39 protein-coding genes are annotated in these 56897 nt (G+C 58.0%); 33 read left to right on the forward strand and 6 right to left on the reverse strand.

Translation table 11 applies throughout. The features are described from left to right. Positions 1 to 382 precede the first annotated feature (382 nt). From AC13E3_RS04800 to AC13E3_RS04810, 3 genes are all read left to right on the forward strand, one after another. Positions 383 to 625: a type II toxin-antitoxin system Phd/YefM family antitoxin gene (locus tag AC13E3_RS04800; protein WP_008172109.1), complete on the forward strand. Its 243-nt coding sequence runs from the start codon at positions 383 to 385 to the stop codon at positions 623 to 625. Then, positions 622 to 885, forward strand: coding sequence for a Txe/YoeB family addiction module toxin (locus AC13E3_RS04805; RefSeq protein WP_008172108.1), 264 nt, complete (start codon positions 622 to 624; stop codon positions 883 to 885). The genes AC13E3_RS04800 and AC13E3_RS04805 overlap by 4 nt, the downstream gene beginning before the upstream one ends. Positions 886 to 983: 98 nt before the next feature. Continuing rightward, positions 984 to 1520, forward strand: coding sequence for a GNAT family N-acetyltransferase (locus AC13E3_RS04810; RefSeq protein ID WP_008172106.1), 537 nt, complete (start codon positions 984 to 986; stop codon positions 1518 to 1520). 52 nt (positions 1521 to 1572) lie between these two features. Here AC13E3_RS04810 and AC13E3_RS04815 read toward each other — a convergent pair whose 3' ends face one another. After that, a complete protein-coding gene (locus AC13E3_RS04815; protein WP_008172104.1) occupies positions 1573 to 2073 on the reverse strand; it encodes a lactoylglutathione lyase family protein in 501 nt (166 codons plus the stop codon). A gap of 94 nt (positions 2074 to 2167) precedes the next feature. Here AC13E3_RS04815 and AC13E3_RS04820 point away from each other — a divergent pair, with 94 nt between their 5' ends. From AC13E3_RS04820 to AC13E3_RS04870, 11 genes are all read left to right on the forward strand, one after another. Next, on the forward strand, positions 2168 to 3043 hold the full coding sequence (locus AC13E3_RS04820; protein ID WP_039881921.1) for a LysR family transcriptional regulator: 876 nt from the start codon (positions 2168 to 2170) through the stop codon (positions 3041 to 3043). 397 nt (positions 3044 to 3440) lie between these two features. Further along, a complete protein-coding gene (locus AC13E3_RS04825) occupies positions 3441 to 4037 on the forward strand; it encodes a hypothetical protein (RefSeq protein WP_273071005.1) in 597 nt (198 codons plus the stop codon). Between the two features lies 1 nt (position 4038). Then, complete coding sequence (locus AC13E3_RS04830) at positions 4039 to 13866, forward strand: DUF6603 domain-containing protein (RefSeq protein ID WP_482901779.1); 9828 nt, start codon at positions 4039 to 4041, stop codon at positions 13864 to 13866. A gap of 57 nt (positions 13867 to 13923) precedes the next feature. Further along, the gene (locus AC13E3_RS04835; RefSeq protein WP_405419192.1) at positions 13924 to 15960 is read left to right on the forward strand and encodes a hypothetical protein; all 2037 of its coding nucleotides are present in this window, start codon (positions 13924 to 13926) and stop codon (positions 15958 to 15960) included. Continuing rightward, a complete protein-coding gene (locus AC13E3_RS04840; RefSeq protein WP_039881919.1) occupies positions 15957 to 16919 on the forward strand; it encodes a hypothetical protein in 963 nt (320 codons plus the stop codon). The genes AC13E3_RS04835 and AC13E3_RS04840 overlap by 4 nt, the downstream gene beginning before the upstream one ends. A 9-nt stretch (positions 16920 to 16928) precedes the next feature. Next, positions 16929 to 20723 (forward strand): hypothetical protein, encoded by a 3795-nt coding sequence (locus AC13E3_RS04845; protein WP_482901780.1) that lies wholly within the window; start codon positions 16929 to 16931, stop codon positions 20721 to 20723. Then, on the forward strand, positions 20720 to 24565 hold the full coding sequence (locus AC13E3_RS04850; RefSeq protein WP_405419201.1) for a hypothetical protein: 3846 nt from the start codon (positions 20720 to 20722) through the stop codon (positions 24563 to 24565). The genes AC13E3_RS04845 and AC13E3_RS04850 overlap by 4 nt, the downstream gene beginning before the upstream one ends. A gap of 14 nt (positions 24566 to 24579) precedes the next feature. Next, complete coding sequence (locus tag AC13E3_RS04855) at positions 24580 to 25296, forward strand: sulfite exporter TauE/SafE family protein (RefSeq protein WP_338355072.1); 717 nt, start codon at positions 24580 to 24582, stop codon at positions 25294 to 25296. Then, a complete protein-coding gene (locus AC13E3_RS04860) occupies positions 25297 to 25611 on the forward strand; it encodes a hypothetical protein (protein ID WP_008172095.1) in 315 nt (104 codons plus the stop codon). Then, positions 25608 to 26837: a hypothetical protein gene (locus tag AC13E3_RS04865; RefSeq protein WP_008172094.1), complete on the forward strand. Its 1230-nt coding sequence runs from the start codon at positions 25608 to 25610 to the stop codon at positions 26835 to 26837. The genes AC13E3_RS04860 and AC13E3_RS04865 overlap by 4 nt, the downstream gene beginning before the upstream one ends. A gap of 45 nt (positions 26838 to 26882) precedes the next feature. Further along, positions 26883 to 27293, forward strand: coding sequence for a hypothetical protein (locus AC13E3_RS04870; protein ID WP_008172093.1), 411 nt, complete (start codon positions 26883 to 26885; stop codon positions 27291 to 27293). Between the two features lie 80 nt (positions 27294 to 27373). Here the strand turns inward: AC13E3_RS04870 and AC13E3_RS04875 are convergent, their stop codons facing one another. Continuing rightward, positions 27374 to 28414, reverse strand: coding sequence for a M14 family metallopeptidase (locus AC13E3_RS04875; protein WP_405419206.1), 1041 nt, complete (start codon positions 28412 to 28414; stop codon positions 27374 to 27376). Next, on the reverse strand, positions 28411 to 29895 hold the full coding sequence (locus AC13E3_RS04880; RefSeq protein WP_405419208.1) for a glutamate-cysteine ligase family protein: 1485 nt from the start codon (positions 29893 to 29895) through the stop codon (positions 28411 to 28413). Before AC13E3_RS04880 ends, AC13E3_RS04875 begins: the two co-directional genes overlap by 4 nt. Before the next feature lie 256 nt (positions 29896 to 30151). On the opposite strand from AC13E3_RS04880, the gene cysP reads away from it, so the two are divergent. The 7 genes from cysP (at position 30152) to AC13E3_RS04915 (ending at position 38156) form a co-directional block, all read left to right on the forward strand. Continuing rightward, on the forward strand, positions 30152 to 31186 hold the full coding sequence (cysP, locus tag AC13E3_RS04885) for a thiosulfate ABC transporter substrate-binding protein CysP (protein ID WP_008172090.1): 1035 nt from the start codon (positions 30152 to 30154) through the stop codon (positions 31184 to 31186). An 18-nt stretch (positions 31187 to 31204) separates the two neighbouring features. Continuing rightward, positions 31205 to 32077 carry a sulfate/thiosulfate ABC transporter permease CysT gene (gene cysT, locus AC13E3_RS04890; RefSeq protein ID WP_008172088.1) on the forward strand — a complete coding sequence of 291 codons (873 nt, stop codon included), beginning with the start codon at positions 31205 to 31207 and terminating at the stop codon, positions 32075 to 32077. A 3-nt stretch (positions 32078 to 32080) separates the two neighbouring features. Further along, positions 32081 to 32911, forward strand: coding sequence for a sulfate ABC transporter permease subunit CysW (cysW, locus tag AC13E3_RS04895; protein WP_053114946.1), 831 nt, complete (start codon positions 32081 to 32083; stop codon positions 32909 to 32911). A 9-nt stretch (positions 32912 to 32920) separates the two neighbouring features. Beyond that, positions 32921 to 34012, forward strand: coding sequence for a sulfate/molybdate ABC transporter ATP-binding protein (locus tag AC13E3_RS04900; RefSeq protein WP_405419213.1), 1092 nt, complete (start codon positions 32921 to 32923; stop codon positions 34010 to 34012). Positions 34013 to 34142: 130 nt separating this feature from the next. Continuing rightward, on the forward strand, positions 34143 to 36542 hold the full coding sequence (locus AC13E3_RS04905) for a Lon protease family protein (protein ID WP_405419216.1): 2400 nt from the start codon (positions 34143 to 34145) through the stop codon (positions 36540 to 36542). After that, positions 36535 to 37401, forward strand: a complete 867-nt coding sequence (locus tag AC13E3_RS04910; protein WP_405419219.1) for a universal stress protein — start codon at positions 36535 to 36537, stop codon at positions 37399 to 37401. The genes AC13E3_RS04905 and AC13E3_RS04910 overlap by 8 nt, the downstream gene beginning before the upstream one ends. A gap of 35 nt (positions 37402 to 37436) precedes the next feature. Continuing rightward, a complete protein-coding gene (locus tag AC13E3_RS04915) occupies positions 37437 to 38156 on the forward strand; it encodes a ZIP family metal transporter (RefSeq protein ID WP_062784806.1) in 720 nt (239 codons plus the stop codon). Positions 38157 to 38171: 15 nt separating this feature from the next. Here the strand turns inward: AC13E3_RS04915 and ftsH are convergent, their stop codons facing one another. Genes ftsH through ggt form a run of 3 tightly spaced genes read right to left on the reverse strand, consistent with a single transcriptional unit; the run spans position 38172 to position 42134 of the window. Then, positions 38172 to 40085, reverse strand: a complete 1914-nt coding sequence (ftsH, locus tag AC13E3_RS04920; protein WP_104271406.1) for an ATP-dependent zinc metalloprotease FtsH — start codon at positions 40083 to 40085, stop codon at positions 38172 to 38174. After that, positions 40082 to 40330: a thiamine-binding protein gene (locus AC13E3_RS04925; protein WP_014576785.1), complete on the reverse strand. Its 249-nt coding sequence runs from the start codon at positions 40328 to 40330 to the stop codon at positions 40082 to 40084. The genes ftsH and AC13E3_RS04925 overlap by 4 nt, the downstream gene beginning before the upstream one ends. Positions 40331 to 40370: 40 nt before the next feature. Continuing rightward, entirely contained in the window at positions 40371 to 42134 is a 1764-nt protein-coding gene (gene ggt / locus AC13E3_RS04930) for a gamma-glutamyltransferase (protein ID WP_008172072.1), read from the reverse strand. 143 nt (positions 42135 to 42277) lie between these two features. Between ggt and purU the strand changes: the two genes are divergently transcribed. The 12 genes from purU to pyrF all read left to right on the forward strand — a co-directional run bounded on the left by purU (position 42278) and on the right by pyrF (position 56733). Continuing rightward, positions 42278 to 43132, forward strand: coding sequence for a formyltetrahydrofolate deformylase (purU, locus tag AC13E3_RS04935; protein WP_008172070.1), 855 nt, complete (start codon positions 42278 to 42280; stop codon positions 43130 to 43132). 126 nt (positions 43133 to 43258) lie between these two features. Then, entirely contained in the window at positions 43259 to 45889 is a 2631-nt protein-coding gene (gene gyrA / locus AC13E3_RS04940; protein WP_008172069.1) for a DNA gyrase subunit A, read from the forward strand. Between the two features lie 51 nt (positions 45890 to 45940). Next, on the forward strand, positions 45941 to 47023 hold the full coding sequence (serC, locus tag AC13E3_RS04945; RefSeq protein WP_008172068.1) for a 3-phosphoserine/phosphohydroxythreonine transaminase: 1083 nt from the start codon (positions 45941 to 45943) through the stop codon (positions 47021 to 47023). 2 nt (positions 47024 to 47025) lie between these two features. Then, positions 47026 to 48123, forward strand: a complete 1098-nt coding sequence (gene pheA, locus AC13E3_RS04950) for a prephenate dehydratase (protein ID WP_008172067.1) — start codon at positions 47026 to 47028, stop codon at positions 48121 to 48123. A 45-nt stretch (positions 48124 to 48168) separates the two neighbouring features. Further along, positions 48169 to 49293: a histidinol-phosphate transaminase gene (gene hisC, locus AC13E3_RS04955; RefSeq protein WP_405419228.1), complete on the forward strand. Its 1125-nt coding sequence runs from the start codon at positions 48169 to 48171 to the stop codon at positions 49291 to 49293. A 1-nt stretch (position 49294) separates the two neighbouring features. Further along, the gene (locus AC13E3_RS04960; RefSeq protein WP_008172065.1) at positions 49295 to 51523 is read left to right on the forward strand and encodes a bifunctional prephenate dehydrogenase/3-phosphoshikimate 1-carboxyvinyltransferase; all 2229 of its coding nucleotides are present in this window, start codon (positions 49295 to 49297) and stop codon (positions 51521 to 51523) included. Then, positions 51523 to 52203 carry a (d)CMP kinase gene (cmk, locus tag AC13E3_RS04965; protein WP_008172064.1) on the forward strand — a complete coding sequence of 227 codons (681 nt, stop codon included), beginning with the start codon at positions 51523 to 51525 and terminating at the stop codon, positions 52201 to 52203. Before AC13E3_RS04960 ends, cmk begins: the two co-directional genes overlap by 1 nt. Before the next feature lie 130 nt (positions 52204 to 52333). Then, positions 52334 to 54028: a 30S ribosomal protein S1 gene (gene rpsA, locus AC13E3_RS04970; protein ID WP_008172063.1), complete on the forward strand. Its 1695-nt coding sequence runs from the start codon at positions 52334 to 52336 to the stop codon at positions 54026 to 54028. Between the two features lie 134 nt (positions 54029 to 54162). Continuing rightward, entirely contained in the window at positions 54163 to 54459 is a 297-nt protein-coding gene (locus AC13E3_RS04975) for an integration host factor subunit beta (RefSeq protein ID WP_008172061.1), read from the forward strand. Between the two features lie 59 nt (positions 54460 to 54518). Continuing rightward, entirely contained in the window at positions 54519 to 54821 is a 303-nt protein-coding gene (locus tag AC13E3_RS04980) for a LapA family protein (RefSeq protein ID WP_008172060.1), read from the forward strand. Further along, positions 54821 to 55990 (forward strand): lipopolysaccharide assembly protein LapB, encoded by a 1170-nt coding sequence (gene lapB / locus AC13E3_RS04985; RefSeq protein ID WP_288365754.1) that lies wholly within the window; start codon positions 54821 to 54823, stop codon positions 55988 to 55990. The genes AC13E3_RS04980 and lapB overlap by 1 nt, the downstream gene beginning before the upstream one ends. A gap of 32 nt (positions 55991 to 56022) precedes the next feature. Beyond that, the gene (gene pyrF, locus AC13E3_RS04990) at positions 56023 to 56733 is read left to right on the forward strand and encodes an orotidine-5'-phosphate decarboxylase (protein ID WP_008172058.1); all 711 of its coding nucleotides are present in this window, start codon (positions 56023 to 56025) and stop codon (positions 56731 to 56733) included. Positions 56734 to 56897: the final 164 nt, after the last annotated feature.

The following is a 56897-nucleotide window of genomic DNA, read 5'->3' on the forward strand; positions in this document are numbered from 1 at the left end:
GGGGATTCCGGCATCGTGACCAGCGATTCCGGAAAAACGTCCAAAATCGGTCACGATAAAACGGAATGAGCGGTCACGATCAACCGGAACAGGCGGTCACGTTCAAACGGAATGGGCGGTCACGATGGGCCGGAATATGCAGCACTGCGGCAAGCCTTACCGGCCCGGTTGTTTCGGAGCTATGGACTGCCGGAACTGGCAGTGCGGTAACGGGTTGAGTCAAGTCACTGAATCGCCGTGGTACGTGATCCGTATGCCCGGTGATGTGGGAGGAGGGGCATCGTGAGGTGCCTCCCTATCCCGATTATAGATGACGTTCGTCTTGACGTACGTACCCAAAAGCGTACACTTGGTGAAAAGTTGAACACGCAAGAGGTGCGTCATGACCGGAATCACAGCAACTGAGGCGCGCAGCAACCTATATCGGTTGATCGACGAGACCGCCGAGTCCCACCAACCAATCGTCATCATGGGTAAGCGGAACAAAGCCGTCCTGGTTTCCGAGGAAGACTGGTCTGCAATTCAGGAAACGCTTTACCTGCTCTCCGTGCCTGGTATGCGGGAGTCTATTCGTGAGGGGATGGATACCCCCGAGGATGAATGCGATGAGGAGCTGGACTGGTGACATGGAAGTTGGTTTACACCAAGCAAGCCCAGAAAGATGCAAAAAAGCTGGCCTTCAGCGGTCTCAAACCAAAAGCCCAGGAAGTGTTGGCGCTTATAGCAGAAGATCCATACCGCAAGCCCCCTCCGCTTGAGAAGCTCATAGGTGATCTTTCGGGAGCCTATTCACGCCGAATCAATATTCAGCACCGTCTGGTCTACCAAGTGCTAGAGGACGAGCAAGTGGTGAAAGTCCTCAGGCTCTGGAGCCACTACGAATAATCCATAGCCAGCCGCTGTCGCCGGACAATTTTTCCACTGCTTCCCGTTATGTATAAAAACGGCCTGTTCTTCAAGGAACTCAATAGGGTTTTCAAGCCATGAAATTCTCGAAGTCTAGCGAGTCTGATCGTCAGGAAATCGAGGTCCTGTTTACCCGGACATTCTCTGATTCGGAAGGTGAGTCCGAGGAAAAGCTGATTGGCCATCTGGTGCATGAGTTGATGAACGGGACCGAAACCGATGACATGTTCGGGTTCATCGCTACCGAGCAAGGGCAGATAGTCGGGTGTATCTTTTTCACGAGATTGTCGTTCGGTTCCCGCGTAAACGCTTTTATGTTGTCACCGGTAGCCGTTGATACGGACCATCAGGGGAAAGGCGTTGGTCAAAAACTGATTAATTTTGGCATTGAGCACTTGCGTGAACGGGGTGTCGAACTCATTTTCACCTATGGTGATCCGAACTACTATTCAAAAGCGGGTTTCGAACACGTACCTCAAGAGGTTGCGGAAGCGCCATTTAAATTAACCCATCCAGAGGGGTGGCTGGGGCAGTCGTTGGATGGCGGCAGTATTAAACTCCCACTGGGGCAGGCGTGTTGCGTTGAGGCATTCAACGATCCTCAGTATTGGTAAATCCAGGAGGCTCTCCGCCTCGGAAAGCCCCCTTGAACTGTTCTGGCCTTTATCAGTAGGCACCCTCGCTGTATATCAACTCATAGCTGTGGCTATAGATCTCTAAAATGTTGCCAAACGGGTCTTCCATATAGATCATCCGGTAGGGCTTCTCGCCGGGATAATAGTAGCGCGGCTTCTCCATGCGTTTTTTCCCGCCAGCAGCCAAAATACGGTCAGCCAATTCCTCGACGTTCGGGTCTTGCACACAAAAGTGAAAGATGCCGGTTTTCCAGTACTCGAAATTGTCTTCCGGGTTGGTCTGGTTTTTAAATTGAAAAAGCTCCACACCGATTCTGTCGCCCGTCGATAAATGAGCAATACGGAAGCTTCCCCAGCCGGCACCGAAAACATCGGTGCACATCTCCCCAATGGCGCTTTCGTCCTCTTCGATCTCGGTTGGTTCCATAATCAAATACCAACCCATAACCTCTGTGTAGAACTTCACGGCTTGCTCAAGGTCCGGCACGGATATGCCGATGTGCGAGAAATTTCTTGGGTACACGTTGCTCATTGCCTGTCCTCCTTTAGTGAGACTGAGAGCAGGTTACATGCTGGTGTTTATCAGTTAAAATTATCATTTATTCTTTAAAAGATTACGAAAAGTAATGATAAATACCACCTGGTTACGCTCGTTTTGCACGCTGGTTGAAGTGGGACATTTCACCCGCACAGCCGAACGTCTCCACATGACACAATCGGGGGTAAGTCAGCATGTGCGTAAGCTTGAGGAGCAGCTTGGTACGGAATTGCTCGTCAGACAGGGGAAACAATTTTCGCTTTCGGGTGCCGGCGAAAAGCTTTATGCCGAGGCGCAGGACATTCTCCTGGCGTTGTCGAATCTTGAGCAAACAGTTGGTGAGGACCCGCCCTATGAGGGAACTGTGCGGCTTATGTCTCCGGGAAGTGTGGGGCTGAAGCTGTATCCTCATTTGTTGTCGCTGCAGAGCAAGCACCCGAAGCTCATTATTGATTACCGGTTTGCGCCGAATCCTGATGTGGAAAAGGCAATCGCCGAATCCACTGTTGATATCGGATTCATGACGGCAAAATCTACCCTGGCGGAAGTGAGTTGTACGCCCATCGCGCAAGAATCACTGCTGTTGGTAACACCTGCTACGGTCGAAGAACCGGATTGGGAGACGTTGATGACCCTCGGGTTTATCGACCACCCTGATGGAAGTCATCACGCCGGCTTGCTTCTTGGTGCCAATTACACCGAGTTTCAGCACAGTAGCCTGTTTCCCAGAAAGGGGTTCTCGAACCAGATCGGTTTGATCCTGGAGCCGGTCAGCCTGGGGCTGGGCTTTGCTGTTTTACCAGCACATGCCGTTGAGGCCTTTGAAAAGTCTGAGGGCATCAAAGCTCATCGTCTCTCTCACCCGGTCAGCGAAACGTTGTATCTCAGCGTTCCCCGGAATCGATCACTTCAGGCGAGAATGAATACTGTGATAGCTGAGGCCAAGCGGTGGCTGAATGGTTGAGGCAGGTTTTGAATGACTCTGCGCAGTCACCAGATTTTCACATTATTTTGGAAGGCGCATGCCTGATTTGACGTACCTGCGACCTTTCTTGACCAACGCCGAAGCGGGTATTCCGGGGCCTTGAAAGCCCGTTAATCATGATCCGATACTCATGATATGTATGATTAATCGGCTCATTTGATTAAAATTTATCCAATTTTTTTGCACCCTCCTTCACCCTGCCTATACTCCCTTATGTCATAGCTTGAATTCATGACGCTGTTTGCTGTTTCCGGGGCCTATGGCCTGAATCTACGCAACAGGGTTTTGATGCTGCAGTCCGGCTACCACGGGAAAGAAGGATGTTTTTCCTGCCGGTCTCGAAACCTGCGCAAGGCATTCGCTGCGAGGGATCGCTATGGCAAATTTCGCCCGCTTTATCACCGTCGACTTCTCCCAATTCGATTGGCTAAACCGCATCGATGCTGATGTTCTGCTTGATGTCGGTGACCTGTCACCAGACCTGCTGACTGTTCCCGGTAAAGACGCCCAGCGTGTGCTTTCGGAAGTGGTTCGACTGGTTCTCGATTTGCCGCGAAAAAGCACACCCCTGGTTGTCTGGACCAAAGGCGACAGCGAGTTGCTCATCCACAGTGACCAAACCCGTATTCAATTCTCCAGCGGCGTTATCACGGTAACGGTGAGCGCGGAATGCGAAGAGCATGGAAAGCTCAGTATTCCGGTACCGATTGGCGTTGGCACCAAACAGTCGCCAAGCGGCCTTGTTATGTCCACGTTCGAAGACCTCGAGGGCCCGGAAGAACTTATATTGGCCTGGCGGGACGCGATTCAGGCGTTCGCCTGGGAGTCCGTGCTGGAAGTCGCTTCCGTGTTCTGCGCCGAGGTTGGCAACGACAAGCGTGGTTTGCCGCTGGTTCCTGGCGCGATCGCCGCTGCTCCGAACAAAATGCTGGTGCAACCTGTTGCCCGGTTTTCACTGATGCCGGGAGTCTGACATGGGTGCTGACCAGAATCTGGACGTTTTTGGCACACTGGCGGAAGCAGTTGGCCTGACCCGAGACGGTGAACTACAGGGTGACTGGTTCCAGGACCCGTTAGGCAATCCCAACGGTAGCAAGCGCGGCCTCAGTTCGATGATGTACCTCGACGAGCAGCGAGAGGCATTGATCGCTTTTGTTGATGACGTGCTGGGAGCACCGGACAGGGAAGAGCAAGGGGGCGCTATCTGGGTCCCGCTTTTCAGCGACTCCGGTGCGACTGTTTTCGTAGTGGTGGAGGAGGCCGACAACGGCGCCAGAGTCGGATTTGGCATCGAATACGACAGCGCTAGCTCAGTGCCCGCAATCTCTGTAAGTGCCTATGTTCCGGTATTCCAGTTCGAACGGGAAGGCGCTGGAGCGCTGGACATTTCCGGGGCGCAACCCGATTGGCTGGTGTTGGGTCGGGACGACGCGCACATCGAATTAGCCATCAAAGTCATTATTTCCAACGATGCCCCTGCGCCAGGGGACCTATACATTGGCGCCGTATCCGTGGGTGTGGACGTTCCAACCAGCCCCTCTGATGATCTGGAATTCAGTCTCGGTTTTGAACGGCTTCAGCTCCCTGGCACCAATGCGCCCAGGGATTTTGAGCTCACCGTGGATAACATTAACGAGCTGAGCTCCGATTTTCTGGAATTCATGACGGGCCTGATTCAGGCCCAGGCCGAGGCGCTCGATACCACCAATGCGGCGACCGCTCCGTTTGCGGCGCTCACCGGTTTGGCGGGATTAAGATCTGTTCCGAATATTCCACCATTTCCGCTGGAGTCACTGATTACAAATGGCGTGTCTGCGCTGACCGGCTGGATTGAATCCATCCTTTCTTCCGCACCCGCTCGCAATGCCTGGCTCGGCCAGTGGGCCACGCTGCTCGGCGGTACTGTCAATTCTGGCCGAAGCGCCATTGAGTTCAGTGACGGATCATTGGCCGGAGCCGTTGGTTTACGTGTGGCGTCGTCAGCTGCCGGGGGATTGATCATCACGCCCTGGCTGGAAGGTTCGCTCAGACCTCAGGCCGGGGCGGAAGTGAAGGCGCAGGTGGACCTGCTTACGCTGGCAACCCTGGATGGCAGTATCAAAGCCGTGCCGAATTTGTCGCTTCTTGCTGTATTCGGGCAGGTAGCGGGCATGGGGTCGCCACTGCTTGCGGGCGACCCGGCAATTGGGTCAATCAAAACCGGTATTACTCTGACCGGCGGAAAACCGGCTTTTGCATTGACGGCTCACAACGTCACGCTCGGCGGCACCAATCATGAGCTATTGGATCTGTCGTCTCCCGATGCCGCGCTGGACGCCGCCGAGAGCCTGGTCGACGGTGCTTTGGTTTCTGCATTGGCCACTCTGGGTCGCCCCGGCGAGATCTGTTCCCAACTGCTGGGGCTTGATCCGCCCACCGGTATCTCCGGCCCTTCGGCGATCGAACTCCTGACCGACCCTCTGGGTAAAACGGCCGCCTACTGGAATTCACTCGTTGCCTCGCCGGCAGCCATGGCGGTTGTTTTAACGTCAACCCAGGAACTCATCACCGGTAACTCAACCAGTGTTTCGGGCGCCGGGACGGCAGCGGATCCCTGGAGCATTGATCTGGACCCTGTAGCGCTTGAGGTTTCGATCGACGGTGATTGGATCAATTTTGATTTGGAAGCTCGCCTCGAAAACACTGTTCTGGACGACAAGCGATCAGACGTTTTTGTCAGCGCAAGGTTGTTGCGGCTGAATTTTTCGGCGCCGAGTGCGGAGTTCCTGAGCCGAATTAACGCTGGCACCCGGCTGCGGGAAGCCGATGGATCTGATCTCAGGCTGGATATGGGGCAGGTTGATGTCTCGGCCCGGTCGATCGGTGCCTCGGTGGTTTGGGGGGCTTCAACGGGCTTTGCCGTGCGTGTGGATGCGCCAGACCTGTCAGTCGAAGTTGAAGCCGTCGATGCATCCGACAGTTCAACCATCGAAGTTCCGTTGCCGCTGCCTGAGTTCAGCAGCGATGGCACGGTCCGCTTTAGCGCGGATTGGGGGGGCATCGAAAACTCGGTGGCCGCGTTGCTTCGGCGACTGGGCTCGCCGATTATCACCGCGCTTACGGACCTGATTGGCTGGAACGGCGAGGGAGCTCGTCTATCCATTGAGCAGCTTTTGAGCGACCCGGAAGCTGCTCTGAAATCCTGGATGGGTGATCTGGTACTGAATTGCAGCAATGTTCGGGTGGCGATGAGCCCGCTCTCATACCTTTTCAGCGGCTTCCGCCAGTGGGCACCGCTGGGCAATGGCAATGAACGCACGCCGTATCGAGCCGCCATTGCCGCAGACTCCAGGGCGCCGGGCGTTGCGGTGTGGCTGGACCCTGGCTGCGACATCCACCGCGGGCGGTATCAACCTCCAGCTGGCAATTTCGATTCCAGCGAGCCGACGGAGTTGGCCTCCATTGCAGAAGCGATTCGGACGGCAGGTACGGAGCTTCCGGAGCTCGCCGATCTGATGACGGGCCGGAACCGCCTGGACGAGGGGTTTCAGGCGTTAATTGATCGCTTCACCGGTACCGACGGCCTGATCGGCCGCCCAGCCTCGCTGCCAACCGGTGTGAATGGCATCGACATTGGAGGCTTGAGCTATCGTGAACTGGTGGCATTCGGTGCCATCAACCTGTTGCCGCAGGAAGCCTTCGGAAGCGCACCTGACTCTGTGGTTTACGTGGGCTGTGAGGACCTCTGGAGTACCTGTTTCGGAAGCGACAGCCTGGATGTTCGGGGAGAGGTCAGCGGACCCGGCGTTCCGGCGTCCGCCAACGGACACTGGTCCATCTGCCTGCCGAATCCAACAACAGCCGCGGCAGCGAGACCTGATCGTGGTGCCATAGACGAGCAATGCCAGCGCCTGATCGAGGTGTTGCAGGATCGGGCCACGCCCATAACGGTTGTTGCCTTCGGTTCCGCCGGGGCGGCTGCCATCAAGGCGGCAAGTACGATCACTTCGATTGATCGGGTGGTAACGGTAGGCGCGCCCTGGGCGCCGGTTTCCCTGAATGGCTTGTTGTCGGGGTTGAGCGGCGACGCGTTGCGGCTCCTCTTGCAGCTCCAGCGACCAGAGCCCGAGACGATTAACGAAGAGGAGATTGCCGGAGAATCCAACGCCCTCTTGCAGTTTGGCTATGTTCTTGAGCGGGCGTCCCGGGCCGCCGGTTTAACACCCGACAGCCTTGATGAGCTTTTGCGGGCGGACCAGCAAGCGATCCGGTCCGGCCTTCCGGTAGACGCGGTATTCGGCGCCCTTGACGCCGAAGCCCTGGAAGCCGGTCTTGCTGCAACCGTTGCCGGTGCCATTGCCTACCGCCACGAAACCTATGAGCCTCCGGCAACGCCACCAACCAAACTGCACGCCGGTGTGGATCTGCCAGTTATTGATGCCAATCTCGGCGGCGTCTTCCTCGGGGCGGGGGCCATCCTGGAACTGGCGACCTGCGATCGAGGCCCCGGTGGCGATGGCTTTGAGGTGCAAACAGATAGGCAGGTCATCGTGGATCTGCATTTCGGCGTTCAGGATGGTTGGCTTGTTGGTGGCCCGGGCGCCGGCCAGAACGACATTGAGGTGCGCTGGGTATCTGCCCGGTTGTACCTGCCCTTGGCCGGTAGCACGCGGGTATCTGGCGCCCGGATAGTTCTGCACGAGGCCAACTGCTTCGGGGTGCGGCGGGACCAGTGGGTGATTGAAAGCGGGGCTGGTGTAGCCTCGCCGAGCTTGCCCACGTCTGAGGTTCATTTGATTCTGGCCGAAGTTGTGGGGCGCTTGGCTGCGGCATCTCCGGATCTCAGCCAACTGCTTGCCGACATCGGGCTGGTTGCCGGAGGTGGTTATGATCCGGAAGGTTTTGATCAGCTTATTCTGGATACCAGTGCCGCAATCAACGCGGCGGTAGATGCATCTCCGGCCAACCTTGCCGGCGCACTAAGGGCGCTTGGCGGATTTGGTGGCGCAGGCGCCGAGATATCCTGGGCACTCGATGCGGCAACCATTGCCGTCGATCTGAACTCCCGCGCCTTTGCTCTGGACGTAAACCATGTGGCGGCAGACCTTGTTCCACTGGGCCTGACGCTATTTGCTTCGGCATCCTCGGCCTCCATCTCCGGCTCCATCGGCGCAATCGAGCCGGATGTGGGTGGTCTTCGGCTTGTAGCCAGTGCAGCAACGGGTGGAGTTTCACCCGCCCTGACTATTGCCTGGCAAACTCCTGGTTCATTGTCCGCGACGTCAATCAATCTTCTGTCATCGCTAAGCACTTCCGAGCAGGCCGCCCTGGCGAAACTGGGAGCGGGGTTCATCCCGTCAACGCTTCTGGCGGGATTGGTTGATCACCTCCGCGAAACCGCTTCTGACGATGCGAGGGTCGCCATTGAGGTGATAATGGATGGCCTGGATTTGCTGGCGCCGCCTTCTGAACTGCCCTCACGCAGGGTGTTGCTGCCCTGGGCGTTGTTTATGGACCCGGTGGGTTGGCTGAAGACAGGCGCTGCACCCTGGAAGGCCGACCCGTTTGGCCAGGCGATTCAGGCGTTCGATGCGCTCGGCCAGTTGTTGATACCCGGCTTCACCGGAGGCGGATTCGATTTCAGTAATGAGGTGTCCGTAACCTACGGGGTGGCCTCAGAACGACTGAATGTAGCCGTCGCCATCGAAACAAGTCATTCATTGGGCGCGACTCCGGTCATCATCAGCCTGGGCGGCGGCCTGTCCATAGCCACCAACGGCTCGATTAGCACCCTCGTTTCCAGTTCGGCGACCTTTGATGGGAAGGGCGTTGCTATCTCCCTATCGCCAGACATTCGCATCGACCTCTTGCGGGCTGCCCCTGCAGCGCCCATGCAGATTTACCCTTCGGGACCGGGCCTGGGATCACTTCTGGCGACTGGAGCAGGTATGGCCATCCCGGTCGCGCTTAACGCATTGATTGCCGAAAGGGCCAACCCGACGCCGTCGCTGCAAAAAAATGTGGCTACGGCAGTGTTTGAGTTGGGTAGCGCATTGGATCTTCTGGAATCCAATCAGTTTGCCGACGCCAGAATTCAGACCTTTGCCGCAGACCCCGCCGGGGTACTTTTATCCCGCCTGCCCAATCTGGTTGTTACCGCAATTTCGCAGTTGGCCAATGCTCTCGACCCTGCGGGTACTGTCGTTTCGACATCGACGCCTGCGACGGGAATCTGTCGACTGTCACTGGGTAGCACGGATCCTGTGGAGATCACTCTGGATGCCAGCCCCACGGGCCCTGCCATTGAACTGGCCGCGGCTCTTTCGATAGCGGATGTCGGAACGGTCGGATTCGACCGGGTGCGACTCAGCGCGAGCGGCGTTGCCGTTGCTGTTTCCTATGTGGCAAGCGGATTCGACGTTGGCAATGGTTTGATTCTTCGCCCTGTAGCGAAAATTGAAGCCGGCGTGTCCGGCGCCGGTTTCTCCCGAATGGCCGCCCTTGGTCTCGTCACCGATGGTGCGGGTGACCAGTCCGTTCAGTTCCGGTGGGCTTTGAATCAGACGCCGCCGCGGGTGGTTGTTGTTGAAGAGTCGCCGTCCGGTGAAACAGAAGACAGCGAGCCCGCAGCTGTGGCCCTGGCGCTCCTGTCCCAGGCTGTTTCCATGGCAGCGGGTGTCACCTTGGAAGCACTTGGTACATTGGGAGCGGATGCGGTTGATGCCCTGCAGGATGTCCTGTTCACCGGTGGCACACCAACTCTTGATCCCACTTTGTTTGACGACATCGTCGACCCGGAAGCATTGTTGAAGCGCCTGTTCCAGCTCGGCTTCAACCTGGCCGACCACAACCTGAAAATTACCATTGATGGCAAAGTGGATGTCGGCTTCACCCGCAACGGCGATCTTGCAGGCATCTTCGTGTCTTTGCCCCCGGGCGAGCGTATTTCGCTCGGCGGCAGCGACCCGACGGTGGATCTCGAAGTGGTCGCCAACTGGGTGACGTCGCCCGGAATCGCGCCGGGTTTGTCGATCTTGCTCGTTGAAAAGGTCGGCAGCGATTTTCAACTGAATGCGGGTTTCTCCATCGCTGGTCTGGGCGTTCGCGTTGGCAAAAATGCAGGGCCTTTGCTGAACCTGGGTATTATGAGTATCGACGCCATCGGCGTTCATTTATACGGCGAGGCGGTGCCGGCAGGGTTAGGTGGCGGCGTTCAGGTTCAGCTTGATGGGCTGGCCATCGTGCCCTCGGCGGCTGGCGGCGACAATGCGGTTGCCAATAACATCATGAGCGACGCCGGAAACGATGCGTCGCCCTCGGCCCGTCCTGCCTTCAGCCCGGCGTTGGCGATTCAGAAGAACCCGGGCGGCGACCTTGGCATTTCATTGCGGGCAGGGGATCCGCCTGGCCCCTGGTGGCTGGCGATCCAGAGACAGTTAGGCCCGCTTTATCTCGAGCAATTCGGTTTTGATGTCACCGAAGTTGATGGGTCCGTTACCGGGATTTCGCTGCTGTTCGATGCGCGCGTCTCACTGTTCGGGCTAACGGCATCGGTTGAGGAGCTTGGCCTGCACTGGCTCGGTGGGGACGTTTTCGAGTTGACCAACTGGGCGGTCGATTTGAAAGGCCTGGGTGTTTCCGGGGACTTCAGTGGTCTGTCTATCGCTGGTGGTCTTCTGAAAACAGACCTGGAGGGACAGATCGGCTACGTCGGAATGCTGATGGGTCGCTTCGGGGTGTATGGACTCTCCTTGTTCGGCGGATACAGCGACGACAAAGGGCTGCCTTCGTTCTTTGTATTCGGTGCCATTCAAGGCCCCATTGGTGGTCCTCCCGCCTTCTTCCTGACTGGTATTGGGGGCGGTCTGGGTATCAAACGGGGGCTACGCGTTCCGGATGACCTGTCAAAGTTTGGCGAATACCCCTTCATCAAGGCTCTGGATCCCGCGGCGAGCGTGTCCTCCGATCCATTGGAGGAGTTGCGAAAGCTTGCCGAATACTTCCCTCCGGAGCCGGGTAACTTCTGGTTTGCCGCCGGCATCAGTTTTACCAGCTTTTCTCTGGTGGACGGTGTCGCGGTGTTGTCGGTTTCCGTGGGCAACGGGTTGGAACTCAATCTCTTTGGTCTGGCTCGAATGGCTTTGCCCAGGCCCCAGGCCGCACTGGTATCCATTGAGCTGGGGTTGCTAGCCCGGTTCTCGTCCTCGGAGGGGCTGTTCCTGATTCAGGCGCAGCTTACCGACAATAGCTGGCTGTTGTACCCCGAAGTCCGACTGACGGGGGGCTTTGCTTTTGCTACCTGGTGGCTCGGCCCCAATGCGGGCCAGTTTGTTCTGACCTTGGGTGGCTATCATCCCAGCTTTCAGCGTGACGGGTATCCGATTGTTGCCAGGTTGGGCCTGCAATGGCGGGTGTCCAACGCCATTGTGATCAAGGGTGGCTCTTACTTTGCCCTCACATCAGAAGCCTTGATGGCAGGGGTGGAAGTGGAGGTCAGTGCCGACTTTGGCTTCGCCTGGGCCCGCATAGCCTTTGGTGCGAATGCCATTGTCTATTTCGATCCGTTCTACTTCATGGCGGACGCCTACGCCCGCATTTCCGCCGGTGTGAAGATAAAAACCTTCCTGGGTACCATTCGAATCAGCATCAGTCTTGGTGCTCGCATTGAGGTCGAGGGGCCTGATTTCCGGGGCAAGGCGACCATCGAAGTAGGTCCTTGCGACATCAAGGTGAAGTTCGGCAGTTCCCGCGAGATTCGCGGCATATTCGTGGGTTGGGATGAGTTCGTACCCAAGTATCTGGAAGAAACCTCGCCGGGCCGGGCGCGGACGCTCTCGGGGGCAGCGGGTAAGGGGGCATTGCCCGCGTCCACGGAGGGTGAAACCTCGGCACCCTCCAGTGACGGTAGTTATGAGCGGCCCTTCGAAGTCTTCGCAGAGTTCGAAGTGTCGGTTGTCGCAACCGGCCCGGTCACCCGGTTTGACTTCAACAACCCGGCCATCGACAAGGACATTACGCCCAAATTGCCGAGTGGCGCCGCGGTAGCGATGGGGCTGAGCCCAATGAACGCCGCCGGGTTGAAGGGTGAGTTGGAAATTCGCCTTGAGCGCAGGGTTGGAAACACATGGACGGATCGCACCTCGGACCTGCGCCCCTTGGTGGAGGGCATGAAGGACGAAAAGACTGCCGAGGAAGGTCCTACCTATGGCCTGGAAGCCTTCCCGATCGGTGTTTGGGGGCCGCCAGAAGATCCCGAGCAACCCTCCAGTCCCATTCCGAAAGGCGACGTTATTTTCGCTGGCAGCCGGTTAAAGATGGTTGCCGAGGCGGACATGAGTTCGCAAACCGGCCCGGAAATCGATTACTACCGGGTTGAAGCAGGCCGGCGCCCACTTCCGTTGTCTGCCGCCGGTACGTTGCGGGCCGACAACCTGAACCGGGCCACCGCTTTGGGAGTTGTTGCCGAGAGCGCGAGCATTGATGAAGCCTTTATTGAAGCCCGGAAGTATCTGTTTGCGGACGGCACCGGCGCGTTACCCGAGGGGCTTCTGGCCACAGGGCAGCGCAGTGCCAAAGCGCAGGCTATCTACGAGAGCTCCCGCACCGCGCCACCCATGTTTGGCACACTGATGGATGGCCTGGAGGCGTCGAATGCCAGCAACGGTTCGACCGCCTTCATGTCTCTGGATGAGAGCCCCCGGGTCATCAAACCAACGAAGCCGTTCGTGACCGGATTCATGAGCAACGGGGCGGGCGTAGCCTTGCGGGATGCGACCACAACCGTTGCGGATAAACGCATCAAGCGCCGTCCGGCACCGTCCACCGAATCCGTTCGCGGCCGACTGGGCCGCAGTCTGCCGATCAAACTAAACACAACCCATGCTCCGTCCAGCTTCAACGATCTGACGGTCGTTGTTCGTGGCTCTGTACCTCGCACCAGCGTTACCAGCGCCAGCCAGACGTATCTCGGCGGCCGGGTTGGCTCGGGTGCGGGGGCCGCCTATGTGAAGGGCCTCGGAACAGGAGCTGGACCGGTCCCCCAGGCGCCCGGTAGCAAACTGCGCCCGGGAGATATAGTCACCATGCGATCTCCGGATGCCGCAATTGATGGGGAAGATACCCGGCCTGAACTCAAGATCACCGGCGCGGCACGAGTGGTCATGTTATTGGGCAATGGTGCTGTGGTTGCCGATGAGCAGGTTCAGGATCGTCAGATCGCCGTTCCGAAACACACTGCGACAATTGCCGTGCAGGCCAGTGGTGGAGGCGATGGTCGCGCCACTGGTCTGAGAATTGTGGGCTGGCACGATCAATCCAGACTGGTTCGCCTGACCGGTCGATCAGCGCTGGGGGCCGGATGCGTTCTGTCGCTGAACGGCACAGCCGGAAGAGCCTCCGTGGGGTGGCATCTGGCCCAGAATGTGGTGCGTGGTGCGGCTGCCGTGTCTACCCGGTTTGATCACACGGTTACCTGTGTTGGTGTGATTCTGAAAGCCGGTGAGGGTCGGTCTGCCAGTGATGTGGAAATAGAGCTGCACGGTGCACGGCACCTCAGGCAGCCGGTTCAGCCGGTGGTTGTTCAGGCAGGGGCGCGCTCGGTGCTGCTGTTTGAAATCAATTCCCTTGCCGGTTATTCCGGTGTTTCCGTTCGGGCCCTGCAGGGCGGCGCCCGTGAAATTGCGGGAATGATTGGGGCGGTCGCCTCGGCTGAGGCGATGGCCGAATTGATTGCGGAAAAGGGATTGCCCGCAACGGTTTCAAGGCTGCGCGCCGTTGGCGGCAGCAACTGTGAAATCGAATGGGTGCCGGCACAGGACGATTAACGCCGGGCAGATCCACGCAGAGACCGGCGAAAGAGGATAGCAAGAAGGAAGCAAGCGATGCCTGTTGGTGAAGGAAAATTCAAGCTCTACGCCAAACTGAATCCGCCTCTTGAGGCGGGACTGTGGCGTATAAGGGCCAACCAGAAATTCTCAGCGCAAACGCCGGAGGCCAGTCTGGATGCCAGTGCGCTGAAGGTGGACGAGGAGAATATTCACCTCAGGATTCGGTCGCCGCGCTACATCCTGCCGCCTGATCAGATTCTGTCGACCTATCCACCGGCCAATTCCTTTGGTAGCTATGGCAGCCGCCTGCCACAGGTGGTCATCAAAAGGCGGACTCTGCCCTGGGAGCGCCGCCTTGACGGTGCACCCGCCAATACACCCTGGTTGGCACTTGTGCTCATCGCCGAAGGGGAAGCCAGGCTGGAAACCAGCGTTGATGTCGCGAATTGTGTAACCGCGGGTGTTGAACTCGATGGATTAAAAGAAGTCGCCAAGGGCAACTGTCTGGCCATCAGAAAATCAATCATCGATAAGGTTTTTCCCACCAAAAACGACGTTGACCTGCTGGCTCATGCCCGGGAAGTGGACATCCACGATACCGAACTGATGATGGGGGATGATGACGGGTTTCTTGCCGTTGTCATCAGCAACCGTCTGCCTGTGCCGGGCAAGGACGAAGACGGCAATGATGCCCCGGTGAAGTATCTGGCCTGCCTGGTGAATCTTGAGGGCCAATACGATGTGCTGTTGGACCGGTCCCCGGATCCGGTGCCGTCGTTCGTTACACCTTTCATGGTCAAGAGTACCGTTCACCAGAGTATGGCCAGTTACGACGACCATCAGGTGATGGGCACGGCTCTGGCTCCACGAGCTGCGGGAATCAATGCCGGCGACCTTCAGAATCTGACTCAGCCGGTGCCTCTGGCGCCGGGCGTCAAAGGCTCCCGGTCGACACAATTCAAGTCCGGCGCTGCGGCAACGGCCGGCGCGGTCCCATATTCCGGCTCCGGTACCTGGGCCATCAAAAAGTCCAAAGGCTCCACTTCGGCAGACATTGCTCTCAATATGGCCGAGCCCTTTCGGGTGATTCAAACCTTCGAGGCCCTGCCTTTGGACCCCGAATATCGGTTCCCGGTTTTACTGCACTGGAGTTTCACCACGACCGGCGACACCACCTTCCGATCATTGATGGAAAACCTGGACTCCCGCCTGCTTGGCGATGTTGGGCCAGGTCAGAAATCCGTGAGTGGCCGCCTGCCTCTGGAGGTTGCCGAAAGTGGGCATGTCGGTCTGGGCCACCAAACCCGTGAGGGTGACAAGGTACGGTCCTGGTACAGAGGACCGCTGGTGCCGCATCCCACCCGAAATTCCAGTGCTGATCGACTGAAACTGGCACATAGTTCAGATCAGCTCCGAGTGGTTATACCGGATGGCCGAGAAGATCTGTCACTGGCCACTGCCTTTGAAACGGGCCGTCTTCTCACACTGTCTCAACCGTCAATCATCGCTTCGTTGATGCGGTGGCGACAAAACGACTATCACGCTGCCCGACTGAAGTCCCTGCTCATAAAAAACAGAACTCTCTGGGAGGAGGTGCTCGGGGCAAGCATTGATCAAATCGACATCCGCCATCTGGGCCGGCTTTCAGGGCGTTTCTTTGCCGATGCTGTTGTGAGAACCCCTGAAAAGTTTCTGGGAAATCCAATGCCCCAAGTCGGACCGGGACGGCCTCTGGAATTCAATGGTCAGCCCACCACCGTGCTTGCTCGGGGGTTGGGGCTGCCGCCGGCCTTATTCGTCGGCGACCTGAACAAAGTTTTCGAGGGTTTGCGGGGTGTCCAAGTGCCCAAAGAAGACCTGCTTACACGTGAACTGGGCAAAGTCGATTTGCGGGACACCCTGGAGGCGGATCTGGACCGGCAGCGTGTCGATCTGGTGTCCAGCACGCTGTCGAATGAACTGATCAACGAACACCTGACCGGCCCTGCATTTCCGGTCACAGATCGCCTGATCAGAGAGGGCTTGAATGACAATCTGGATGTGATCCTGCGGGACCGCCCCAGAGATTTCACGGATGAGGACGAGTCATGATCAACAAAAACCAGGACATCCTCGAAAACCTCGGCCAGGAGCTGGAAAAAACCGCACGGGCTCCGCTCAGCGAATTCAGGATTGACCAAAACACCGCGATGCCCGCGGAGCTGAGGAACTGGTTAGTCAGCTTGCGGCTGCTCAACGGGGTTCCATTTGCCAATCTGGTGGCGGACTCCGAACTACTCCCGCAAGAATCGATTCGCTGGTTTTACATGGATCGGCGTTGGACGGATGCGTTGGTCCAGGGCGCGCTCAGCGTTGGCACGGTGAATAGTGACGACCGCATCCAACTGGATGCCCAATACAACGCCATCCGCGCCGAACTGGATACCGAAGAGCGCAACGTACGTCGTCGCACGCTCGCCCCACGTCTGACTGGGCAAACGGGTCCCATTACCGGATTTCTGCTTCGCTCCGCCGCCGTATCCGGGTGGCCGGGCATGCATGTTCGGGCTTTTGATGTAGACCCGGAGGAGGGCGACGAAGCCCGGTTCGAAGAGGACGATCCCCGACGAATCCGGCTGCTGCGTCTGGAAAGGTTGGCCCCCGCCGTTTTGCTCTGCCTGTTTGATGGTGTTCCCAAAGTTGTTCACCTGGAGGAACCGCGCCAGGGCGTCCAGTTTGGCTTCAAACACGAGGATAACGGTAACCAACGCTCAGCAACGCTGACTCCCCGCAGGAAGAGCGACTTCAGCTACCTCGACGTGGAGGACATAGATGTGCCGTTTCGCGTGGGGTCATCCGGTGTTGTTGATATTCGGCGGCTATCCGCGGCTCTGGCTGAGCATGATGAAACCGGCGCGGGCGATGGTCTGGATAGCGCGGAGTACGCCTTGCAGTTAATTCGATTCCCATGGCGGCAGGTGTTTGGGGAGGTTCAGGTTCCACCGATATCTGCCATGTTCCGGGCGACCGTGGCTTATGAGCCCATGGTTAACGCCACATTCAAGCTGTGAGGGGGCGCTATGTTCAAACACCTGTTGAAGAAAAAGACCCTCACGAAAGCGGTCTATGACGAACGATGGGCCTGGCTGGTTCGAGCGGATACTGACCTGGCCGCCGTCAATACCTGGGACCCGGATTTGCGGCGGAACAAACGCATCCTGGTTCCCATCGATGTTCAGGCCTATGTTGCAAAAGAATCCAACCCGGAGCCGTTGGTGTCCGTGACCGGTGGGCCTGGCGACCCTGCGCCTTTTGCTGAAGGGCAGGTGCCGGAAAATGGTGTTCACCTGCACTGGGCACTTCCCGATGCGCTCCTGAGGGGGGGCGAATCAGCTGCAGGCGGCGAGCTGGAAATGACAGAGCTTCCCAACCACTGGGTTGTGGTGCGAGCGCTTTTCCCCGTCGGGATTAAACGGCCCATGATAAGAGGCTGGGTGATCGATGCAAAAACCGCGAGCATTCGGCCTCTGGGCTCCTTTAACGGATCGAATTTCGGTACCTCGGAACAGCCTACCTATGAACCTCTGGACGGGACCGTAGGCGGATCGCCCCTCTGGACCGCGTCTTATCATGCCAGTGCCAATCGTTTCGCTTTCCATGATGCCCTGGAAGATCTGCCAGAACTTCGAAAGACCGCGAAAGACGGTTTTGAGAAAGATGCCGGTACCTACACCGTTGCGGGCTGGTATACGGACATGGACAAAGATCCGCTGGCGGTGGTTAGCAAAAAAGACTTGCTGGATGTGATGGCCGACCTTGGATGGTATCTGGATCCGGAAGCCGAGCCGCCCAGCAACGAACCGGATCTGGCCGTGTTGGAACGTCTGTTATCGAAAGGGGAGATGAAGCAGCCAGCTGAGGCAACTCCAACCAGTTTTGTGGCAAAAGGCCGCGTTGAATCTTTCACATACGCCGACATGACTCCGGAAATGGGCCTGCCGGTTGATAAAGCCTCCAAGTTGTTTATTGCCCAGAAATCTCCCACCTTCATGTCGCTTTTTCACGGCATGATTTCAGGCGTCCCCATCGGAGAGAACATGCCTGTCATTGACGAGCGACCATCCTCAGAGGCGCTGTCGGTCGCGGCCGGGTTTGATACGGATGATCTGGTTACCGCGCTCGGCGCAGATGCCATTGGCGATAGCGTTTCCCAGAGGCGTGCCGCTGAAATGCTGGCCGCTGCCTTCACCAGCGATTTGATGGACCGTATGGGCACTCAGGACGGCCTGCGGGATATTGCCGAGCGAGAGCACGACGACATGTTCAGCTCTCGTCCGGGCAAACCCTTGCCTGCAGCCAAACTCGATCATCTGCGCGTTGAGGACTCCGCGTCGGTTAACGCAACTTCGGTCGGGCGAAAAGGGCGAGCCAGGATGAGCAAGGAGAGCACCGCCGAACGGGTGTCGCCGCTGCCTCGTTGGCGTGACAAAGTTGTCTTCAGCGAGGAAATGCAAGCGCCCAAAGCTCCACCAATCGAGCTCAAATCCGATGCGATTCGGGGTGCGCTCAAAGACCGGCGCACCGTTGAACGACCCGCACCCCGTCTTTTCATGCCCCAGCCCCCGTCGCTGGCCATAAAAGGTGCCAAGCCAAGCCTGCGCCATCATTATGACGGGCTCCACGATGATAATGGCCGTTTACGGTGCCGTTACCCCAATGAGGCGGTGAAAGGCATCAAAGGCGTGGTCAAGGCGAAAGACCTGGTGCCCACGCTGGGATCGGGCGCAATCCCGCCCGAAGTGTTGACCATCGTACGTGAAGCTCTGGTTCTGAATCCCTACTGCAGCCGCTGGCTGGCCAACGCTGCCACCGACAAGGACGAGGTTCGCCCGAAGTATCAGAGCCGCATTGAAGGAGAGATGCTCCGGCTCTACTCCGCAGATGGTCGCTACGACGGCAGCGGGGCGTACACCTTGTCTGGCAGCCTTGCGGATCCGCAAGCGCCGGGAAAGGAAACCTGGCAGCAATTCTCTTTCCGGGAGACGTCCCTGAAAAAGCAAATCACGGCTGAGCTGGCTGTTGCCTCTTACCTTGAGGGGCTGAGCCCGAGCCCACTGGGGGTTACCGCCTGGCGACAGCCCTGGGTGCCGCTTTGGCTGGAATGGCGGATTGAATTGGAGGGCTCGACTTCTTTGACTGATTGGGAGCTCGATGAACTGGAGATGGTTCGAAAAACCGACGCCAATGATGTCCAGATGGTTGAGATTACCGGGCGTAGCCCGCTGCATCGGGGCCTGGGGACGGCTCTTCAGGCAGGTATCAGTCGCTGGATTGCGGCGGAGCAGGAGAGGGACGCCACCGGCGATACGCTGACGGCATCGCAGGAAAACACATTGAATACCCTGGCGGATTTCATCAAACCCCAGGATCTGGCGTCGGCCTCTTTGGATGGTGTCAGGGAACAACTCCTGGGTCTGAACTATCTGGGCGGGTTCTTCTCCACGCCTGGCGCCGATGACCGACCGGAGGTTATTGCCGATCCTTTGACCTTGTTCGGGGGAACCATCTCCTTTAAGGCGCTTCGATTGGTTGATGCATTTGGCCGTGTCCTTGATGTGCCTACCACGGACATTCAAACCACCACACCCCTGGAAATTCCAGATGATACCTCTGCCATGAAGATGCCACTGCGCATCCAGGGGGGCGGGCGCTGGCTTTTTCGGTTGGTCGATCCGGCCTACCAGGGCGACCCGGCACTGGCTCCTGAAGCCTTTGTGAATCAATTGGAGCCAACCCTGGCGGTTAACCCTGTTGCCGGCTTTCTGTTACCTGACCACATTGATGAATCTCTCGAAGCTTTCGATAAGAGGGGTAATCCATTGGGCCAGATCAGTCATCATGAGCTGACCGGAGCGGTCCGCTGGGAGCCAGCTCCGGGGAGGCCCTTGCCCCCGGGCGCTGGGCCTATGGCCGATCTGCCGCCCGATGCAACGCCCGTGGGCAATCTTGTTTCCGGGGTGATCAGAACGGATGTGCAGCATCGGAAGGGGGAGCTACCGACTACCGAAAGCTCTCTGGCAGGTTTACTGAGGGCAATCGACACCACACTCTGGACAGTGGATACCTTCAGTACCTTGGGGTCATCATCTATTGCCGGCCTGGTGGGGCGTCCCATCGCTGTGGTCAAGGCGACACTGAGATTGGATGTGCCCGACGATCTTGACGATGTGCGAGTGGATTCAATTGAAACGGCGAATACCCGCAAGGCCGCGTTCGAGGCGCTCCGGGATCAGGCGTTTCCGGTACGGCTGGGCGATCTCCAGCGCAGCGACGATTCACTGCTCGGATATTTTATTGATGACAACTACGACCAGTTCCATCTCGTCGACAAGTCCATCGGTGCGCTGGCTCGGGAGAGCGGTCGTCGGCGAGGGCAGTTGGGTTTGCTGGGCAAGGTTCATGTTCCGGATGTCCAGCCACTGGACCATCCTTATCTGGTTGACGAGGATCTTTTCTACGTCCGGCCCGGTACCTGCCATACGCTGACGATGTTGATGCTGCCTGCTGGCAAGGTACACCTTACCTCCGGCGTTCTGCCGAGGAAGTCATTGGCTCTTAATGACGCCTGGATCAATGATGGCCTTAAGCGGGTTATCCCCTCTGTTCGGGTAGGTCCGGTGCTTGTTGATCCTGAAGAGATTCGGTTACCCAAGGTCAATCTTCTGGGCGAGAAGCAACAGTTCACCCGTCGGACCGGCCCCTTGACCTGGCGAGACGACCCCATCGTTGCCGCGACGCAGTCAGCACTTCTGCCAAGAACGCCTCACGAATTCCAGGAGGGCTGGATTCGGATCATTGAGGAGGATCAGTCATGAGTGATGTACCGGTTGATCCTACTCTCGCTCAGGAACGAGCGCTTGCACGGCGCCGCAAGAGGAAAGCCGAGAAGCGAAAAAACGCGGTCGCGAGGGATAGCTTCTTAACATCAATTTCGGGTTCACCCGACAAACAGGCGTTGGCGGCCTCCATGAAGGCGTTAATGGAGCGCGAGGGTATTGGTCCATTCGGCGAACCTCCGGCCCGAACGTCTGCCCGTTCTTCGGCTGGCCTGGGGCCCGCCCCCATGGCGTTTCCCGCCAACAATACCAATCGGTGGGTGCCGATCGGGCCCTCGGTGGTTCGTCAGGGGCAGGCTGAGGGTAGGCCGCGAGTGTCTGGCCGGGTTCGTGATCTGGCCGTAAGCCCTGATGGCCAACGCGCCTACGCAGGCACGGCCAAAGGTGGCGTCTGGTATACCGGCGACGGTGGCGCTACCTGGGAACCCCTGGGGGGCTGGGCCAACGAGCCCAGGCGGTTCGGTGGCAACACCAGCGCATTCGCCTGTGGGTGTTTACTGGTGAACTTCGGTGCCAACGCCGGTGCTGATTTTGTGATGGTGGGTACCGGTGAATTCGACGCGATGCAGGGTGTTGATGGCGCTGATGCAATTCGCGGGGTTGGCATTCTCGCCGCATCAGGACCCGCCGCCGGTGCGGTCAGTTCGGACCCCTGGGAAACTGCGACGGGCATTGCCGCTCTGGAGGGCGTGTCGATAACACGCATGGTACGCGTTCCCGGCTCCGCACCCGGAGCTGCCGGAGATCGTGTGATCGCAGCCACTTCAGGTGGTCGGGATCTTGGCTGGAACATCCAGGGCGGCGGACTTTATCTGGGCACTCGATCCATGGTTGGCGGTAACCTCTCGTTTACCTGGTCAGCCCTGCCGTTGCCTGCCCCCGCGCCATCGCCGCCCGCAAACGGGGCCGCCATGGCCCCGGTCAATCGTGCGCCGACCGATTTGTGTTATGTCGGAAATCGTCTGTTTGTGTGTTTTCGAAGCTCAGGCATTGCGTTCTCAGACGATCACGGCAACACCTTCAACTGGATTACGCAGAACTTTCTTCCGGCACCGACTGTCCCGGCCACGGGAAGGTTGGATGGAAGAATGAGCATGGCGGTGAATGATGACAACACCGCTTTGTATATTCTCGGTGAGGTGACCACTAATCCCGCCGGTGGGAATCCTGTGCCCCATATCTGGCAAATAGCAAATCCGGGTGATGCTGCGCCCATTGCCAACCCATTGAATAACATTCCATCCGCCGCCAATCTCTGGCCCGGGCAGCGTGACTATGATCAGGCCATCGTCGTTACGACCCGGAATACGGCTCTGGTTCCACCGCCGGTACGGACAGACCGGGTCTATATCGGCGGGTCGCTCATTCAGGTCAATAACTGGAACGCGTCCATTTGGGCTTTCGACGTGAATGGCAACAACCTCGTACCGTCTCCGGGCGTTTCCGATCAGCCAGTCGGCACGAACTCAGGAGCCACACAGCCTGGTCTGATCGGCGATGCAGTTCACCCGGACGTTCATTCTCTCAGGAAAGCCACCAATGCAGATGGATCCCGGCAAATCTGGGTGGGTTGCGATGGCGGCGTGTTCGTTTCCCTGCGCGATGGCCAAACCAATACCTTCAGCAGCCGAAACGTGGGTCTTGCGTCCATCGAATCTATCTTCAGTGCCAGTCATCCCACCTCCAGCCATTTTTCGATGCTCGGTTGTCAGGACAATGGCCGACAGGTCCGGGTGGGAAGCACCGTCTGGGAGATGAAGACGTCGATGCAGGGCGACGGTGGTGGGGTAACGTTTCACCCGGTTCAGTCCCACTACGTGATGGGGCAATTTGCCAATGCGGATTGGGCCTGTGACCCGGCGGGCCGATACCGAGCGCCGTGTAATCTGATCAACAACGATCCGGAGTCCAATGCCAGTAACTTCTATTCGGGTATCGATACTGTTCGACGTGCGGCAGGGAACCTGGGAAGGGTAGCGCTGGGGACCAACAGGGTTTGGGTGACCGACAATCTGGGTACCAGCAACCCGAACACGTGGAGAGTATTACCCATAACCGCCGCTGGCACCTTTGTGCAGTGGCGGGATGGCCGTCCGGGCAACCGAACCCCGAGCACTGCAGCCAACATGGCCTTTGGGGTACCGCCAGCAGGTTTTGGGCCGGTGGTCACGGTGAAATGGGTCGATGAGCGCACCCTGTTGGCCTTATTTAATCAGGGGGTTATCCGTTACAGCGAGGATCCCGGTAATGCGGGGCGTTGGACGTCAACCGCGTTGATCGGCCCGGGCGTTGCGGCGCCGGCTGCGCCACTGGTAACACCGCAGGCTACGTTTTTCACAGATATTGCTCCAGTTCCGGGAACCAGCGATTTCTATCTCGTGACAACCGGCCAGACCAATACCTGGACACCGGCGGTTCCAGCTACGCCAACATCCGCAGCGGTGGCGGCCGTTTCGCCAACCGCTGCTGCAGACTCCTGTTTTTATTACGATGACGCTGCTGGCGGTTGTCGGCTGACAGGCCTGGGTCAGGCCCTGCCACCCATGCCCCCTCTCGCAACCAGTCCGATCGACCCGGCGTATTCGGTTACGGTTGACCCGGCGAATCCCAATACCGTGTACGTTGGAACTTCGACTGCGGTGTGGACGGCAACCAGAATTGCGGGTAACGCCCACGGACCGTGGCAGCTGTTCGTGAACGGTCTGCCGGAAGCGGTCGTGCAGGACCTTCACATCTGGCAAGATCCGTCCGGCGCGGGCACGTCACCCCGGTTGATGAGGGCCACCTTGCAGTCCCGGGGCGTTTGGGAGGTCAATCTCGCTGCAGCTGAGCCCGCCCGAACCTATGTGCGCGTGCACCCGAGGGATGACCGTCGCATGTTCCCGACCCCCATGCAAAATCCGCATCTTCGTCCCGGGGCAGCGGCAGAGCCTTTCTTCTCAAGTCCGGATATCGTCGTGCGGCCCGAGGCCCCAGTAGGGACAACGCCATCGTTCCGGGGAACCAACATCTGGAACGGAAACCTGCGCTACCAACTCTGGACGTTCCAGACCGCCTTCCGGTGGATTTACCCCAGCGTCATCCCAAATGGTGAGTGGAGTGATCAAATGGGTGATCTCGTTGAGCGCCACCGCCGCTTGAGAGGCATCGCAAACCCGGGCGCAAGACGAATAGATGCAGCCTTGTGGGCTGACGTCATGGCCAACGCACTTGACGAGAACGGCTCGCCGGGTGTTTACAGGGCACCCTGGCAAAACGCAGCCGTACCAGCGTTACCCGGTTCGGAGATTGACCTGATGGAAACAGTGGTACCCCGGCGAGTCAGGAACTCAGTCTGGCAGGTATACCGCGAGCGAAGCACCGTTGATGTGTTGCTGCACCATCGAGACACCCGGCCGGTGGCAGCAAACGGAGCGTTTGTGGTGCTGTTATGGCGTTCCGGAGCCTCTCAAAACACATTGCTGGGAACCGATTGCACAAACCTCGTGCCCTTTGTCCGCAGCCTGACCGGCGGAGCGCCGCAGCCAACACCTCCGGGATGGAACGTGGCGCTGGCGGCTGACGGCACGCCATTGAACCGTTTGTCGGTTGACCTGGCTGCTCGAATGCCACGAGCCGTGTCAATCAACGTGGACCTTTCCGGCGTTTCGACCGGTCATCGGATACTGCTCCTGGCTGTTGTCGGCTCAACAAACGATGTCTTTTCGGCAGTACCAACGGGTCCGGTTACCTCCGTGGAAAATCTGGTGCGCAACTGGCCCCATGCTGCGGCCCGGGTTGTCAGCGTCTGGCCTCGACCCGGCAATCAACTTTTCCCTTAAGCAAGGACGCACCGATGGAACTTGATGCGATATCTCTGATCCTTCTGGCCCTGGCCATCCCGGCGTCGTTTATTGTCTCCGCTGCAGCGGGCCTCGGCGGTTCCCTGATTCTGGTGCCCGCCATGATGATGGCCATCGGTACCAAAGAGGGGATCGCCGTGGCTGCTTTGTTGTTGGCCTGCAACAACGTTGCGAAGGTGACGGTTTACCGGAAAACCCTGCCCTGGAGGGCCTCCGGCGCCGTCATCATCGCAGTTCTGCTGGGCACCGCACTGGGCGCGACTCTGATGCTCAAACTGCCAGAGCTATGGATTCGGTATGCCGTTGCGCTGGTGATTGTTGTCACCCTCGTGTGGGAGTTTTCGCCCTATCATCGCGCGAAAAAAGCCTGGGGGGTTGGGCTAGCGTTCTGTTCTGGCGCTACCTCAGGTATTTCAGGTACTTCGGGGCCGCTGAAGGGCGTTGCACTTCGCAGCCTGCAGCTTGAGCGTTTTTACTTTGTGGGCGCCGCCTCTCTGGTGTCCCTGGTCGGCGACACGACCAAGGCCGTGGTGTTCAGTCAGTCCGGCTTGCTGCAAATCGAGCATCTGGTTCTGGCAGGTACTCTGGTCCCTGTTATGGCGGGTTGTACCTTGCTGGGAAGAACCATCAACAGGAAACTGGGAGAACGCTGGTATAGCGTTCTGTTCTGGACCGTAATGGGCGGCTATATCTTGCGACTGGTGACATAAATGGCGGACCCAAAAGAGAAGAAGGGAGTGGGAAAACACCATTCCTTGACTGACCAGGCACCTGAAAAGCAACCTGCACGAGACGCAGCCGAAAAGGTGGCCTCCGGACAACCGGCAGAAAAACCTGATTTCGATCAGAAAGATCAAAACATTTCGCCGCGTCGAAAGGCGCCGGGGCCCGGCAAAATCTCTCGTCCGTCATCGGAAAGCCAGCCGGAGCCGGAAGCCGAGGGAGGACCGGGTGAGCAAACATCGGCACTGCCTGAGGCCGTCATCGACGAGGGTTCAAAAGGCCGGAAAGGCAAAAAGCCATGACAGCTATCGTCGATACCAAGCGGTTGAACAGTGGCGACACCGGGGGACAGGCAGCTACAATCCTGGAACCTGCTCTTGCATGCTCCGGCAAACGCATTATCGTCACGGGCAACTGGTTCTGTTCCCGAACCACCGACGGTGGCGACAACTGGGTGTTTGTAGACCCCTACACGGAATTGCCTCCCGCAGGCGCTGGATTCTGTTGCGATCAGCTCATTCACTACTGCTCTGCCAGACGGCTCTGGATCTGGCTTCTGCAGTTTTCCAAGACCACCCAAGGAAACCTGATCCGTGTCGCTGTCAGTTCATCCGGCGCGCCTGGTACATGGACCTGGTGGGATACAACTCCGACGGACATTGACGAACAGTGGTCGGGGACCTGGCTGGATTACCCCGATCTGGCCGAATCAGATAACCACCTCTTGCTGTCGTTCAACGTTTTCAGCACAACCACAGACCGCTGGCAAAGAGCGGTGGTGTTACGACTGTCCCTGGATCAATTGAAGGCGCGTGAAGCGATCTCCCGGGAAGCCTGGTCAACGGAAGAATTCGGATCTCTCCGTTTTTGTCGTGGCATGGGAAGTACGGCGATCTTTGCCAGCCTGAGCTATTTTCAGCCATCTATCGAGGTGTTCCGATGGCCTGACGACGAAGAGGATGTCTCGCAAGTTTCCGTCGCTGTGAGGCATTGGCGCGACGGCCCTTACGCAAAACCTGATGATGCGACAAGTCAATGGATGAATCGCATGGATGATCGCGTTCTCGGAGCGTGGGAGTCAGGCGGTGTTCTTGGTTTCGTCTGGGTGGCCTCGGCGGATGTTCAGCACCCTTTTCCCTTCGTACGCGTGGTGAGAATCAGGAAGAGTTCGAATGAGCTGATTGATGAGCCCGATCTGTGGAATTCGGACCGGGCCTGGGCTTATCCGTCAGTTTGCCCGAACCAACGGGGCGATGTGGGCATAGTCGCGGTGTGCGGTGCCGGAGGCCGCCACCCAACGCTGGGGGTCGGGTGGCTGGATGACAGAGAGTCGAATGCTTTGCCAAACTGGCAGATGGCCCTGGGCGATGCCTCTAGCCACCAGCCCCACGCTCGAGCATGGGGAGACTACCTCGATATCCAGCCAGACCCACGCCGTAAAACCTACTGGATGGCGTCCGCCTTTACTCTTCAGGGAGGTGCGGGAAGGGCAAATATTGTTCCGCAGGTTCTTACATTCAAGCCATAAAACCATTGGCTGCCTGAACGTTATTTTTGTGGGAGGAGCAATGCCATGTATCGCTGCGAGTATTTTGCTATTCACGAGTTGGTGCCACCCAAGGTCTTCCAAGAATGGGGAGAGAAAGCCTGGGAACTGTTGGACGAACGGCTCCTTATAACCCTTGACCGTCTGAGGCGGAGATACGGCCCCATGACGGTTAACAACTACTACTGGGGCAAAGAAAGAGAGTGGAGCGGGCTGCGTACCAAAGACAGCCCATTTTACTCACGCTACAGCCAACATACTTTCGGTCGTGCGGCAGACTGTCTCTTTGCTGAACGAGCCGCTGAAGAAGTACGCCAGGACATTTTGAGCCATTCAACAGACCCTGATTTTGAGATGATTGGAAGCGTTGAGTTAAACGTATCGTGGCTTCACTTTGATGTTCGAAATTGTCACAGGATAAAGACGTATCAGCCATAGATAACGAACGGTTTGTGCTTAATGGGCGAGTCCATGCCATATTGGAGGGACGAAAGGGTCGCTTGCCTTATTGTTTCTTGTCAGAAAATGGGCTCACCAGTCGCCTTGACCGCGTAGAAGAGGCAATCACTCTTCGCAATCACCGGATTGGTGGTGATCATAAAGGCTTTGATGGCCTGCGCGGGGAAGATTTGCCCCTCTCTGACCTGAAAAACCTGCCCCATGTTCTCGGTCCGGTTATGGCCGATGGCGTTGAGTACGCTGAGGCCTTTTTTTCCAATCCATCCCAGCGGCTCATTTGGCGATACGATCCCGAAATTTCGGTGTTCGATGTCTGGTGGTAAAGTGAGGTCAGCCCGGCCGGAGGGTTCAGGAAGATATTCTATGGTTGCTTCCGGAACCAGCTCCACCCGAATCGGATTTCTTAGTACCTCCACGTCCCACTCCGCCTTTTCGAGTGATAACACGTCTGGCCTTGAGGCATACCGCACGAGGCCCTCATACGCCAATTGATGGGCCTGATCATCTTGGGACCCACCACATTCGATGGTTACCGTTGGGACTTCCTGCTCGGAGTATTCCATCAGGGCGCCGAGGCGAAGATCTGTCATTATGAGGCGGTCTGTGAACAGAGAGGTCAACGCCTGGTGGGCCGCATCATTGGTGATGGTCACCGCGAAGGAGGGGCCCGTGCCTGAGGTGTTGTGTACGTCCAGCAGGCACTCTGGTTTCACTTTGTGCAACTCTGCCAGCATGGCCTTTGCGATCGCACCTTCTTCTCCCTCAAACGGCTCTTTGAAACACCGGTTCAGATCACGTCCTTCCGACAACTGGCGCAGTGAGAGCATGGGTGGGATCTTCGCCGGGTAGACGCCTCCCAGCAGAAACAGCATGTTGACATCGGGGGTATGCTGCTCAAGTAGCCACCTGTGAAGGGCAAACAGACCTGAAGGCTCATTGCCGTGAAGCAGCGTTGCCATGGCTCGGGTCCGGGAGCGATCACGACCGGCAACACGAATAATCGTGGGCTTTTGTAGTTGGTTCAGCCACTCAAGGGCGGAGCGGCCCAGGGTCCGGGGCGAGGGATCATTCAAATAATCGAGGACGTTCGAGTTACTCACGGCGACAATGTCCATTCATGGAGCGGCGTATTTGTCTTCTGGTTGGCCATGTACAGGGAGAGCATGGTCTGGAAGGCCTCATCGGGGCTCAGGGATTCGAGCAGGGATTCGGTGATATGGCGTTGCCACCGGGCACCCGACATGGCGGTTTCAATGCGGCCTTCGATAATTCCCAGCAAGCGGTGAATTTCTGACTCGTCCACGGCTGTTTGTGCCAGTGCGTCCCGGGCGCGGGGTAGCAGATCCCGGGCCACGTTTAACAGGGGCGTATCCTGCAACTGAACCTGATTCTTGTGTGGCCATATGATTTCTGCGCCAACGCCATATTTCGCGGCGCGGTAGAAGTTGTGTTCCGTGTAATGGAAGGGAAGTATCGACGTCAGATGATGAATATCATCAAGGACTGCCAGCGCAGCGCCAATTATGAACAGCCCGTTCGCACACATATCAGCAGCCGTAGGGCCTGCGGGCATTGAGCGAATCTCGATGCGCAGGTGGCCGCCTTCGGTATGGTCGTAGATGGCACGGTTCCAGGGCCAGGTGGTTCCCTGATGCAGTCGCAGTTCAGCCAGTTTCGGCACATCACCGCGATCAATCACCGCCATCGGGTCTTCCTCCGACATCAGTGGAATGATGGGCGGATAGAGCGATGCCGAGGCGGCAAAGAGTTCCCAGGCGCTGCGTGTCCAGCCATTGCCGTAGTATACCCGTGGCGGATGGCGCCAGGTTTTATGGTTGGGCGATCGGCTGTCGATGGATTGCTTGAACAGGGCAATGCGGGTTTCGTCCCACAGGTGGTGGCCGAACAGGCTGGGTGAATTGCTGGCCAGAGCGAGGACAACCGGCGTGACCAGTTGGACCGCATTGAAGTAATCGGCAAAACGGTGTGCGGGCACCCGCCAGTGAAGCTGGAAGGACGTGTTTGCTCCTTCCATATAGACGTCGTCAGCTTCCAGATTGATAACGTCGTTACCACCAATATGGATGCTGAATGGCTCTCCCCGTTGCTGGATCAGCGCTTTGGATAACGCATGATAGCGGGGCTCGTCTGTCATTGCCTTCGCACCCATATCAGACTGGCGAAGCGTGGGCAGAATGCCGATCGGCACCAGTTCTCCATCCAGTGATGCGGCGTGCTGGTTGATCCGTTGGATCGCAGAGAGCAACTCCTGCTCTGTTCTGGCGAAGGGAGAGCCCTTGAAAGCCTGGGGGCTGAGATTGTATTCGAGATTGAAGCGGTTAAGCTCAACCGTCAGTTGAGGGTCCTGAACGCGGGCGGCGATTTCGGTGTTGATAGGTTGAACGCGCAGGGCCGGGTTTACGATGTAGAACTCTACCTCGGCTCCGATGGAGCTTGCGCCTTCGCCAAAGCCGGGCCTGTTCAGAAGACGAGTAAGTGCCTTGAGATCCGTCCTGACCTTGGCGGCAAAACGTTCAAACTCTTCCGGCGCAAACTCTGTTGTCTTGATCGACAGTCCCACGGCAACGTCTTCTCTAGCGCTGACTTACCTTGATAGTAGTGGAAGATGCGCTGTACACCACCTCAGCGACGCTAAATCATCGGTAGGGTTTTCAATGGTGATTTATATAGCTCAAAGTTATTAAAGGAGTTATAAATCATCTAGGTGGAGTATTGTTGTTCCTAGGTGACTACTTTATCTTTGCGTTCTAAGAAAACGCCGACCTATTCCTCTGGCGTATATAAAGATTCCGAGTTAACTGGGAGCTCTGCCGACTATGCCGAATTCGATTTTTTCCGGTTCCAAAGCCCGTAAGGGCCTGTGGTTCAGTGCGCTGGCACTGGCGTTCTCGCTAACAGGGCCGGCTTCTGCCCAGGAGCGTGAGCTTCTGAACTCATCCTACGACATTGCCCGCGAGCTGTTTGCCGAATACAACGTTCTTTTCCAGGACTATTGGAAAGAAAAAACCGGCGAAACCGTCGATATCCAGCAGTCACACGCTGGCTCTTCCAAGCAAGCGCGCGCCATCCTGCAGGGGCTGGGTGCGGATGTGGTTACCTACAACCAGGTCACCGACGTAAACATTCTGGCCGAGCGCGGCAACCTGATTCCCGAGGACTGGGCATCACGCCTGCCAAATAACAGCTCTCCGTACTATTCCACCATGGCGTTCCTGGTGCGCGAGGGTAACCCCAAGAATATCCAGAACTGGGATGATCTGATCCGCGAAGATGTCGAACTGATCATGCCGAACCCGAAAACCTCCGGTAACGGCCGCTACACCTACCTGGCGGCGCTGGGTTTTGCCCAGGACAAGTTCGGTGACGACCAGGAGAAGATTGATGCTTTCCTCAGCGACCTGCTGGGCCAGGTTAAGGTATTCGACTCCGGCGGTCGTGGTGCCACCACCACGTTTGTGGAACGGGGCCTGGGTGATGTGCTGCTGACCTTCGAATCCGAAGTGAACAACATTCCGGCCCTGAACCCGGACAAGAATTTCCAGGTTGTGGTCCCGAGAGTGAGTTTCCTGGCCGAGTTCCCGGTGACCTGGATCGACAAGAACATCGAGAAGAAGGGCACCGAAGAACTGGCTCAGGCCTACTTGAAGCATCTGTACTCCGAAGAAGCCCAGCGCATGCTGGCTGGATTCAACTACCGGGTGCACAACGAAACCGTGAAAGCGGAAGTGGCTGACAAGTTCCCCGAACTGAAGCTGATGCCGATTCAGGACATCGCCGGCAGCTGGGAAAATGCCATGGAGACCCACTTTGCCAGTGGCGGCAAACTGGACCAGTTGCAGCGTCGCCGCTAAGGGATGCGCAGCTGATTCATGGCCACCACTGACGTTTCGGAGCGCCCGTCAAAGCGGCTGAGCGCTCCCGCCACCAAACGCGTTTTGCCGGGGTTCGGACTGAGCCTCGGCATTTCGCTTTTCTTTATCAGCCTGGTGCTGCTTCTGCCCATCAGCGGCCTGTTTATCCGTGCCGCCGGCATGGGGTGGGAGCAGTTCTGGTTTGTGATCACCGATCCGCGGGTGGTTGCGTCCTATAAAGTCACCGCGCTGGCAGCCCTGGCAGCGTCTCTATTCAACTGCGTGTTCGGCCTGCTGATGGCCTGGGTGCTGGTGCGTTACGAGTTTCCCGGCAAGCGGCTGCTGGATGCGATCATGGATCTGCCTTTCGCGCTGCCAACCGCCGTGGCCGGCATCACACTAGCAACCTTGTTTGCCGAGAACGGCTGGTATGGGCAGTATCTCGCCGATCTGGGTATTGAAGTGGCATTCACACCGCTGGGTATTGTGGTGGCGATGGCCTTCACCAGTGTACCGTTTGTGGTGCGCACGGTTCAGCCGGTACTGGAGGAAATGGCGCCGGAGGATGAAGAAGCCGCCATGAGCCTGGGTGCTTCGGACATGACGGTCTTTCGGAAAATCCTGTTCCCGACACTCTGGCCGGCTGTGGTGACCGGTGGTGCGCTTTCGTTTGCCCGAAGCCTGGGTGAGTACGGCGCGGTTATCTTTATTGCCGGCAACTCACCCTACATCAGTGAAGTGATCAGTCTGATGATCTTTGTTCGCCTGGAGGAATACGATTTTCCGGCGGCCAGTGCCATTGCCGCAGTGGTGATGACGGTATCGCTGTTGCTGCTCCTGGCGATCAACGTCTGGCAGGGGCGCTATCTCAAGCGCCTGCACGGAGGTTAGGGTATGGCTGCGCGTAAACATCGCCGCGTTGGCGACAGCCCTCTGGTTCGTCGCACTCTGATCGGAATCGCCGTCGGCCTGACGGTGCTTCTGCTGTTCATGCCCCTGGTGCTGATTTTTGTGCAAGCGTTTGCCGAGGGCTGGGCCGGTTACGTCAGCAATATTCTCAACGAGTACACGCTTCATGCCATTGGCCTGACGCTCGTGGTTGCGCTGCTCACGGTCCCGTTGAATATGGTGTTCGGCGTGTTTCTGGCCTGGCTTGTGACCCGCTTCCGGTTCCCCGGGCGCAAGTTGCTCACCACATTGATTGATATCCCGTTCGCCGTTTCGCCTGTGGTTGCCGGCCTGCTTTTCCTGCTGCTCTACGGCAGCAATGGCTGGGTGGGGCAGTGGCTCGGTGAATACGACATTCAACTGATGTTCTCCTGGCCCGGCATCGTGATGGTCACCGTGTTTGTGACCTGTCCGTTCGTGGCCAGAGAACTGATCCCGCTGATGCAGCAACAGGGTCGGGAAGAGGAAGAGGCCGGCGTGGTGCTGGGCGCGTCCGGCTGGCAGCTGTTCCGGCGGGTGACCCTGCCGAATATCCGCTGGGCGCTACTTTACGGCGTGATCCTCACCAACGCCCGGGCTGTAGGCGAGTTCGGTGCCGTGTCGGTGGTCTCGGGCAACATCCGGGGCGAGACCAATACGCTGCCGTTGCAGGTAGAGCTGCTTTACCAGGATTACAACACCGTGGGCGCCTTTGCAGCTTCTTCGCTGCTTGCAGGCATTGCGCTGATCACGCTTGTCGTCAAGGCCATCGTTGAATGGCGTCAGAGTCGTAACTAAGGGTTTCCAATGAGCATCGAGATACAGGGTATCAACAAGTTTTTCGACAAGTTCCAGGCCCTGCATGACATCAATCTGACCATTCCGGATGGCCAGCTCACGGCGTTGCTGGGCCCTTCCGGTTCGGGCAAGACCACGCTGCTGCGGATCATTGCCGGCCTGGAAACTCCCGAAGAGGGCAGAATCCGGTTCAGCGGCAAGGATGTGACCGATCTGCATGTGCGGGACCGGCGTGTGGGGTTTGTGTTCCAGCACTATGCGTTGTTTCGTCACATGACAGTGGCCGAGAACGTGGCCTTTGGCCTCAATGTGCTTCCGCGCAAGGAGCGCCCCGGCAAGCCCGAGATCCGCAAGCGGGTAAAAGACCTGCTGGAAATGGTTCAGCTGGAACACCTGGCCGACCGTTACCCCGCGCAGCTTTCAGGTGGGCAGAAGCAACGCATCGCCCTGGCGCGGGCCATGGCCATGCGCCCGGAGATTCTTCTGCTGGATGAGCCCTTCGGGGCGCTTGATGCCAAGGTGCGAAAAGACCTTCGCCGCTGGCTGCGCAGCCTCCACGATGAGCTGCATTTCACCAGTGTGTTCGTGACCCACGATCAGGAGGAGGCCCTGGAGCTCTCCGATCAGGTGGTTGTGATGAGCAATGGCCGGATTGAGCAGGTTGATACACCCCTGGAGCTTTATGGTCGCCCGGACAGCCGGTTTGTATTCGAGTTTCTGGGGCAGGTTAATGTGCTGTCTGGCAAGATCCGCGATGGTGTCATGCGCCAGGGTGACGCCTGGATTCGACTGCCCGAAGGCTGTGAAAACGATGACGCGCAGCTCTACCTGAGGCCCCACGAAGTGCGCCTCACCCAGTCTGCCAGTGACGAGGCCCATCTGCCTTTCCGGATCGAGGCAATCAACCTGATCGGTGCGGAAGTTCGCATCGAACTCAAGCCCGATGGCTGGGAGTGCGAGGAGCTCTGGGAGGTTGGCATCAGCCATACCGAGTTTAACGCCCGTCAGCCCCAGCGGGGTGACCGCTGCTTCGCCGTGCCGGATGTGGGGCATCTGTTCTGCGAACATGCGGTGGAGCCCAAGACCCTCGAGTGGCGTTAGTGCCCTGATCGTTGGAGCAGGGCGCCAGCCATCATCTATAGTTTCCTGATGAGGGGCCGTTGCCCCCGGATTACTCGTTCGACGTAATCGGCGTATCCCACTTTCGGGTGGGAACCATCAGGAGGATGTAATGCCACTACCCGCCCCGTTAACGGAAAACCAGGTCTACCACGGTTGCCCCGAAGACAAGCTGGATTTCATCACTACCGAAGACCTGCAGGATCTTGAGCGTCCGTATGGTCAGGACCGGGTACTGCGGGCGCTGGAATTTGGTGCCGGTATTCAGGCAGACGGTTTCAATCTCTTTGTTCTCGGACCCTCCGGTGCCGGCAAGCACGAGCTGGTCGAACGCTTTCTTTGCCTGCATGCGGCAAGCCAGCCGGTCCCGCCGGATTGGTGCCATGTCTACAACTTCCAGTTTTCAGAGCGGCCACGCGCCATTCGACTGCCGGCCGGTGAAGGGCGGCAATTCAAGAAACACATGAATGAACTGGCAGAGGAGCTCCGAACAGCAATCCCTGCTGCCTTCGAAAGCGAGGAATACCAGGCCAGGTTGCAGGAACTCCAGGAAGAAATGGCCAAGCGTCAGCATCAGGGCCTGTTTGATATCCAGGAAGAGGCGAACCGGAACAACATTGCCATGATCACCACGCCGGCCGGCTTTACCTTTGCCCCGATGCGCAAGGGCGAGGTGATCGACCCGGAGGAATACAAGAACTTCTCGGACGAGGAGAAAGCGCTGGTCGAATCCAAGGTTGAGGAGCTTCAGAAAAAGCTTCAGCAAACCATCCAGCAGATACCCAGGATGCGGAAGGAGGTCAGGGAAAGAGTCCATGCCCTGAATGAAGAAATGGTGCAGCTGACCCTGGGCGGCCCGATTGGGGAGTTGAGGGAAAAATGGTCCCACCTGCAGGATATCGCCGAGTACCTGGATGCCGTTCGTGAGGATGTGGTCGAGCACGCCGAGGCTTTTCAGGATACCGATAACGGGCCTCCGGCGGGCCTGTTGGCAAGGTACAAGGTCAATTTGCTGGTCGATAATGCCGAGACGGCCGGAGCGCCCGTTATCTACGAGGACCTGCCGAACCATCAGCATCTGGCGGGGCAGATTGAACATCGGGCCCGGCAGGGTAATCTCTATACCGATTTCACGCTGATTCGTGGCGGTTCCATGCACCGGGCCAGTGGCGGCTATCTGATCATTGATGCGCGCAGGGTACTGACACAGCCGATGGCGTGGGAAAGCCTGAAGCGGATCCTGTCCTCCGGTGAGTTTCGAATCGAGTCACTGGAGCGGCTTTACGGGTTGGTGAGTACCGTCAGCCTGCAGCCGGAGCCTATTCCGGTGTCGGTCAAGGTGGTTCTGCTCGGGGACCGGATGCTCTATTACCTGCTGTCCCACTATGATCCGGACTTTCTGGACCTGTTCAAAGTAGAAGCGGATTTCGAGGACGACCTGGACCGCAATGAAGAATGCTACGAACTCTACGCGCGCATGATCGCCACCATGGCCCGGGGCCTGAAAATGCGACCGCTGGAGCGAAGCGCCGTGGCCCGGCTGATTGAACATGCCAGCCGGCTGGCAGCAGACCAGCGCAAACTGACCGCCCACGACCGGGTGCTCCGCGACATTCTGAGCGAGGCAGACCACTGGGCGGGACAGGCCGGGGCCGATACGGTTGAAGCCAGCCATCTCCAGCAGGCCATTGATGAACGGGAATACCGGGCCAGCCGGGTCCGGGAACGAAGTCGCGAGCAAATCAGCCGGGGTGTGGTGATGATAGCCACCACCGGCGAGGAGGTGGCTCAGGTAAATGGCCTTTCGGTGCTCAGACTTGGGGCGTCGATGTTCGGGCAGCCTACCCGGATTACCGCCACGGCCCGTCCCGGTAAGGGGCAGGTGGTGGATATCGAGCGGGAGGCCAAACTCGGCGGCCCCATTCATAGTAAGGCCGTGATGATATTGTCCCGATTCCTGGCGAGCCGGTATGCAGGCGATGGTGAACTGTCGCTTTCGGCGAGCCTGGCCTTCGAGCAATCCTACGGTGGTGTCGAGGGCGATTCCGCTTCGGTGGCAGAAACCTGTGTGTTGCTGTCTGCCATTTCCCGAGTCCCACTCAAACAATCCTTCGCGGTGACAGGGTCCATGAACCAGCATGGTGAAGTTCAGGCTGTGGGTGGCGTGAACGAGAAGATCGAAGGCTTTTTCGATGTCTGCAAGGGGGCCGGCGATGTCCGCGGGCAGGGCGTTCTGCTGCCCGCAAGCAATGTTGAACATTTGATGCTGAGAGCCGATGTAAGGAAGGCGATCGCTGAAGACCGGTTCCGGATCTATCCGATTTCAGGCATCAATGAGGCAATTGAGCTGCTAACCGGTCTTGAGCCCGGAGAACCGGATAGTAATGGCGAGTTCCCCGAGAACAGCTTCAATCACCGGGTTGCCGAACGCCTGGAGAAGTTCGCGGAGGCCAGCAAGAAACGGGACGAGAACGGAGAAGCGAACAGCAGCGGAGGCAAGGATCGTGACTGATAGTCCAGCAGACCAGGCTGATCCCGGCACCACAACCGGTCGTGTACTGGTACTTCTCGATGGTTCCAGGATGAGTTACGCCGCCTTGCAGGCTGCGGTCGGGATTGCCGCGAATACCGGTGCCGATGTGCTCGGTGTGTTTGTTGAGGAGCTGAATCAGCTGCGAAGCGCCGGCTATGGTTTTGCCCGCGAAGTGGGCGGTTCGTCCGGTATCAGCCGCCCCCTGGCTGCTGGCGACGTTGAACAGCGCATGCAAAGGTTGGCGAGCGAAGCCCGCCGTGCTCTTGCCGGTGCCGTCGCGTCATACGGTGGCAGGCAATCCCTGAGTGTCGCCCGGGGCCATGTGATTGATGAGGTGCTGGCGCTCGCCGGCCCTCAGGATCTTCTGGTGCTGGGCCGCGTTGGTTGGTCCTCCGAGCCCGGTGCGCGCTTGGGCTCGACGGCAAAAGGGCTGGTTCGTCGTTCCCGGGGAAGGGTCTTGCTCTGGCGTGAAAGTCGGGCCGAACCTTTGGGCAGGGTTGTGGTGTTTCTCAATGACCATCATGGCGCTAACGGCCGCGCTGTCCAGGCAACCGCTGAGGTGGTTCGTCATTCCCACCGGCCCGTGACACTACTGTTGGGCGCTGACTCGACGGTCTCAGCCGACGATCTTAAAGGCGTCGCGCAGGACCTGGGTATTCAGGAATCGGAGCTTCGTGTAAGGTCTCTGCCATCAACGGATCCGGCTGTTGTGGCCGGAATTCTACGACAGGAAAGGGCGGTAGAGCTGGTGCTAAGCCGGGAATGCACACTGCTCCAGGAGCCCGGCGCAGAGCGATTGTTGGTGGCCCTGAACCTTCCCGTCACGGTCACGCCCTGAATCCCATCGGTTGCTCCATAGGTCTTTATTAGCTGATGTTTATAGATGTTCTCTCCATTGTTGGACTGACCGTCCTTGCCGGCGCCTGCATTCCACTGGGCGGACTGCTCGCCAGCTTTGAACGGATCCGACCCAATTGGCTGGAGCAGGAGTTTCGCCATTTCGTGATCGCGCTCGGTGGCGGCATCCTGCTTGGCGCGGTCGCTGTGGTTTTTATTCCGGAAGGCCGATCCAGCATGGGAGGATCCCTTCTTGCGATTCCGGCTATTCTTGCGGGCGGGCTCATATTCTTCCTGATAGAGCGGGTTCTCGGTTTGAAACGCCGTGAATCTCCGCAGCTCCTGGGCGTGATGCTGGATTTTATTCCGGAAGCTGCCGCGCTGGGCGGGCTCGCCGTGGTGAACACCGAGATTGCGCTGCTCATGGCGTTACTCATTGCCTTGCAGAACTTGCCGGAAGGGTTCAACGCCTATCGGGAGTTGCTTTACCTGAAAGGCCATAGCTCACGAAAGACGCTGGTCTTTATGAGTAGCCTGGTGATCACAGGTCCGGTGGCCGGCCTGTTTGGCTATTTCTTCTTGTCGGAGCGCCCCGTATTACTGGGCTCACTGATGCTGATGGCTTCCGGGGGTATTCTGTACCTGATTTTCCAGGACATCGCTCCTCAGTCGAGGCTTGACCGGCATTGGGGGCCACCTCTGGGAGCGGTCCTTGGGTTCTGTATTACCCTGTTCAGTCATGACCTGGTGATCTAGGCCATGACTTGAGTATCAGGCAATCTTCCGTGCATCTTCCTTGCGCAGGATTTCCTCGACGTCCTCTGCTGACAGCGTTTCCTTTTTCAGCACGGCTTTGGCCAATGCGTCCAACTGGTTTCGGTGCTCGGTCAGGAAGTCGAGGGTTGCCTTCTCGAGGGCCAGGAGCTGGGACTGGATTTCCTCGTCAATCATTTCAGCCATCTTTTCGCTGAACTCCCTCGGCATGCCCATCTCCCGGCCCAGGAAAACATGTTCCTCGCCGATGTTCAGGCCCAGCGGGCCGATCTTTTCGCTCATGCCCCACTGGCCGATCATCTTGCGTATCAGCGCGGTGGCCTCCTTGAGGTCGTTCTGGGCGCCGGTACTGACTTCTCCGTAGATCAGCTTTTCCGAGCAGCGACCGCCAAGCATCACCTTGATGCGATCCTTCAGGTAGCTTTCGGTGTAGGTGTAGTGATCTTCCCGGGGGGTTTGTTCCGTCACTCCCATGGCCATGCCGTGAGGAATGATGGTCAACTTGGTAAGCGGGTCCGCGTTCGGCATATAGTAGGCCATGATGGCGTGGCCACACTCGTGGTAGGCAACGGCCTCACGCTCCTGCGGGTTCAGCTTGGTATCCCGTTCTTCACCGAGAATAATTCTGTCCCGGGCCAGATCAAAGCAATGGGCATTCACCTCATGCAGGCTTTCGCGGGCTGCGGTGAGCGCCGCTTCATTTACGAGGTTCTTGAGATCCGCCCCGGAAAAGCCGATGGTGCGTGCGGCCAGTTGATCCAGGTCGACATCATTCGCTAGGGGGACCTTTCGCACGTGAACGGCCAGGATCGCCGCGCGGGCCTCCTTGTGGGGGCGGTCGAGAGTGATCTTGCGGTCAAAACGGCCCGGGCGGAGCAGGGCACTGTCGAGTACGTCCGGCCGGTTGGTGGCAGCCAGTACCAGAACATTTTCGTGAGCCTCGAAACCGTCCATTTCCGTGAGGATCTGGTTCAGTGTCTGCTCTCGTTCATCATGGCCACCACCCAGGCCCGCACCACGTGATCGGCCAATGGCATCCAGTTCGTCGATGAAAATCAGCGCCGGCGCGTCTTTCCGGGCTTCCTTGAACATGTCCCGAACCCGCGCGGCGCCGACACCCACGAACATCTCGATGAATTCCGAGGCGCTGATGCTGTAGAAGGGCACTTCGGCTTCGCCGGCGATGGCCCGGGCCAGTAGTGTTTTGCCGGTGCCCGGCGGACCGACCAGAAGCACGCCCTTGGGCATGACGGCACCCAGTGCCCGGTATTTTTCGGGAGATTTCAGGAAATCGATGATCTCGGCAATTTCCCGCTTGGCGGATTCAATGCCGGCCACGTCATCCAGGGTGGCGGTAGAGGTTTCCTTGTGGGCCCGCCGTGCCTTGGAGCGGCTGAAATCAAACGGGCCGCCACCCTGTGTCATGCGTTTCTGCGCCGCACCCCAGAACCAGAACATCAGCGCCAGCAGCAGGATCCAGGGCAGGAAGCCGCGAATCATTTCCTGCCACCAGGGCAGACCTGATGGCGTGGCCCGAATGGTGACACTGTGCTCTTCAAGAAGGTTGAGCAGCGACGGGTCTTCCATGGGCGGGCGGATGGTATGGAAACCGGGCGTGCTGGTGTGGGGTGGGCTGTCAGAGCTGAAATCGGCTGCACCGCTGTCGGTGAACAAGCCGGTAATGGCTTCTTCTTTCAACGTGACTTCTGCCACCTGATTGTTCACAACAGCCGTCTTGAATTCCGAGTAGGCGAGGTCCTGAAGCCGCGGTTGTCCGCCATCCTGCAGCCAGAGCACCATCAGGAAGATGGCAGCGCTCAGCCAAAGGAACGCATACTGGTTCGGAATGACCGGTTGTTGGTTCTGATCCGGTTTCTGTTGCTGGTTGTCTGGCCCACTCGGTGCTGTCATTTCGGTCTCCGGTCGCCCTCCATGATCTTCGCCACGAAGACAGATTTGCCGTAGGTCTCGAACGACCATTTCATGGTGTCCGAGAGCACGCCCATAACCTCATCATAGTCGCCGAAAATCTCGGTGCTCATTCGCCCCGGATAGACTTCCAGTCCGGTCTGCTCCAGGCGCGCGATCAGGTCTTTGATTGGCTGCTTGTACTCCTCTTTCAGGGGATAGCAGCTCAGTTGTACAGAAAGATACATAAAGCCTCCATTCAGGTCAGTGACCCTGGTCAATTGCCCGTTAATAGCCCATGGCCGACGAAGTGCTCCTCCTCGGGTCCGCGCCACCATTGAGAACACCCTCTTCGTCAATCAGGATGCTCTGGATGGCGCCCATGGCTGATCCACCGACCACCGTGTGCCCCCGCTCCTGCAGAAGCCGGATGGTGTCGGGGCTGATGCCCTGTTCGATCCGGATTTCATCCGGCAGCCACTGGTGGTGCATGCGCGGAGCGCTCACGGCGGTCTGGATGTTCATTCCATGATCAATCACATTGAGGATCACCTGCAAGGTGGTGGTAATGATCCGGGAGCCTCCGGGGCTGCCGGTCACCAGAACGTTCTTGCCATCCTTCTTAACGATAGTGGGCGACATGGAGCTCAGCATGCGTTTGCCGGGCTCGACCTTGTTGGCTTCGCCACCGATCAGGCCATAAGCGTTGGGCACACCGGGCTTGGCACTGAAGTCGTCCATTTCGTTGTTAAGCAGGAATCCAGCGCCTTCCACCGTAATGCCGGATCCATAACTGAAATTGATTGTGTAGGTGTTGGACACGGCGTTGCCCCATTTATCCACCACGGAAAAATGGGTGGTTTCAGGGCTTTCCCAGGCAGCTGGCTGGCCGGGATTGATGTCGCTGGCCGGTCGTGCCCTGTCTGGATCAATGCCTTTGCGCAGTTCTTCTGCGTAGCCTTTGCTGGTTAACCCCGCCAGCGGCACCTCCACATAATCCGTGTCGCCGAGGTATTTTGAACGGTCCGCGTAGGCCAGTTTCATGGCTTCGGCCATGTGATGAATCGCATCAGCGGAGTTATGGCCAAACTCGGCCATCGGGAAGCCTTCCAGGATATTCAGGATCTGGACAATGTGCGTGCCGCCGGAGGAGGGCGGCGACATCGAGAAAATATCGTACCCGCGATAGTTGCCGTGAACCGGCGCCCGGACAACCGGGCGATAGTCTTTCAGGTCCTGGTGCGTGATGAGGCCGCCATTCCGTTCCATTTCGCTGGCAATCAGATCGGCGGTTTCGCCTTCGTAAAAGCCTTTCACGCCGTTGTCGGCAATGCGCTGGAGTGTTGCCGCCAGTTCCGGCTGTCGAAAGCGTTTCCCGGGCTGCCAGGCGCTGCCGTCTTCCCTATAAAAGGTGTCACGGGTGGCGGGCCATCGCTCGAGTCTCTCCCGGGCCTGCTCCAGACCTTCAGTAAAACGCTGGGGCACTACGAAACCGTCTTGGGCCAGTTTGATGGCCGGCGCCAGTGCCTGCTTGAGGGTAATGGTGCCGTGCCGCTCCAGCGCCAGTGCAAGGCCGGCAACTGTGCCCGGAACCCCTGCGGCCAGGTGGGTAAAACGACTGCGGTTCCTGACCACCTCGCCGGATTCGTCCTGGAACATGGTTTCTGTGGCGGCAGCGGGCGCTTTTTCGCGATAATCAATGGCTTCCGGATCTGATCCGTCGCCCCTGGAAATCAGCATGAAACCGCCACCGCCAATGTTGCCGGAACGGGGCTGGGTGACAGCGAGTGCAAAACCGGCGGTAACGGCTGCATCGATTGCATTGCCGCCGTTTTTCAGCACTTCCAGAGCCACCTCGGTGGCCAGTGTATGGCTGGTGGCAACCATGCCCTGGGTTGCGGTAACCGGGTGAAACCGCTCACCCTCGAGAATGGCCTGTCCGAAGGCCGGCGCGGTGGTGATGAAAAAGGTCAAGGCGGCCGCAATCGAAAGGCGGCCTGAGCGCCCCGTGGCGAGGTTTTTGATTGTGCGTTGGTAGAGGCCTCTGTCCATATCTCCATTCCTCGTTTCTGGCGTTCAGATAGGCTATGATAGCCGGTCATTTTCATAGGTGCGTACCGTTAACCTGCCGTTAATGTCGGCGGTGATTCCCCGACGCACCTGCTTTCCCGGATTTCAGTTAAGGAAAGGCTTTCATGGAGCATACCTATCGTCTTGTGATTTCCTGCCCCGACCGGGTGGGAATTGTCGCCAAGGTGAGTAATTTTCTGTCGACATACAATGGCTGGATTACCGAGGCGAGTCACCATTCCGACACGCAAACCGGCTGGTTTTTCATGCGGCACGAGATCAAGGCCACCTCGATTCCGTTCGGTCTGGACCAGTTCCGCGCCGCGTTTGAGCCGATTGCCCGCGAATTCAATATGAACTGGCACATTGCCGACTCGGCCCAGCCCAAGAAAGTCATCCTGATGTGCAGCAAGGAATCCCATTGTGTGGCTGATCTGCTGCACCGCTGGCACAGCAAGGAGATCAATGCCGAGATCGTGGCGGTCATCTCCAACCACGACGACCTGCGCCGGATGGTGGAGTGGCATGAGATTCCCTACCACCACGTGCCGGTAAGCAAGGAAAACAAAGAGGAAGCTTTCGCCCATATTGATGAGCTGTTCCAGAAATATGAGGCCGATGTGGTGGTGCTGGCGCGCTACATGCAGATCCTTCCTGGCGAGCTCTGCGAGAAATACTCCGGCAAGGTGATCAATATCCATCACAGCTTCCTGCCGTCTTTCGCCGGTGCACGCCCCTATCACCAGGCCTACAGCCGCGGTGTTAAGCTGATTGGTGCCACCTGCCACTACGTGACTCAGGACCTCGACGAGGGCCCGATCATCGAGCAGGACGTTATCCGGATCACCCACAGCGACTCTATCGAGGATATGGTTCGCCTGGGTAAGGATGTGGAAAAGAACGTGTTGGCCCGGGGCCTGCGCTCACACATTGAAGACCGGGTGATCACCTACGAAAACAAGACAGTGGTGTTTGATTAAGGCTGCCTCACAGTTGCCCCGGAAAGGGTGCGACTGTGGTAGACTTGGCGGCTTGTTGAAGAATAACTATGGGGCCCGGAAACGGCCCCGATACGACTTCCAGATAACGCAAAGGAACCTTTCTCGATGGGTGAGTTAGCCAAAGAGATCCTGCCGGTCAATATTGAAGACGAGTTAAAACAGTCCTACCTCGATTACGCCATGAGCGTGATCGTCGGGCGGGCGCTTCCGGATGTGAGGGATGGCCTCAAGCCGGTTCACCGCCGCGTTCTGTTCGCCATGTCCGAACTGAACAACGACTGGAACAAGGCCTATAAGAAGTCCGCCCGTGTGGTGGGTGATGTTATCGGTAAATACCACCCCCACGGTGACTCTGCGGTATACGACACCATCGTACGTATGGCCCAGCCGTTCTCCCTGCGGTATCCGCTGGTTGATGGCCAGGGTAACTTCGGTTCCATCGACGGTGACAACGCGGCTGCCATGCGTTACACCGAGATCCGCATGGAGAAGATCGCCCACTCCCTGCTGGCGGACCTGGACAAGGAAACGGTCGATTTCGTCGATAACTACGACGGTACCGAGCGGATTCCCGAGGTTCTGCCCACCCGGGTGCCCAACCTGCTGGTGAATGGTTCCTCCGGTATTGCCGTGGGCATGGCTACCAACATTCCGCCCCACAACCTGACGGAAGTCGTAAGCGGCTGCTTGGCGCTGATTGATAATCCGGATCTGACCATCGATGAGCTGATGGAATTCATTCCGGGCCCGGATTTCCCGACCGAGGGCATCATCAACGGCCGTGCCGGCATCGTTGAGGCCTACCGTACCGGCCGTGGTCGTATCTATATTCGTGCCCGCCACGAGATCGAGCACGACAACAAGACCAATCGCGATGCCATCATCATCACCGAGCTGCCGTATCAGCTGAACAAGGCCCGCCTGATCGAGAAGATCGCGGAGCTGGTAAAAGAAAAGCGTCTTGAAGGTATCTCCGAGCTGCGGGACGAATCCAACAAGGAAGGTATCCGGGTGGTGATCGAACTGCGTCGGGGTGAGAACCCGGACGTTGTGGTCAACAACCTGTTTGCCCAGACCCAGCTGGAAACTGTATTCGGCATCAACATGGTTGGCCTGATCAACGGTGAGCCGAAAACCCTGAATCTGAAGCAGCTGCTGGATGCGTTCGTTCGTCACCGCCGTGAAGTAGTGACCCGCCGGACCATCTACGAACTGCGTAAAGCCCGTGAACGTGGCCATATTCTGGAAGGTTTGACGGTTGCCCTGGCCAACATCGACGAGATTATCGAGCTGATCAAGGCCTCGCCGTCCGCCGCCGAAGCGAAGGAAAAGCTGATTGCCAAGGGCTGGTCACCGGGCGATGTCATGGCCATGCTGGAACGTGCCGGTCAGGACGCCTGCCGTCCGGACGACCTGCCAGAGATCTATGGGCTGCGTGAAGGTCTGTATCATCTGTCACCGGAACAGGCCCAGGCCATTCTGGACTTGCGTCTGCACCGCCTGACCGGTCTGGAAACCGAGAAGCTCCAGAACGAATACAAGGAAATTCTCGACAAGATTGCCGATCTGCTGGACATCCTGGGCGACCCCGAGCGGCTGCTCCAGGTGATCCGGGAAGAGCTGGAAGCCATCGTTACCGAGTTTGGTGACGAGCGTCGTACCGAAATCACCAGCTCCCGTCGCGACCTGACCATCGCCGACCTGATTGATGAAGAAGACCTGGTGGTGACCATTTCCCACAGTGGTTACGCCAAGACCCAGGCAGTGGAAGACTACCAGGCCCAGCGTCGTGGTGGTCGGGGCAAGGCAGCAACCTCTATGAAGGACGAAGACTTCGTTGAGAAGCTGCTGGTGGCCAACTCCCACGATACGATTCTGTGTTTCTCCAACCGTGGCAAGGTGTACTGGCTGCGGGTGTTCGAGATTCCACGCGCCAGCCGTGCCTCCCGCGGTCGGCCCATGGTGAATATCCTGCCGCTGGACGAAGGCGAGCGTATTACCACGTTCCTGCCGGTTCGGGATTATCCGGAAGACCAGTTCGTGCTGATGGCCACCTCTGCCGGTGTGGTCAAGAAAACGCCGTTGCCGAACTTCTCGCGTCCGCGCAGCAGCGGCCTGATTGCCCTGTCACTGGATGAGGGCGATACCCTGATCGGTGCAGCCATTACCAAAGGCGATGCCGAGGTCATGCTGTTCTCGACCGCTGGCAAGGCGGTGCGCTTCAACGAAGAAGCCGTTCGTCCCATGAGCCGGACAGCCCGTGGTGTTCGCGGTATCAAGATGCCGCAGGGTCACCATGTGGTGTCGCTGATCATCCCGCAGGACGGTGGGGTTATCCTGACTGCCTCCGAAAACGGCTACGGCAAGCGTACCGCCATTGACGAGTTCCCGACCTACAGCCGTGGCAGCCAGGGCGTTATCGCCATGCAGTGCTCCGAGCGTAACGGTAACCTGGTGACAGCCCTGCAGCTGTTCGACGGTGACGAAATGATGCTGATCTCTGACAAGGGCACGCTCGTGCGTACCCGGACAGACGAAGTGTCGGTTCTTAGCCGGAATACCCAGGGCGTGCGCCTGATCAAGCTGAGCCAAGAAGACGAGCGGCTGGTTGGCGTTGAGCGGATTGCGGAAACCGACGACGAAGAGCTCGACAGTGAAGGCAATCCGATTGTTGCCGACGAGAGCCCGGAAGAAGGCCAGCAAGGCCAAGAAGGCGAGAGTGCCGGCGACGAATAAGCCGGCACTTGCCACGGACAGATTCAGCAAGACTTGAGAGAAAGCAGCAACATGAGCAGGGCGTATAACTTTTGTGCAGGTCCGGCCACCTTGCCGGAGAGCGTGCTTCGTCAGGCGCGGGATGAAATGCTCGACTGGCGCGGTACCGGCATGTCGGTGATGGAAATGAGCCATCGCAGCGACGAGTTTGTCCAGATTGCCGAAACTGCAGAAAAAGATCTGCGTGAACTGGCCGGCGTGTCGGACGACTACGCGGTTCTTTTCATGCAGGGTGGGGCGTCCAGCCAGTTTTCCACCATTCCTCTGAATCTGCTGGGCGAAAAAGGCTCTGCGGACTACGTGAACACTGGCATCTGGTCCAAGAAGGCCATTGCCGAGGCCAGTCGCTATGGCAAGGTGAACGTGGTGGCGAGTTCGGAAGACAGTGGCTTTACCACGATTCCGGATCAATCCTCGTGGCAGACCAGTGCCGACGCGGCTTATCTGCACTACACGCCCAACGAGACCATCGGTGGCCTGGAATTCGGTTTTATTCCGGATAGCCCGGGCGCGCCGCTGGTTGCCGACATGTCCTCATCAATGCTGTCGAGGCCGGTGGACGTCTCCAGGTTCGGTGTGATCTATGCCGGTGCCCAGAAGAACATCGGTCCCTCGGGATTGGTAGTGGTCATTATCCGCAAGGATCTCCTGGGTAAGGCCCGCCAGGAGACCCCGACCATGATGAATTATCAGGTGATCGCAGATAACGGCTCCATGTACAACACGCCGGCGACCTATTCCTGGTATCTGGCCGGTCTGGTGTTCAAGTGGCTGAAAGAGCAGGGCGGTGTGAAGGCCATGGGTGAAATCAACCTGCGCAAGGCCCGCAAGCTCTACGATTTCATCGATACCAACGAGTTTTACGCCAACCCGATTGATCCGCGCTTCCGCTCCTGGATGAACGTACCATTCACGCTGGCGGATGATGCCCTGAACGGTGAATTCCTGAAGGGTGCCAATGCCCGTGGCCTGCTGAACCTGGCCGGCCACCGGTCGGTTGGCGGAATGCGTGCGAGCATCTACAACGCGATGCCAGAAGCCGGTGTCGATGCACTGATCGACTACATGACCGAATTTGCGAAGGAGCGTGGCTGATCATGAGTGATGAGCAGGTTCGGCTCGGAGAGCTGCGGGACGAGATCGATCAACTTGATCAGAAGATCATGGAGCTGATCAGTGCCAGGGCCGCCTGTGCCCAGGAAGTGGCGCACGTTAAAATGACCGCCAATCCGGGGCAGGACGTCTTTTTCTATCGCCCCGAGCGGGAGGCCCAGGTGCTTCGCCGCATCAAGGAACAGAATCCGGGGCCGCTGTCGGGTGAGGAAATGGCCCGTCTGTTCCGGGAAATCATGTCGGCCTGCCTGGCGCTGGAAAAGCCCATGCACATTGCCTTCCTGGGTCCGATTGGCACCTTCACACAGGCGGCAGCGCTCAAGCATTTTGGTCACTCGGTGGTCAGCGTGCCTTTGCCGGCCATTGATGCGGTATTCCGGGAGGTCGAATCCGGCGCTGCTCATTACGGCGTGGTGCCGGTCGAAAACTCGACCGAGGGTATGATCAACCACACCCTGGATATGTTCATGTCCTCGCCGCTGAAGATCTGCGGCGAGGTTCAGCTGCGGATTCACCATCACCTGCTTGTGTCTCCGAAGCATGGCGACCAGGAAATCACACGGATTTATTCCCATCAGCAATCGTTTGCCCAATGCCGGCAATGGCTGGACACCCACCGCTACGGCATCGAGCGGGTTACCGTCTCCAGCAATGCGGAAGCGGCCCGGCGCGCAGCCGAGGAGCCCGGCACGGCGGCTATTGCCGGTGATATGGCGGCCGAGCTCTATGGCCTGCAGAAGCTGGCGAACAGTATTGAGGATCGCCCGGACAATACCACACGCTTCCTGATCATTGGCCGGGAGGAAGTGCCTGCCAGTGGCCACGACAAGTCGTCTATCCTGGTGTCCATGCGCAACAAACCGGGGGCCCTGTATCAGCTCCTCGAGCCGTTCCATCGTCACGGGCTCAGCCTGACCAGAATCGAAACGCGGCCCTCGCCAAGTGGCACCTGGGCCTATGTGTTCTACATCGATTTTGAGGGACATATGGAAGACGAACAGGTCCGGAAGGTTCTGGCAGAAGTGGATGAAGAGGCCGTTGAGCTCAAACGCCTGGGTTCCTACCCGATTGGCGTTCTGTAAGTATCTGCACCTGCGTTTCTGAGCAAAGAGTGTCGAGGACGATTTATGGCCATTGATTACCAGAGCCTGGCGGTTCGCGGCGTACAGGCCCTCTCACCGTATCAGCCGGGCAAGCCGATTGAAGAGCTGGCCCGTGAGCTTGGCCTCAATCCGGCAGAGATCATCAAGCTGGCGAGCAACGAAAACCCGCTGGGGCCGAGCGAAAAAGCGCTGTCGGCCGCGCGGCAGGCCCTCTCCGAGCTTTGTCTGTATCCCGATGGCAACGGATTCAACCTGAAGCAGGCGCTTTCGAAGCGTCTGAACGTCGGGATGGATCAGATTACCCTTGGTAACGGCTCCAACGATGTACTGGAAGTCATTACCCGTTGTTTCGCTGATGCAGATTCCGAGGTCGTTTTCTCCCAGTACGCGTTCGCCGTTTATCCCCTGGTGACTCAGGCCATCGGCGCCATGGGTGTGTCTGTGCCTGCCCGGGAGTGGGGGCATGATCTGGATGCCATGGCTGCGGCGGTTACCGATCGCACTCGCCTGGTGTTTGTCGCCAACCCGAACAACCCCACGGGCACGGTTCACACGGCGGATGCCATTGAGGCGTTCCTGAACAGGATTCCGGAGAAGGTGCTTGTGGTCCTGGATGAGGCCTACTGCGAATACCTGACCGGAGAGCAATACCCGGACGGTGTCGAGCTGTTGGCCCGTTTCCCGAATCTCATCGTTTGCCGCACGTTCTCCAAAGCCTGGGGGCTGGCGGCTCTGCGGGTAGGTTACAGTATCTCCTCGCCGGCCATCGCAGACATTCTTAACCGGGTGCGTCAGCCATTCAACGTGGATACGGTTGCCCTGTCTGCGGCCACGGCTGTGCTTGAGGATGAAGACTATCTCCAGCGTTCCCGGGATGTGAACACAGCCGGTCTGCGTCAGTTGCAGGAGGCATTCGACCGGATGGGGCTCAGTTACATCCCGTCAGCCGGGAACTTTGTTGCCGTGGAAGTGGGGGAGCAGGCCATGGGCGTGTACCAGTCCCTGCTGGCCCACGGCGTGATTGTTCGGCCCATCGGCGGTTATGGTATGCCCCGGCATCTTCGGGTTTCTGTCGGGCTTCAGGAAGAAAACGAGCGCTTTATTGATGCACTGGCGCAGGCCCTGGCGGCCTCGGGGTTGAGCGACTGATATGGCGCCGTCCGAGCCTCTGTTTAAACGGGTAGCGGTGATTGGCCTGGGGCTGATTGGCGGCTCCCTGGCCTGCGCGATCCGTCGCAATGGGCTTGCGGGTACGGTTGTTGGTGCGGATCATCGCACTGAGGAACTGCAGCTCGGTAAAGAGTTGGGTGTGATCGATCAGGCGGCGTCAACGGTGTCTGATGCAGTTCGTGGCGCGGACCTGGTTGTGCTTGCCGTTCCGGTACGAGCAACACGCGCGGTTCTTGAGCAGATTCGCCCGTCTCTGGAGCCGGACGCGATACTCACCGATGTCGGTAGTACCAAATCCAGCTTCGTAGCCGATGTTGAGGCCGTGTTCGGCGGCTTGTCGCCTCTGGTTATTCCCGGTCATCCCATTGCCGGTTCCGAGAAGAGTGGCATCCGGGCGGCAAATCCCGAGCTTTTCGCCAACCACAAGGTCATCCTTACGCCGCCGGACAATGTCAGCCAGCCCCACCTGGCTCGCCTGCAAGGGCTCTGGGAGGGCTGCGGTGCCACGGTGCTGACCATGTCGGTGGCGTATCACGATGAGGTGCTGGCAGCCACCAGCCACTTGCCTCACCTGATCGCGTTCTCCCTGGTAGATACCCTGGCGGGTGAAGATGAGAACATGGACATCTTCCGGTACGCCGCCGGTGGCTTCAGGGATTTCACCCGGATTGCGGCCAGCGATCCGGTGATGTGGCACGATATTTTTCTGTCGAACCGTGATGCGGTTCTTCGTGTCATTGACCACTTTACCCACGACCTCGAACAACTGCGCACTGCCATTGCCAATCAGGACAGTGCCACGTTGTTGCGGGTTTTCAGTCGCGCCAAGGCGGCGCGTGAACATTTTTCGAAGATGCTCTCAGGACAGGCTTACGTGACAAACAACAGTGAAAAGCAGGTAACGTTCCGTCTTCAGTCCGGTGGCGCGATCACCGGTGATATCCGGGTGCCCGGCGACAAGTCAATGTCGCACCGGTCCATCATGCTGGGTGCTCTGGCAGATGGCGTAACCGAAGTGAAAGGGTTTCTGGAGGGTGAAGACAGCCTGGCGACGCTCCAGGCATTCCGGGATATGGGCGTTACCATTGAAGGCCCGGACGACGGCTTTGTTCGCATCCATGGTGTTGGCATGCACGGGCTTCAGGCCCCCCGCGGGCCTCTGTATCTGGGTAACTCGGGAACCGCCATGCGGCTGTTCGCCGGTTTGCTGGCGGCCCAGCCCTTTGATTCCGAGCTGACCGGCGATGCGAGTCTCTCCGGTCGCCCGATGGGGCGGGTTGCCGATCCTCTCAGGGCGATGGGCGCCGTTATCGATACCGCAGAAGGGGGGCGCCCGCCACTGAAAATCCGTGGTGGCCAGAAGCTGTCCGGTATTCACTATGAAATGCCGGTGGCCAGTGCCCAGGTCAAATCGTGTCTTCTGCTGGCCGGGCTTTATGCCGAGGGCAGTACATCGGTGACCGAGCCGGCGCCTACTCGCGATCATACCGAGCGCATGCTGGCGGGCTTTGGCTACCACGTCCACCGGGACGGCGCGACCGCCAGTGTTAGTGGCGGCGGCAAATTGACGGCGACCAATATTGACGTCCCTGCCGATATTTCTTCGTCTGCATTTTTCCTGGTCGCGGCCAGTATCGCCCCGGGCTCCGATCTGATCCTTCGCCACGTTGGAATGAACCCGACCAGGGTTGGTGTGATCAACATCCTGAATCAGATGGGCGCCAATATCGAGATTCTGGACGAGCGCGAAATCGGTGGTGAGCCGGTTGCTGACCTTCGGGTCCGCTCGGCGGAGCTGCAGGGTATCGACATCCCTGAGGATCAGGTGCCCCTGGCCATCGATGAATTTCCGGTGCTATTCATCGCCGCGGCCTGCGCCAATGGTCGCACGGTTTTGCGTGGCGCTGAGGAACTCCGGGTCAAGGAAAGCGATCGGATCCAGGTGATGGCAGATGGCCTTGCTGCATTGGGCGTGGACACTACCGTAACCCCGGACGGCATTATTATCGATGGTGGTCAGACCATCGGTGGCGGTACCGTGAACAGTCACGGCGACCACCGCATCGCAATGTCCTTTGCGGTCGCTTCCCTGCGCGCTGCGGGTGACATTACAGTGAACGACTGTGCCAATGTGGCTACGTCTTTCCCCGGTTTTGTGGAACTTGCGCAAGGAACGGGAATCAATATCTCGGCCGAGGGGGCTGAATAATGGTTGATAGCAGTGCGCCGGTGATCACCGTGGATGGTCCCGGGGGTTCCGGCAAAGGCACGATTACCCAGATGCTGGCCCGAAAGCTGGGCTGGCATCTTCTGGACAGTGGTGCTCTTTATCGGCTGACGGCGCTGGCCGCGGCTCGCCAGGGCGTGTCCATGGATGATGAGAGCGGGCTGGTAAAAGTCGCCGCCGGACTGGATGTGGCGTTTGAGCCTACGCCGGCAGGTGAGCCGGTAAAAGTCGTTCTGGCAGGGCAGGACGTGACCGCAGATATACGTACAGAATCGGCGGGCGACAATGCTTCAAAGGTGGCTGTGATCCAGTCGGTCCGTGACGCCCTTTTGCAGCGCCAGCGGGACTTCCGGCAGGCGCCGGGCCTTGTGGCCGATGGCCGTGATATGGGGACCGTGGTGTTTCCGGACGCGCCGGTAAAAATCTTCCTGACGGCAAGCGCCGAGGAGAGGGCTCAACGGCGCTATAGCCAGTTGAAGGACGCGGGTGTCGATGTTAATATTGACGCCCTTTTAGAGGAGATACGGGTTCGTGATGAACGGGATATGAACCGTTCCGCAGCCCCTCTCAAGCCCGCAGATGATGCGCAAGTCATTGATTCTACGGGATTGAGTATAGAAGAGGTGTTAGACAGGTGTATGGCCGCAGCAGGTCAGGCCTGACTACACCTTTTTGTCGTTGAAATGCCGGATGTAGCGTTATCTGCCAGCCACAGGCTTAATCCGGAACTTGTTAACAGACCGTGTTGCTGGTGGCACGGAGTACACTTGCGTTGATCATATAGGACTCATAATGAGCGAGAGCTTTGCGGATCTTTTTGAAGAAAGCCTGAAAGAAATTGACATGCAACCGGGTTCCATCGTCCAGGGAACCGTTGTAGACGTCGATAACGACTGGGTCACCGTTAACGCCGGACTGAAGTCCGAAGGCGTTATCCCCGCCTCCCAGTTCCTTAACGAAAAAGGCGAGTTGGAAATTGCTATCGGCGACGTTGTCGATGTAGCTCTCGACGCTGTTGAAGACGGCTTCGGTGAGACCCGTCTGTCCCGTGAAAAGGCCAAGCGTGCAGAAGCCTGGAAGGTACTCGAGAAGTCCTTCGAAGCTGAGGAAGTGGTTAAAGGTATCATCAACGGTAAGGTCAAGGGTGGCTTCACCGTCGATCTGGCCGGCATCCGTGCCTTCCTGCCTGGCTCGCTGGTAGATGTTCGTCCGGTTCGCGACACCGCGCACCTGGAGAACAAAGAACTCGAATTCAAGGTTATCAAGCTCGACCAGAAGCGTAACAACGTGGTTGTTTCCCGCCGCGCCGTTCTGGAAGCTGAGAACAGTGCCGAGCGTGAAGCTCTGCTGGAAACCCTGACCGAGGGTATGGAAATCAAGGGTATCGTCAAGAACCTGACCGACTACGGCGCGTTCGTGGATCTGGGTGGTGTTGACGGCCTGCTGCACATTACCGATATGGCCTGGAAGCGCATCAAGCATCCGAGCGAAATCGTTAATGTTGGCGACGAAATCAGCGTCAAGGTTCTGAAGTTCGATCGTGAGCGCAACCGTGTTTCTCTCGGCCTGAAGCAGCTGGGCGAAGATCCCTGGGTTGATATCAAGGGTCGTTATCCGGAAGGCAGCAAGGTTACAGCACGCGTTACCAACCTGACTGACTACGGTTGCTTTGCTGAGTTGGAAGAGGGTGTTGAAGGTCTGGTTCACGTATCTGAAATGGATTGGACCAACAAGAACATCCATCCGTCCAAGGTTGTCCAGGTTGGCGACGAAGTGGGCGTGATGATTCTGGATATCGACGAAGAGCGTCGTCGTATCTCCCTGGGTATCAAGCAGTGTGTATCCAACCCGTGGGAAGACTTCTCCAGCAACTTCAACAAGGGCGACCGCATCTCCGGTAAGATCAAGTCAATCACTGACTTCGGTATCTTCATCGGTCTGGATGGCGGCATCGACGGTCTGGTTCACCTGTCTGACATCAGCTGGAACGAGACTGGCGAAGAAGCGGTTCGTGAATACAAGAAGGGTGACGAAGTTGAAACCGTTATCCTGTCTGTTGATCCGGAGCGTGAGCGTATCTCCCTGGGTATCAAGCAGCTCGAAAGCGATCCGTTCGCCGAGTTTGTGCAGCTGAACGACAAGGGCTCTATTGTTAAGGGAACCGTGTCTGCAGTTGATGCCAAGGCAGCTACCATTGCCCTGAACGACGAAGTTGAAGCGGTACTGAAAGCCTCTGAAATCAGCCGTGACCGTGTTGAAGACGCACGCAACGCGCTGAAAGAAGGCGAAGAAGTTGAAGCGAAGATCATCAGCATCGATCGCAAGAACCGCATCATCAACCTGTCTGTGAAGTCCAAAGATGTTGAGGACGACAAGCAGGCACTGGAAAACGTGCGGACCAAAACTGCGGAAACTTCCTCTGGTGCGACCACCATCGGTGATCTCATCAAGGAGCAGATGCAGCAGCAAAACGCCAACAAGGACTAATCTTCCGGTTGGTACGAAAAAAACGGGCTCTAAGAGCCCGTTTTTTTTGTGTTTTTTTCTGGTTTGGCTAAACTAGGTAGTCATGGGAATCCGGTAACCGACGGCCAAATAAAAATGAAAGAGGGAAACGCCTCATGACGAAGTCCGAACTGGTCGAGCTGATTGCTTCCAAGCAAACTCAGCTCTCCGTTAAAGATGTCGAACTGGCTGTAAAAACCATCATCGAGCACATGTCCCAGTCGCTTGCCGATGGTCAGAGAATAGAAATCCGGGGATTTGGCAGTTTTTCCCTTCATCACCGGGCCGCGCGTACCGGGCGCAATCCGAAAACCGGTGAGGCTGTTCAGTTGCCAGCCAAATATGTGCCGCACTTCAAACCCGGCAAGGAATTGAGAGAGCAGGTCAACGACAGCTTGAAGAAAGGCTTTTAACAGCTGCTCAGGGAACGCGTATAATTCGGGCATCAATGCCCTTTGGGAGTGCTATCGCTATGGCAGGATTGCAGAAGATCCTCATTATTCTGTTGGTTTTGGTCCTGGTTCTGCTGGCACTGGTATTCTCGCTCAACAATCAAATGGCAGTCTCCCTCAACTTTCTGTTGTTTGAAACCCAGCCCCATGGTGTTGCCGTCTGGATTATCATGGCATTTGTTGTCGGTGCCCTTGTTGGCGTGCTGATGACCATGCTGGCCACCGTTCGCAACTCGGTGTCCCGGCGAACCCTTCAGAAACGACTTGATCGCGCCGAGCAGGCATTGGAGAAATCCAGGGCCCAGAACGACCGGACTCTTTAATGGATATCGTATTACAGTGGCTGCTGCTAACAGTTGCAGTCGCCGTTGGCTGGCTTGTGGGCCGGCTGGGAAGCGGTGACAGGCGATCCGGCAAAACGATTTCCGATGAGGAATCGGTGAAGGACCGTCTCCAGTTCCTGTTCACGAACTACTCCGACCAGGCGGTTGAGAATTTCGTCCAGTCCCTTGCGGTCAACAAGGATACTGTCAGTCTCCACCTCTCCATTGGCAGCCATTTCCGTAACAAGGGCGAAACCGATCGCGCCATACTGATCCACCAGAACCTTCTGGCCAGGCCCGAATTACCCCCGAGATTCTCCCCGCAGGTGACTCTCGAGCTTGCCCGCGATTACCTGAACGCGGGGCTGCTTGACCGCGCCGAGGCATTGTTGCACCAATTGATGGGCGACAAGGATTATGGTCGGCACTCCTCCCAGCAGCTCATCGACCTCTACCAACAGGAAAAGGAATGGGCGAAGGCTGCCGAAGTTGCCCGGACGCTGACACGTGGAGACGCCGACCCGGCAATGTTCAAAGTGCTGGCCTACCTGACATGCGAGCTGTCGGAAGAGTCCCTGAAACAGGACGACCGCTGGGTTGCCCAGAAACTGGCCAAGGAGGCGCTTGAGTACGATCGCTCTTGCGTACGGGCCAATCTTATTATGATGAAGCTGCTGGTTCGGCAGGGCAGCTATCGCGAGGCAGGCAGCCAGTGCCTGAAAGTATTCGAACAGAACCCGGAGTTTGGGCCGGAAGCCATCGACCGGCTCATGAAACTTGAGCATGAGCACGGCGACATTGGCCGGTTGGCGAAAAAACTGCGCAAGCTTTACGAAAACTACCCGAGCACCAGTTTGTTGCTGGCTCTGGTGGAGTCCGTCGAGCGTGCCTCGGGGCGACCGGCTGCCATCGACTTGCTCAGGCAGGAACTGGAAACCCGCCCGAGTGTCCGTGGCTTGCTCAGGCTGGTGGAAATGGCCGGCTATGAGAAGGGCATGACCACTGATGAGGGCAGGCTGGTGAGCCGTATTGGCCACCTGATTCTCGCCAATCGTCCCGTCTACCGTTGTGTCAGCTGTGGTTTCTCTGGCCGTCAGCTGCACTGGCTTTGCCCAAGCTGCAAGCAATGGGAAACCGTGCGCCCGATCCAGGGTGTTGAAGCCGAATAAACCTTTACCGAATTTCCGCAGGACAAGTGAACGTGCAAACCGCTAACGATCCCAAGATCATCGTCGCCCTCGATTTTCCCTCCCAGAATCCTGCCCTTGAGCTGGTCGACAAACTGGACCCGAGCAAATGCCGCCTGAAAGTGGGTAAGGAACTGTTCACCCGTTCCGGCCCGCAATTGGTTGAAGGGCTTCAGAAGCGTGGATTCGACGTATTCCTGGATCTGAAATTCCATGACATCCCGAACACCACCTCAGCTGCCGTTGCAGCTGCCGCCGATCTCGGTGTATGGATGGTCAATGTGCATGCCTCTGGTGGCGAGAAAATGATGACCGCCTGTCGGGAACGTCTGGAAAGCTTTGGCGCGGATCGCCCGCTGTTGATCGCCGTCACGGTCCTCACCAGTATGAACGCCGACGACCTCGTCGGCATCGGCATCACCGATTCCCCGGAAGCACAGGTGTCCCGACTGGCAACCCTCACCAAAAATTGCGGCCTCGACGGCGTCGTCTGCTCCGCCCAGGAGGCACCGAAGCTTAAAGTCGAGCAGGGCGCCGACTTCAAACTGATCACACCGGGTATCCGCCCCCTGACGGCCGATAAAGGCGACCAGCAGCGCATCATGACGCCCACAGATGCCCTCAAAGCCGGTTCCGATTACCTCGTGATCGGCCGTCCGATTACTCAGGCGTCTGACCCGCTGGCTTCCTTGGAGGCTATTCACTCCGAAGTGATTGGACTCTAGCCCTATCCGGCCCTCGAATCCTGACCTAGGAGTCTGCGCGGCAGAAGCTACATTCTGGCACAATAGATCAAAATTCTTCAGCAACAGGATGACTGATGGGAACCACTTTCCGCCCGTATTCGCCTGGCCAGGAACTGCTTCTTCCCCCGAGCCTGAACGAGTGG

The sequence above is a fragment of the Marinobacter sp. L-80 genome (assembly GCF_056859395.1).

Bases quoted from the DNA above. Each gene is read 5' to 3' on its own strand.
- AC13E3_RS04800 (WP_008172109.1), top strand. From the start codon at position 383: ATGACCGGAATCACAGCAACTGAGGCGCGCAGCAACCTATATCGGTTG.
- AC13E3_RS04810 (WP_008172106.1), top strand. From the start codon at position 984: ATGAAATTCTCGAAGTCTAGCGAGTCTGATCGTCAGGAAATCGAGGTC.
- AC13E3_RS04815 (WP_008172104.1), bottom strand. From the start codon at position 2,073: ATGAGCAACGTGTACCCAAGAAATTTCTCGCACATCGGCATATCCGTG.
- AC13E3_RS04820 (WP_039881921.1), top strand. From the start codon at position 2,168: ATGATAAATACCACCTGGTTACGCTCGTTTTGCACGCTGGTTGAAGTG.
- AC13E3_RS04825 (WP_273071005.1), top strand. From the start codon at position 3,441: ATGGCAAATTTCGCCCGCTTTATCACCGTCGACTTCTCCCAATTCGAT.
- AC13E3_RS04830 (WP_482901779.1), top strand. From the start codon at position 4,039: ATGGGTGCTGACCAGAATCTGGACGTTTTTGGCACACTGGCGGAAGCA.
- AC13E3_RS04835 (WP_405419192.1), top strand. From the start codon at position 13,924: ATGCCTGTTGGTGAAGGAAAATTCAAGCTCTACGCCAAACTGAATCCG.
- AC13E3_RS04840 (WP_039881919.1), top strand. From the start codon at position 15,957: ATGATCAACAAAAACCAGGACATCCTCGAAAACCTCGGCCAGGAGCTG.
- AC13E3_RS04845 (WP_482901780.1), top strand. From the start codon at position 16,929: ATGTTCAAACACCTGTTGAAGAAAAAGACCCTCACGAAAGCGGTCTAT.
- AC13E3_RS04850 (WP_405419201.1), top strand. From the start codon at position 20,720: ATGAGTGATGTACCGGTTGATCCTACTCTCGCTCAGGAACGAGCGCTT.
- AC13E3_RS04855 (WP_338355072.1), top strand. From the start codon at position 24,580: ATGGAACTTGATGCGATATCTCTGATCCTTCTGGCCCTGGCCATCCCG.
- AC13E3_RS04860 (WP_008172095.1), top strand. From the start codon at position 25,297: ATGGCGGACCCAAAAGAGAAGAAGGGAGTGGGAAAACACCATTCCTTG.
- AC13E3_RS04865 (WP_008172094.1), top strand. From the start codon at position 25,608: ATGACAGCTATCGTCGATACCAAGCGGTTGAACAGTGGCGACACCGGG.
- AC13E3_RS04870 (WP_008172093.1), top strand. From the start codon at position 26,883: ATGTATCGCTGCGAGTATTTTGCTATTCACGAGTTGGTGCCACCCAAG.
- cysP (WP_008172090.1), top strand. From the start codon at position 30,152: ATGCCGAATTCGATTTTTTCCGGTTCCAAAGCCCGTAAGGGCCTGTGG.
- cysT (WP_008172088.1), top strand. From the start codon at position 31,205: ATGGCCACCACTGACGTTTCGGAGCGCCCGTCAAAGCGGCTGAGCGCT.
- cysW (WP_053114946.1), top strand. From the start codon at position 32,081: ATGGCTGCGCGTAAACATCGCCGCGTTGGCGACAGCCCTCTGGTTCGT.
- AC13E3_RS04900 (WP_405419213.1), top strand. From the start codon at position 32,921: ATGAGCATCGAGATACAGGGTATCAACAAGTTTTTCGACAAGTTCCAG.
- AC13E3_RS04905 (WP_405419216.1), top strand. From the start codon at position 34,143: ATGCCACTACCCGCCCCGTTAACGGAAAACCAGGTCTACCACGGTTGC.
- AC13E3_RS04915 (WP_062784806.1), top strand. From the start codon at position 37,437: ATGTTTATAGATGTTCTCTCCATTGTTGGACTGACCGTCCTTGCCGGC.
- ftsH (WP_104271406.1), bottom strand. From the start codon at position 40,085: ATGACAGCACCGAGTGGGCCAGACAACCAGCAACAGAAACCGGATCAG.
- AC13E3_RS04925 (WP_014576785.1), bottom strand. From the start codon at position 40,330: ATGTATCTTTCTGTACAACTGAGCTGCTATCCCCTGAAAGAGGAGTAC.
- ggt (WP_008172072.1), bottom strand. From the start codon at position 42,134: ATGGACAGAGGCCTCTACCAACGCACAATCAAAAACCTCGCCACGGGG.
- purU (WP_008172070.1), top strand. From the start codon at position 42,278: ATGGAGCATACCTATCGTCTTGTGATTTCCTGCCCCGACCGGGTGGGA.
- gyrA (WP_008172069.1), top strand. From the start codon at position 43,259: ATGGGTGAGTTAGCCAAAGAGATCCTGCCGGTCAATATTGAAGACGAG.
- serC (WP_008172068.1), top strand. From the start codon at position 45,941: ATGAGCAGGGCGTATAACTTTTGTGCAGGTCCGGCCACCTTGCCGGAG.
- pheA (WP_008172067.1), top strand. From the start codon at position 47,026: ATGAGTGATGAGCAGGTTCGGCTCGGAGAGCTGCGGGACGAGATCGAT.
- hisC (WP_405419228.1), top strand. From the start codon at position 48,169: ATGGCCATTGATTACCAGAGCCTGGCGGTTCGCGGCGTACAGGCCCTC.
- AC13E3_RS04960 (WP_008172065.1), top strand. From the start codon at position 49,295: ATGGCGCCGTCCGAGCCTCTGTTTAAACGGGTAGCGGTGATTGGCCTG.
- cmk (WP_008172064.1), top strand. From the start codon at position 51,523: ATGGTTGATAGCAGTGCGCCGGTGATCACCGTGGATGGTCCCGGGGGT.
- rpsA (WP_008172063.1), top strand. From the start codon at position 52,334: ATGAGCGAGAGCTTTGCGGATCTTTTTGAAGAAAGCCTGAAAGAAATT.
- AC13E3_RS04975 (WP_008172061.1), top strand. From the start codon at position 54,163: ATGACGAAGTCCGAACTGGTCGAGCTGATTGCTTCCAAGCAAACTCAG.
- AC13E3_RS04980 (WP_008172060.1), top strand. From the start codon at position 54,519: ATGGCAGGATTGCAGAAGATCCTCATTATTCTGTTGGTTTTGGTCCTG.
- lapB (WP_288365754.1), top strand. From the start codon at position 54,821: ATGGATATCGTATTACAGTGGCTGCTGCTAACAGTTGCAGTCGCCGTT.